This is a genomic window from Pseudomonas sp. NPDC087690 (genome assembly GCF_044743175.1).
Lineage (GTDB): Bacteria > Pseudomonadota > Gammaproteobacteria > Pseudomonadales > Pseudomonadaceae > Aquipseudomonas.
Genome location: NZ_JBIUVX010000022.1, coordinates 44,932 through 87,711 on the forward strand (window position 1 = coordinate 44,932; position 42,780 = coordinate 87,711).

34 protein-coding genes are annotated in these 42,780 nt (G+C 59.2%); 14 read left to right on the forward strand and 20 right to left on the reverse strand.

Annotated elements, in window-relative coordinates; all coding sequences use genetic code 11:
* The 9 genes from lysS to ACIPIZ_RS19550 form a co-directional block, all read right to left on the reverse strand.
* Positions 1–1,331, reverse strand: a 1,331-nt coding sequence (gene lysS / locus ACIPIZ_RS19510) for a lysine--tRNA ligase (RefSeq protein ID WP_401166801.1), incomplete at its 3' end; no start/stop codon positions are given.
* A gap of 115 nt (positions 1,332–1,446) precedes the next feature.
* Positions 1,447–2,542, reverse strand: a protein-coding gene (prfB, locus tag ACIPIZ_RS19515) for a peptide chain release factor 2 (RefSeq protein WP_105707287.1) whose coding sequence is annotated in 2 segments (ribosomal slippage) — positions 1,447–2,469 and positions 2,471–2,542 — 1,095 coding nt in all. Because the reading frame shifts where the segments join, the coding sequence is not laid out codon by codon here.
* A 209-nt stretch (positions 2,543–2,751) separates the two neighbouring features.
* Positions 2,752–3,753 (reverse strand): PleD family two-component system response regulator, encoded by a 1,002-nt coding sequence (locus ACIPIZ_RS19520; protein WP_064393226.1) that lies wholly within the window; start codon positions 3,751–3,753, stop codon positions 2,752–2,754.
* 48 nt (positions 3,754–3,801) lie between these two features.
* Positions 3,802–4,812 (reverse strand): chemotaxis response regulator protein-glutamate methylesterase, encoded by a 1,011-nt coding sequence (locus tag ACIPIZ_RS19525; protein ID WP_105707284.1) that lies wholly within the window; start codon positions 4,810–4,812, stop codon positions 3,802–3,804.
* On the reverse strand, positions 4,809–7,097 hold the full coding sequence (locus ACIPIZ_RS19530; protein ID WP_401166805.1) for a hybrid sensor histidine kinase/response regulator: 2,289 nt from the start codon (positions 7,095–7,097) through the stop codon (positions 4,809–4,811). The genes ACIPIZ_RS19525 and ACIPIZ_RS19530 overlap by 4 nt, the downstream gene beginning before the upstream one ends.
* A complete protein-coding gene (locus ACIPIZ_RS19535; protein WP_401166807.1) occupies positions 7,094–7,777 on the reverse strand; it encodes a chemotaxis protein CheW in 684 nt (227 codons plus the stop codon). The genes ACIPIZ_RS19530 and ACIPIZ_RS19535 overlap by 4 nt, the downstream gene beginning before the upstream one ends.
* Positions 7,774–9,045 (reverse strand): CheR family methyltransferase, encoded by a 1,272-nt coding sequence (locus ACIPIZ_RS19540; protein ID WP_401166810.1) that lies wholly within the window; start codon positions 9,043–9,045, stop codon positions 7,774–7,776. Before ACIPIZ_RS19540 ends, ACIPIZ_RS19535 begins: the two co-directional genes overlap by 4 nt.
* Positions 9,042–9,578 (reverse strand): chemotaxis protein CheW, encoded by a 537-nt coding sequence (locus tag ACIPIZ_RS19545; RefSeq protein ID WP_401166812.1) that lies wholly within the window; start codon positions 9,576–9,578, stop codon positions 9,042–9,044. The genes ACIPIZ_RS19540 and ACIPIZ_RS19545 overlap by 4 nt, the downstream gene beginning before the upstream one ends.
* Positions 9,578–11,200 carry a methyl-accepting chemotaxis protein gene (locus ACIPIZ_RS19550; protein ID WP_064393231.1) on the reverse strand — a complete coding sequence of 541 codons (1,623 nt, stop codon included), beginning with the start codon at positions 11,198–11,200 and terminating at the stop codon, positions 9,578–9,580. Before ACIPIZ_RS19550 ends, ACIPIZ_RS19545 begins: the two co-directional genes overlap by 1 nt.
* Positions 11,201–11,513: 313 nt before the next feature.
* Here ACIPIZ_RS19550 and ACIPIZ_RS19555 point away from each other — a divergent pair, with 313 nt between their 5' ends.
* Together ACIPIZ_RS19555 and ACIPIZ_RS19560 are read left to right on the forward strand one after the other, a co-directional pair.
* The gene (locus ACIPIZ_RS19555; protein ID WP_401166815.1) at positions 11,514–16,265 is read left to right on the forward strand and encodes an RHS repeat-associated core domain-containing protein; all 4,752 of its coding nucleotides are present in this window, start codon (positions 11,514–11,516) and stop codon (positions 16,263–16,265) included.
* A gap of 1 nt (position 16,266) precedes the next feature.
* Positions 16,267–16,812, forward strand: coding sequence for a CPCC family cysteine-rich protein (locus ACIPIZ_RS19560; RefSeq protein WP_064393232.1), 546 nt, complete (start codon positions 16,267–16,269; stop codon positions 16,810–16,812).
* Positions 16,813–17,152: 340 nt separating this feature from the next.
* Here the strand turns inward: ACIPIZ_RS19560 and ACIPIZ_RS19565 are convergent, their stop codons facing one another.
* Positions 17,153–17,875, reverse strand: coding sequence for a tellurite resistance TerB family protein (locus tag ACIPIZ_RS19565; protein ID WP_064393233.1), 723 nt, complete (start codon positions 17,873–17,875; stop codon positions 17,153–17,155).
* 177 nt (positions 17,876–18,052) lie between these two features.
* Between ACIPIZ_RS19565 and ACIPIZ_RS19570 the strand changes: the two genes are divergently transcribed.
* From ACIPIZ_RS19570 to ACIPIZ_RS19605, 8 genes are all read left to right on the forward strand, one after another.
* The gene (locus tag ACIPIZ_RS19570; protein ID WP_007967749.1) at positions 18,053–18,967 is read left to right on the forward strand and encodes a LysR family transcriptional regulator; all 915 of its coding nucleotides are present in this window, start codon (positions 18,053–18,055) and stop codon (positions 18,965–18,967) included.
* Positions 18,968–19,098: 131 nt separating this feature from the next.
* Entirely contained in the window at positions 19,099–20,556 is a 1,458-nt protein-coding gene (locus ACIPIZ_RS19575) for a gamma-aminobutyraldehyde dehydrogenase (protein ID WP_105707270.1), read from the forward strand.
* An 83-nt stretch (positions 20,557–20,639) separates the two neighbouring features.
* Positions 20,640–21,791, forward strand: coding sequence for a putative ABC transporter substrate-binding protein YdcS (ydcS, locus tag ACIPIZ_RS19580; protein ID WP_150646940.1), 1,152 nt, complete (start codon positions 20,640–20,642; stop codon positions 21,789–21,791).
* 293 nt (positions 21,792–22,084) lie between these two features.
* Positions 22,085–23,122 (forward strand): ABC transporter ATP-binding protein, encoded by a 1,038-nt coding sequence (locus ACIPIZ_RS19585; RefSeq protein WP_105705670.1) that lies wholly within the window; start codon positions 22,085–22,087, stop codon positions 23,120–23,122.
* 16 nt (positions 23,123–23,138) lie between these two features.
* Positions 23,139–24,059, forward strand: a complete 921-nt coding sequence (locus tag ACIPIZ_RS19590; protein WP_007908947.1) for an ABC transporter permease — start codon at positions 23,139–23,141, stop codon at positions 24,057–24,059.
* The gene (locus ACIPIZ_RS19595; RefSeq protein WP_064393237.1) at positions 24,049–24,873 is read left to right on the forward strand and encodes an ABC transporter permease; all 825 of its coding nucleotides are present in this window, start codon (positions 24,049–24,051) and stop codon (positions 24,871–24,873) included. The genes ACIPIZ_RS19590 and ACIPIZ_RS19595 overlap by 11 nt, the downstream gene beginning before the upstream one ends.
* A 165-nt stretch (positions 24,874–25,038) precedes the next feature.
* Positions 25,039–26,463 (forward strand): gamma-aminobutyraldehyde dehydrogenase, encoded by a 1,425-nt coding sequence (locus tag ACIPIZ_RS19600; protein WP_401166820.1) that lies wholly within the window; start codon positions 25,039–25,041, stop codon positions 26,461–26,463.
* Positions 26,464–26,689: 226 nt separating this feature from the next.
* Positions 26,690–28,174 carry an APC family permease gene (locus ACIPIZ_RS19605; RefSeq protein ID WP_064393239.1) on the forward strand — a complete coding sequence of 495 codons (1,485 nt, stop codon included), beginning with the start codon at positions 26,690–26,692 and terminating at the stop codon, positions 28,172–28,174.
* Here ACIPIZ_RS19605 and ACIPIZ_RS19610 read toward each other — a convergent pair.
* Complete coding sequence (locus ACIPIZ_RS19610; RefSeq protein WP_401166822.1) at positions 28,171–28,335, reverse strand: hypothetical protein; 165 nt, start codon at positions 28,333–28,335, stop codon at positions 28,171–28,173. The two genes, ACIPIZ_RS19605 and ACIPIZ_RS19610, sit on opposite strands and share 4 nt — an antisense overlap.
* Before the next feature lie 438 nt (positions 28,336–28,773).
* On the opposite strand from ACIPIZ_RS19610, the gene ACIPIZ_RS19615 reads away from it, so the two are divergent.
* Positions 28,774–29,274, forward strand: a complete 501-nt coding sequence (locus ACIPIZ_RS19615; RefSeq protein ID WP_064393241.1) for a Bro-N domain-containing protein — start codon at positions 28,774–28,776, stop codon at positions 29,272–29,274.
* 55 nt (positions 29,275–29,329) lie between these two features.
* On the opposite strand, the gene ACIPIZ_RS19620 is transcribed toward ACIPIZ_RS19615, so the two are convergent.
* Complete coding sequence (locus ACIPIZ_RS19620; RefSeq protein ID WP_053117475.1) at positions 29,330–29,515, reverse strand: hypothetical protein; 186 nt, start codon at positions 29,513–29,515, stop codon at positions 29,330–29,332.
* A 403-nt stretch (positions 29,516–29,918) separates the two neighbouring features.
* Between ACIPIZ_RS19620 and ACIPIZ_RS19625 the strand changes: the two genes are divergently transcribed.
* Positions 29,919–31,547 (forward strand): glucan biosynthesis protein D, encoded by a 1,629-nt coding sequence (locus ACIPIZ_RS19625; protein ID WP_401166825.1) that lies wholly within the window; start codon positions 29,919–29,921, stop codon positions 31,545–31,547.
* A gap of 202 nt (positions 31,548–31,749) precedes the next feature.
* On the opposite strand, the gene ACIPIZ_RS19630 is transcribed toward ACIPIZ_RS19625, so the two are convergent.
* The 3 genes from ACIPIZ_RS19630 to ACIPIZ_RS19640 all read right to left on the reverse strand — a co-directional run bounded on the left by ACIPIZ_RS19630 (position 31,750) and on the right by ACIPIZ_RS19640 (position 35,420).
* Positions 31,750–32,856, reverse strand: coding sequence for an NADH:flavin oxidoreductase/NADH oxidase (locus ACIPIZ_RS19630; protein WP_401166828.1), 1,107 nt, complete (start codon positions 32,854–32,856; stop codon positions 31,750–31,752).
* Positions 32,857–33,112: 256 nt separating this feature from the next.
* Positions 33,113–34,822: a single-stranded-DNA-specific exonuclease RecJ gene (gene recJ, locus ACIPIZ_RS19635; RefSeq protein ID WP_105705662.1), complete on the reverse strand. Its 1,710-nt coding sequence runs from the start codon at positions 34,820–34,822 to the stop codon at positions 33,113–33,115.
* 55 nt (positions 34,823–34,877) lie between these two features.
* Positions 34,878–35,420 carry a YaeQ family protein gene (locus tag ACIPIZ_RS19640; protein WP_401166831.1) on the reverse strand — a complete coding sequence of 181 codons (543 nt, stop codon included), beginning with the start codon at positions 35,418–35,420 and terminating at the stop codon, positions 34,878–34,880.
* Between the two features lie 146 nt (positions 35,421–35,566).
* On the opposite strand from ACIPIZ_RS19640, the gene ACIPIZ_RS19645 reads away from it, so the two are divergent.
* Together ACIPIZ_RS19645 and ACIPIZ_RS19650 are read left to right on the forward strand one after the other, a co-directional pair.
* Positions 35,567–36,766: a CaiB/BaiF CoA transferase family protein gene (locus tag ACIPIZ_RS19645; RefSeq protein WP_401166833.1), complete on the forward strand. Its 1,200-nt coding sequence runs from the start codon at positions 35,567–35,569 to the stop codon at positions 36,764–36,766.
* The gene (locus ACIPIZ_RS19650; protein WP_163024162.1) at positions 36,720–37,673 is read left to right on the forward strand and encodes a TIGR02285 family protein; all 954 of its coding nucleotides are present in this window, start codon (positions 36,720–36,722) and stop codon (positions 37,671–37,673) included. Before ACIPIZ_RS19645 ends, ACIPIZ_RS19650 begins: the two co-directional genes overlap by 47 nt.
* Positions 37,674–37,849: 176 nt before the next feature.
* Here the strand turns inward: ACIPIZ_RS19650 and ACIPIZ_RS19655 are convergent, their stop codons facing one another.
* The 5 genes from ACIPIZ_RS19655 to ACIPIZ_RS19675 all read right to left on the reverse strand — a co-directional run.
* A complete protein-coding gene (locus ACIPIZ_RS19655) occupies positions 37,850–38,131 on the reverse strand; it encodes a DUF3509 domain-containing protein (RefSeq protein WP_064393247.1) in 282 nt (93 codons plus the stop codon).
* A gap of 162 nt (positions 38,132–38,293) precedes the next feature.
* Positions 38,294–38,701, reverse strand: a complete 408-nt coding sequence (locus ACIPIZ_RS19660) for a response regulator (RefSeq protein WP_064393248.1) — start codon at positions 38,699–38,701, stop codon at positions 38,294–38,296.
* 127 nt (positions 38,702–38,828) lie between these two features.
* Complete coding sequence (locus ACIPIZ_RS19665) at positions 38,829–40,187, reverse strand: transporter substrate-binding domain-containing protein (protein ID WP_064393249.1); 1,359 nt, start codon at positions 40,185–40,187, stop codon at positions 38,829–38,831.
* A 121-nt stretch (positions 40,188–40,308) separates the two neighbouring features.
* Positions 40,309–41,718 carry a threonine synthase gene (thrC, locus tag ACIPIZ_RS19670; RefSeq protein WP_064393250.1) on the reverse strand — a complete coding sequence of 470 codons (1,410 nt, stop codon included), beginning with the start codon at positions 41,716–41,718 and terminating at the stop codon, positions 40,309–40,311.
* A 66-nt stretch (positions 41,719–41,784) separates the two neighbouring features.
* Positions 41,785–42,780: homoserine dehydrogenase (locus tag ACIPIZ_RS19675; protein WP_401166839.1), on the reverse strand; the 996-nt coding region annotated here is incomplete at its 5' end.

Sequence of the window (42,780 nt, forward strand, 5' to 3'; positions counted from 1 at the left end):
GCGTCCTTGTCGGCCACCTGCGCCATGAAGCGCTCGGCCTGGTCTTCCGCGTCGTTCAACTCGGAGTAGGCGTTGGCGATTTCACGGCCACCGATGAACAGCTCGAAACGATCAGTGACGTTCGGGTTGTCGTCGTTACGACGGGCCAGCGGCGACACTTCGAACGGGTACTGAGTGATGAAGTGTGGCTGCTCCAGCTTGTGCTCGACCAGTTCTTCGAAAATCATCACCTGCAGCTTGCCCAGACCTTCGAAGCCCAGCACCTTGGCGCCGGCCTTCTTGGCGATGGCGCGCGCCTTGTCGATGTCGTTCAGATCATCGGCGGTCAGCTCAGGGTTGTACTTGAGGATCGAGTCGAACACCGAGAGGCGTACGAACGGCTCGCCGAAGTGGAACACCTTGTCGCCGTACGGCACGTCGGTGCTGCCCAGAACCAGCTGCGCCAGTTCACGGAACAGTTCTTCGGTCAGGTCCATGTTGTCTTCGTAGTCGGCGTACGCCTGGTAGAACTCCAACATGGTGAATTCTGGGTTGTGACGCGTCGAAACGCCTTCGTTACGGAAGTTGCGGTTGATCTCGAAGACCTTTTCAAAGCCACCGACCACCAGACGCTTGAGGTACAGCTCCGGGGCGATACGCAGGAACATTTCCATGTCCAGCGCGTTGTGGTGGGTTTCGAACGGCTTGGCCGCAGCGCCGCCCGGAATGGTCTGCAGCATAGGCGTTTCGACTTCGAGGAAGTCACGCTTCATCAGGAAGCTGCGGATGTGCGCGATCACTTGCGAACGCACGCGGAAAGTCTGGCGCACTTCTTCGTTGACGATCAGGTCAACGTAACGCTGGCGGTAGCGTTGCTCAGTGTCGGTCAGGCCGTGGTGCTTGTCCGGCAGCGGACGCAGCGACTTGGTCAGCAGGCGCACGCTGGTCATTTCAACGTAGAGGTCGCCCTTGCCGGAACGCGCCAAGGTACCTTCGGCAGCAATGATGTCGCCCATGTCCCAGGTTTTCACCGCGGCCAGGGTGTCTTCCGACAGGGTTTTACGGTTGACGTAGACCTGGATGCGACCGGTCATGTCCTGGATCACCATGAACGAGCCACGGTTGAGCATGATGCGACCGGCAACCTTGACCGGGATTGCAGCCTCTGCCAGCTCTTCCTTGGTCTTGTCCGCGTATTTCTTCTGCAGATCTTCGCAGTAGTTTTCGCGGCGGAAGTCGTTCGGGAAGGCGTTGCCCTTGGCGCGCTCGGCAGCCAGCTTTTCCTTGCGCAGGGCGATCAGGGAGTTTTCTTCCTGTTGCAGGGCTTGCGGGTCGAGTTGTTGGTCGCTCATGTCTTTAGATATTCCATCAGGTTCGTTGCCCCCGGACCTTGCGGCCCGGGGATCGCCAGCAGGGCTGGCTCCTACAGGGATCGGTTTGGATCTGCCGATGCTGTATCGCGTCTTTTTACAGCCCGGATTTCAGGCTGGCATACAGGTATTCGTCGATGTCGCCGTCGAGTACCTTGTCGCAGTCGCTGCGTTCGATGTTGGTGCGCAGATCCTTGATCCGCGACGCATCGAGCACGTACGAGCGAATCTGGTGACCCCAGCCGATGTCCGACTTGGTGTCTTCCAGCGCTTGCGACGCGGCGTTGCGTTTCTGCATTTCCTGCTCGTACAACTTGGCCCGCAGCATTTTCATGGCGGTGTCCTTGTTGGCGTGCTGGGAACGTTCGTTCTGGCAGCTGACCACGGTGTTGGTCGGTACGTGGGTGATACGTACGGCCGAGTCGGTGGTGTTTACGTGCTGACCACCGGCACCGGAGGAACGATAGGTGTCGATCCGCAGGTCTGCCGGGTTGATTTCGATTTCGACCTTGTCGTCGATCTCTGGCGAGACGAACACCGCGGAGAACGAGGTGTGGCGACGGTTGCCGGAGTCGAACGGGCTCTTGCGCACCAGACGGTGCACGCCGATTTCGGTACGCAGCCAGCCAAAGGCGTATTCGCCCTTGATGTGCACGGTCGCACCTTTGATACCGGCGACTTCACCGGCGGACAGTTCCATGATGGTCGCGTCGAAACCGCGTTTATCCGCCCAGCGCAGGTACATGCGCAGGAGGATGTTGGCCCAGTCCTGGGCTTCGGTGCCGCCGGAACCGGCCTGGATGTCCAGGTAGGCGTTGTTCGGGTCCATTTCATGGCTGAACATGCGGCGGAATTCCAGCTTGGCCAGATTTTCCTCGAGACGGGCCAGCTCGGCGACGACATCGCCCACTGCGCCTTCGTCGTTTTCTTCGACGGCCATGTCCAGCAGGTCGCGGCAATCGGCCAGACCGGCGTTCAGTTCGTCGAGGGTATCGACGATCTGTGCCAGCGCGGCGCGCTCGCGACCCAGTTCCTGGGCGTATTCAGGTTTGTTCCAGACGCTTGGATCTTCAAGCTCGCGATTGACTTCAGTCAGACGCTCATGCTTTTGATCGTAGTCAAAGATACCCCCGAATAGTTTCGGAGCGCTCGGACAGGTCCTTGATGGTGTTCAGGATCGGGTTGATTTCCATGACGGGCAGCACTCGTTGGCGAACTTTTGAAAGCCGGCGAGTATAACGTAATCAGGCTGTGACGGCAGCCCGTCTGGCGGGTGTTGAGGCGATTCGCTTGACACATTTCACCTGTAGGAGCTGCCGAAGGCTGCGATCTTTTGACTTTGATTTTAGAAACAGATCAAAAGATCGCAGCCTGCGGCAGCTCCTACAGGGAATTGCGGCGGTTATTCGATGCCGACCTGGTTACGACCGTTGTTTTTGGCCAGGTACAGGCCACGATCTGCCGCCGAAATCAGCAGGCGGCAATCGTTGCCCGCCTGCGGCACCATGGTCGCCAGGCCAATGCTGATGGTCAGGCTCGCGCCATCCGCCGGGGTGTTGTGCGGAATCTTCAGCGAGGCCACGGTCTGCCGTAGCTTCTCGGCCACCAGCCGCGCGCCGCCCGGCGAGGTATTCGGCAACACCAGCGCAAACTCTTCGCCGCCATAACGGGCCGGCAAGTCCGACGGTCGCGCACTGGCGTCACGAATCGCCGTGGCGACCTTGCGCAGCGCTTCGTCGCCCTCGACGTGACCGAAGCTGTCGTTGTAGGACTTGAAGTAATCGACGTCGATCATCAGCAGCGACAACTGGCTCTGATCGCGCAGCGAACGGCGCCACTCCAGTTCCAGATACTCGTCAAAGTGACGGCGATTGGACAAACCGGTCAGGCCATCGGAGTTCATCAGCCGTTGCAGCACCAGATTGGTGTCGAGCAATTGCTGCTGGCTGACGCGCAGTGCACGGTAGGCGGCATCGCGCTGCAGCAGGGTCATGTAGGAACGCGAGTGATAGCGGATGCGCGCCACCAGTTCGATGGTGTCCGGCAGTTTCACCAGATAATCGTTGGCCCCGGCCGAAAACGCCGCGCTCTTGATCAGCGGATCTTCCTTGGTCGACAACACGATGATCGGAATGTCTTTGGTCGCCGGGTGATTACGGTATTCGCGCACCAGGCTGAGGCCATCGAGACCGGGCATGACCAGATCCTGAAGAATCACCGTCGGCTTGATCCGCACCGCTTGCGCGATGGCCTGATGCGGGTCGGAGCAGAAGTGGAAGTCGATGTTCTCTTCGTTCGACAGCCCACGGCGCACGGCTTCGCCGATCATCGCCTGATCGTCCACCAACAACACCATGGCGGCGTTTTCGTCGGTTTTAATGTCGTCGATCTGTAAGTCATTCATGGGCGGTCACCTGAGTACTGCGCGGGCCAGGATTGCGGATAAATCGGTTCATTTGGGGAAAATCTCCAGCAATCGTGGCGCTATCTTTTCCAGTGGACGAATTTCTACGGCGGCATCAATGGCTGCAGCGGCCTTGGGCATGCCGTACACCGCACTGCTTTGCTGATCCTGCGCGATGGTCAGGTACCCCTGTTGGCGCATGAGCTTAAGCCCTTGCGCCCCGTCGCGTCCCATCCCGGTCAATAAAACCCCGACCGCATCACCGTTCCAGTAACTGGCGACACTTTCGAAAAACACGTCGATGGAGGGCCGGTAGATCTCATTGACCGGCTCGGCGGTGTAAGCCAGCGTGCCGTTCTTGAGTAGACGAATATGATGGTTGGTGCCGGCCAGCAGCACCGCGCCGGCTTGCGGCGGTTCGCCTTCGCGGGCCAGACGTACATCCAGGCCGCTGGCACTGGCCAGCCATTCGGCCATGCCGGCGGCAAAGACCTGATCGACGTGCTGCACCAGCACAATCGCTGCCGAGAAGTCCCGGGGCAGGCCTTTGAGCAACACTTCCAGCGCTGCCGGGCCGCCCGCCGATGAACCGATCGCCACCAGTCGCTGGCGCGATCCCGAGCTGCGCGGAGGTGTCGGTGCCGGGCGCGAGCGCGGTGCCTTGTCGCCGATCAGCCAGCCAATATTGAGGATCTTGCGCAGCAACGGCGCCGCCGCTTCACGTGCATCACCGGCGCCGAGTGCCGGGGTATCGACCACGTCCAGCGCGCCGTGGCCCATGGCCTCGAAGACGCGATGGACATTCTGCTGGCGGTCGACCGTGACGATGACGATGGCGCACGGTGTCTCGGCCATGATCCGCCGGGTGGCTTCAACGCCGTCCATCACCGGCATGATCAAATCCATCAGGATCAGATCCGGGGTTTTTTCGGCGCACAACTGCACCGCCTCGGCGCCGTTGCGGGCGACCCAGACCACCTGATGCGCCGGCTCGAAGGCCAGTGCCCGGCGCAGCGCCTCCACCGCCATTGGCATGTCGTTGACGATTGCGATCTTCATGCCCGCGCTCCTCCGATGAGCTCGACCACTGCGTCGAGCAGGGCGTCGTCATGAAAACTGGCTTTGGCTAAATAATAGTCCGCCCCGGCGTCCAGGCCACGGCGACGATCCTCTTCACGATCCTTGTACGACACGACCATCACCGGCAGCGATTGCAGGCGGTTGTCGCGGCGCAACAGCGTGACCAGCTCGATGCCGTCCATGCGCGGCATATCGATGTCGGTGATGAGCAAATCGAAGTCCTCCGAACGCAGTGCGTTCCAACCGTCCATGCCGTCCACCGCCACCGCGACGTCGTAGCCGCGATTGAGCAGCAGCTTGCGTTGCAGTTCGCGTACGGTCAGCGAATCGTCGACCACCAGCACCCGCTTGCGCGCGGCCTCAGCGGCCTGATTGCCGTGGCGGGCGATGCGTTCCAGGCGTCCGGTATTGAGCAGCTTGTCGACCGAGCGCAGCATGTCCTCGACATCGACGATCAGCACCACCGAGCCATCATCGAGCAAGGCGCCGGCGGAGATGTCCTGCACTTTGCCCAGACGCTCGTCGAGTGGCAAGACCACCAGCGTGCGCTCGCCAATGAAGCGCTCGACCGCAACACCGTAAATGGCATCGCGCTCACGAATCACCACGACTTTAAGGGTTTCGCCGCTGTTCTGACTGGCCGGGCGGTTGAGCAACTGGCTGGCCGCAACCAGCCCGACGTGCTGGCATTCGTGCCAGAAATGCTGCCGGCCTTCGACCTGCACGATGTCTTCAGGGGCCAGATCACACATGCGTTCGATATGTGCCAGCGGGAAGGCATACGCCTCTTCGCCGACTTCCACCACCAGACTGCGCACCACCGACAAGGTCAGCGGTACTTCGAGATGGAAGCGACTGCCCTCGCCCGCTGCCTGTTCCAGCACCACGGCACCGCGCAACTGGCGAACCATGTGTTGAACGGCATCAAGGCCGACTCCCCGACCGGAAACTTCGGTGACCGTGTCGCGCAGGCTGAAACCGGGCAGGAACAGGAAGGTCAGCAGTTCCTCCTCGCTCAACTGCGCCGCGGTTTCGGCTGGGGACAACTGGCGTTCGACGATGCTGCGGCGGACCTTTTCCAGGTCGACACCGTTGCCGTCATCGCTTAACTCCAGCACCAGCAGACCGGCCTGATGCGAGGCGCGCAGGCGGATCAGGCCCTCCTCGGGTTTGCCTTTGAGCAGACGCTGCTCGGGGGTTTCGATGCCATGATCGACAGCGTTGCGCAGCAAATGGGTGAGCGGCGCTTCGAGTTTCTCCAGTACATCGCGGTCGACCTGCGTTTTTTCCCCTTCGATTTCCAGACGCACCTGCTTGCCCAGGCTACGGCCCAAATCACGAACCATGCGCACCTGACCGGTGAGCACGTCAGCGAACGGGCGCATGCGGCAAGCCAGCGCAGTGTCGTAGAGTACTTGGGCGCGCTGACTGGCCTGCCAGGCGAACTCGTCCAGCTCGGCGTTTTTCTCGCTGAGCAGTTGCTGGGATTCGGCGAGCAGACGCCGTGCATCTTCCAGCGCTTCCTGCGCCTCAAGGCTCAGCGCGTGTTCCTTGAGGTGTACGTTGAGGTTTTCCAGCGCGCGCAGACCGTTGTTCTGCATGCGCTTGAGGCGCTGCATGGTGGCCAGATGCGGCTTGAGGCGCTGGGTTTCCACCAGCGATTTGCTCGACAGATCGAGCAGGCTGTTCAGGCGTTCGGCGGTCACGCGCAAGACGCGTTCGCCACCTTCGGTGGTGCGTTTGTTTTTGCGTGGCGCCGATTCGGAGGATTCAACCGGCGCGTCCATGATCGGAGCTGGCGCGGGTTCAAAGAGCGGCGGCGCTTGAAGTTGCAACTCGGCCATCGGCGGTGCAATCCGCGTTGCCGGCGGCGTCGACGGATCGAGCAAACTCGCCATCAACGCCACGTATGCGTCGATATCACTCGGCTGCGGCGCATTCGCCGGGGTGGCGATGCGCATCAGCAAATCCGTGCCCTGCAACAACGCATCAATGTGTTCCGGACGCAGCAACAAGCGCCCTTCCTGCGCACTGACCAGGCAATCTTCCATGACATGGGCGACGCTGACGCCGCTGTCGATGCCGACAATCCGCGCCGCGCCCTTGAGCGAGTGCGCCGCACGCATGCACGATTCGAGTTGATCGGCCTGGGTCGGATTACGCTCCAGCGCCAGCAGCCCGGCGCTGAGCACTTGGGTCTGCGCTTCGGCTTCGAGGCTGAACAACTCCAGCAAGGAGGCGTCGCGCATTTGCTCGGGGGTCATGTCAGGCTCCGGGTCACGGCGGACAGCAACTGTTCTTCATCCAGCCAACGCAGGCTGCGACCGCGAAACTGCAAAACGCCACGGGTGAATTTGGCACTGGCTTGCTCACCGGATTGCGAGGCGGCATCAAGGATGCGCTCGTCGATGGCATGTATGCCGTCGACTTCATCCACCGGCACCACCACCGGCCCGCCATGGGCGGCGATGATCAACATGCGCGGCATGATTCGCCCACTGCTGGCCGGTGCAGCGCTGCCGTCCAGATCAAGCAATTCAACCAGCGACAGGCACGCCACCAGCGCGCCACGCACATTGGCCACGCCGAGCAAGGCCCGCGAGCGCTGATGCGGCAAGGAATGAATGGCCTGCAGCGGCGCGACTTCGACCAGGCTGCGCGTGGCCAGCCCCAGCCATTCTTCACCGAGGCGAAACATCAGCAGCGAACGGGTTTTCACATCCGTTTCGACGGTGCTGGCCACCGGGTCGCGCTCATCCTGCTGCAACGAATAACGGTCGAGCAGACGCGTGGCGGCGGCGGAATACACTGAGCAATTGCGGCAATGAATGTGCTCTTCCAGCAGCGGACAGGACTTGTCGCCATGGATGCCGATGCGGTTCCAGCAATCGTCGATCGCCCGGGCGTCTTCGTGGGTGACGTTCAAGGTGTCGGACGGGATCATCGTTTACGCTCACTGTCGGCGGTGCGGCCGCTGCGGGCGGCGCGCTCCTGCAATCGTCTGGCACCGACGCTGTCGCCCTGGGCCTGCAGCAATGCGGCCAAGTGCATCAACGCTTCGGGATGTTGCGGTTCTAGATACAGCGCCTTGCGGTAGAAACCTTGGGCTTCCAGCGTCAGGCCAGCGACATCGCTGAGCAGGCCTAGCCAGTAAAACACTTGGGCCACCGGTTCATGACTGCGCAGATACTGTTCACAGGCAGCCCGGGCTTCGGCGCTTTTGCCTTCGTTGGCCAGCGCGGCGATGTTCGCCAGCAATGTTGCCGCGTCCGGGTTGGTGCTGTTACGGGTGATCGGCAGTGGCGTTACGGCGCTGAACGGCCGATTGCGCACCGGAAGCGGCGACGGGCTGCGTGGCGCTGGACTGATCGGCAACGTGACAGGTTTAGGCGTCGGCAGCGGCTCGGGATGCGGATCGCTATGACGACTGAACGCGAAAGACTGCGGGATGCCGATCGAACGCATGCCCAAGCGTCCAAGCAGACTGCCCTCGGCCGGGCCGATAAACAGCACACCGTCGACATGCGTCAGGCGCTTGAGCACTTCGAACACTTGCTTCTGCGTGGGTTGATCGAAATAGATCAACAGGTTGCGGCAGAACACAAAATCGAACGCCGGCTCACTGGCCAGCAGCGCCGGATCGAGCACATTGCCGACTTGCAGACGCACCTGCTCGCGGACATTTTCATTGACCCGATGGCCGTCCTGCTCGGCGCTGAAATGCCGTTCGCGATAGTCCAGATCCTGGCCGCGAAACGAGTTCTTGCCGTACAGCGCCCGCCGCGCCTTTTCCACCGACAGCGGACTGACGTCCATGCCATCGACCTTGAACTGATGCGGCTTGAGCCCGGCATCGAGCAAAGCCATGGCAATCGAATAGGGTTCTTCGCCGGTGGAACACGGCAGGCTGAGAATGCGTAAGGCGCGCATGTTATTCAGCTCGTTGAGGCGATTTCGCGCCAGTTTGCCCAGGGTGGCGAACGATTCCGGGTAACGGAAAAACCAGGTTTCCGGGACGATCACTGCTTCGATCAGCGCTTGCTGTTCATCCCGCGAGCCTTGCAGCAACTGCCAATACTCATCGGCATGCGCGGCCTGCGAGAGCGTTGTGCGCTGGCGTACGGCGCGCTCGATGATCGCCGGGCCTACCGAGGTCACATCGAGGCCAATGCGTTCCTTGAGGAAGTCGAAAAAGCGCTGATCGTTGCTCATGGCTGCGCCTCAAGCTGCGCCGGGTCCAGCGGTGGATTGGGGAACAACAGAGTACGCACGGAATCATCAAGCAAGTCATTGACCCGCACCCATTGCACCAGCCCCTGCGCATCTTCGCGCACCGGGCCAAGGTACGGCGCCTCACGGTTATCGAGACCGTAAGGCTGAAATTCCTGCGGATGGCAGCGCAATGTATCGGTGGCCTGTTCGAGGATCAGCCCGAGCCATTGCGCCGCTTGCGTGGCGTCCGGGCGGTAGTTCACCAGCACCAGACGCGTGCTGGTGCGCGCCTCGGCCGATTGGCCGAACGTCAGCGCGCTGAGGTCGATCACTGGCACCACCGCGCCGCGATAAGCGAACACTCCGGCGACCCATTGGGGCGCGCGGGCAATCGCTTTCAACGGCAGGCGCGGCAGCACTTCCGCTACTTCGGTGGCGCGCAAGGCGTAACGCTCGCTGCCGATGCAAAACAGCAGGAACAGCGCCGGCTTCGCCACGGGCGCGGCACCGCGTTTGGCGATGATGTCGCTCATCAGACTTTGAATCGCGAAACGCCGCTGCGCAGCCCGACGGCCACCTGGCTCAGTTCGTCGATGGCGAAACTGGCCTGACGCAGCGACTCGACGGTCTGGCTGCTGGCATCGCCCAACTGCACCAGCGCATGGTTGATCTGCTCGGCGCCGGTGGCCTGGGCCTGCATGCCTTCATTGACCATCAACACCCGCGGCGCCAGCGCCTGCACTTGATGGATGATCTGCGACAGCTGCTCGCCGACCTGCTGCACTTCGGACATGCCGCGGCGCACTTCTTCGGAGAATTTGTCCATGCCCATCACCCCGGCCGACACCGCCGACTGAATCTCGCGGACCATTTGTTCGATGTCATAAGTGGCGACAGCGGTCTGATCCGCCAGACGTCGCACTTCGGTGGCGACCACGGCAAAACCGCGACCGTACTCACCGGCCTTCTCCGCTTCGATCGCGGCGTTGAGCGAGAGCAGGTTAGTCTGGTCGGCGACTTTGACGATGGTCACCACCACCTGATTAATGTTGCCGGCCTTCTCATTGAGAATTGCCAGTTTGGCGTTGACCAGATCGGCCGCGCCCATCACCGAGTGCATGGTGTCTTCCATCCGCGCCAGGCCTTGCTGGCCGGAACCGGCGAGTACCGAAGCCTGATCGGCGGCGGTCGATACTTCGGTCATGGTGCGCACCAGATCGCGCGAGGTGGCGGCGATCTCGCGGGAGGTCGCGCCGATCTCAGTGGTGGTCGCGGCGGTTTCGGTGGCGGTAGCTTGTTGCTGTTTGGAGGTAGCAGCGATTTCGGTGACCGACGTGGTCACTTGCACCGACGAGCGCTGGGCCTGGGACACTAGCGAGGTCAGCTCGGTCATCATGTCGTTGAAGCCGGTTTCGACAGCGCCGAACTCGTCCTTGCGGTCGAGGTTCAGGCGCGAACTGAGGTCGCCGGTGCGCATGGTTTCGAGGATCTTCACGATGCGGTTCATCGGCGCCATGATCGCGCGCATCAACAGCAAACCGCAGAGACCGGCAGCCAATACCGCAACCAGCAGGGAAATGAACATACTGACTTTAGCGGCGGCCACGGCATCGTCGATGTTGGCCATGGCCTGATCGGCGACTTTCTTGTTTTCGCCGATGATGTCGTTGAGTTTCGTGCGACCGCTGTACCACGCCGGCGTGAGCTTCTCGTGGAACAGTTTCACCGCATCGGCTTCCAGATTGCGCTTGTGCAAATCGAGCACCGCGTCTTGAATCTGCATGTAGTTATCGTGGTACTTCACGAAAGCGGCGAATTCGCTACGGTCCTCGTCGGTCGCCATGGTCTTGCGGTAATTCTCCATCTGCTCCTGCAGACGGCTCTCAAAGGACTTGTACTCGGCAGCGTCTTCGCTGCTGATGCCCTGACCTTCCTTGAGGCCGAGCAATTCCTGAGTCTGCAGATAGCTGTCGACCCAGGCACCACGAATCATCGAGCTGTAATAGACACCGGGAATCGCATCGTCGCGGACACTGTTTTCACTGGCTTCGATCTTCAACAGTCGCGAGTACGACAGCACCACCATCAGCAACATGATGGCGATAATCACCGCAAAACTCGCCAAAATGCGTTGGCGCAACGTCCAGTTCTTCACAGTGATTCCTCGTGCCTAGGTCGAAATGCGGGGAGTATAGCCGAGGGCGGTGTTTCATTTATAAGACGCTTTATCAGGGTTCAACCCTATACAAGTACCGGAGTAGACGCTCTGAAACTTTTTGCTACAGGAAAAGCGCAAATGGCTTGAATAGTCACTGGAAAGTTCAGCAACGTTTTGTCAGGTTACAGACGCTCTCAAGGGGTTAACCAAAGCGACAGGACCGTCGCCGGGTTAACAGAATGGCACGCTTGATGAGCTTCGCCGGCTTCCCGGGATTGGGGCTGGTTAACTCAAGGAAAGAGGTGACCGCATGAGCCCGTTAGTCATTGCAATCTTCGAAAAGCAGCCGGATCCCAAGATAGTTATCGGTAAATTCAAAAACTGCCTGGAAGACTACAAGTCCGCAGTCAAAAAATTGCCAGCATTGGAGGTTGAGCAAAAATTCAAAGTCGGTGACGAACTTCATCTTTCGACGCCACTAGACATCAAAGAACAGCCGAAGCACTTCGCCACCTGCCCCAAGAGCGGCAAACTCACCTTGATCCACAGCTTCGAGTCCGCGCGATTCGTGCCGATTGGCAACACACCTGTGCTACTGGAACCGGTAGACGCGAACAACAACATCATCGGTAAATCGACTCTCACCAACATCGGGCCGAGTGGTATTGAAGAAGTGCCGAATCTTCTGCCCGCCCAACGCTACCGGATTACGTTTTTCCCCTCCACCGGCAAAGATGACATTGAGCGTCTGTTCCAGTCCTACGATGTCGTCATCAATGACGTGAGCCTCTGGCTGGAGAGCGAATGGAAAGAATTCAGATTTCTCTGGCAAGAGCACACCAACGCATCCTTGCCCGGGCGCGCGGCCAAACTGTTGCTGGCTGAGATTGGCGGGTTTTGGGGCTTCGTCATGAGCATCTGGGAAGATCTCGAGGATCTCTTCGATCTGGTAAGCGATCCGCTCAAACACTATGAGAAGCTGAAGAAATTTTTCACCGACGACAGCATCAAGCGCATATATGACGCTGCGACCGAAGCGCGCCGAATAGCAATGCTGATTGCCTGCGACGAGCCGCTGCTGTGGATTTACATTTCTGCTGCCTGGGCCTGGGCGTCCATGCTGCCTCCCCAGACCCGCACGGAAGTGCTGGCCAGATTGAAAACGGAAATACTCTACGTCGTCCTCAGCGTCATATTCACCGCAGGTCTTGGCATCGCATTACGAGCCAGTGCAAAGGCCGTGACCGTTACGTTGAAAGCAGACAAAGCGCTCAAGTTGATTGAAAAACTGACCGCGAACCTGGTGGCCATTAGTCGCAAGCACTTCAAAACCCATGCGCAGGCGTACACGCCGGTAGCTTTGAGTGGGACAACGGTCGCCAGTACGGGCATCAAGGCAACAAGCAACATTACTCCCCACGTGCCGGCACAACTAGCCTCCCCCATGAAACCGCCCGCCCCCGCCGCAGGGGGAGAAGTCATACCCGATTCGCAGATTCACGCACGGCGTAAAACCCGCAGCGACACGCGCGTGGAACAACAGGAAAAGATTGATAACGCACCTGAGCAATCCAGAAACGCGGCGGATCAGCCTACACAGCGCGTTGAAAAAACCTGCGCCAAAGATGACCCTGTCTCGATGGTCACCGGCGAAGAATTGCTCACCCTGACTGACGGCGAACTCGCCGGCTCGCTACCCCTGGAGTGGACCCGCCTCTACCGTACCAGCGCGGTTGAAATCGACAGTCGTCTGGGCCATGGCTGGAGCCATTCGCTTTCACACCGACTGGATATCGAAGATGAAGGCGTCGTCTGGACTGACCATGAAAACCGTCAAACCCGCTTCCCCATGCCGACTGAACAACGGCCGGCGATCAGCAATAGTCTGGCGCAAGCGGCCATTTTTCTGGGGGATGTGCCGGGCGAACTCATTCTGACCCAGGCCGGGCCGAAAACACGCTTCTACCATTTCCGCGCAGGGCGACTGACAGCCCTCAGCGATGCCTACGAAAATCGCCTGCATCTCAGCTATGACTTTGTCGGTCGCATTCAACGCATCGACAATGGCGCGGGCAGCTGCCTGCTGCTGCGTTATGACGATCGTCACATCGTGGCGGTCGACCGACAGCAACTACGTGTCGAGTACAACGATCGCGGTGAACGTCAGGAACCTTGGCTAACCCTCCAGACGCTGGTCACCTACAGCTACAACGACCACAGTCAGCTAGTCTGCGCGATCAATGCGGCAGGTGAGGCCGAACATTATCGATACAACGAACGACACGTCATTGTGGAACGGCAATTAGCCGGCGGAGCCTGTTTCTTCTGGGAGTGGGAGCGTGAAGGAAAACTGTCTCGCTGCGTTCGCCACTGGGCCAACTATTCGCAGTTGGAAGCGCGGTACGAATGGGATGACAAAGGCTCTGTCACCGCATACAACTCGGACGGCAGCACCCAGGTTTACCTGCATGACAAAAACGCGCGCTTGCTCAGCGAGACGGCTCCGGACGGCGGCGAAACACAGAACGCCTATGACGATCAAGGTCGTCTGGTCGCCATAAAAGATCCAATGGGCGCGATCACCGAGTATCAGTACAACAACGCGGGGCGCTTGATGGCGGTGTTCCCGCCGGAAGGAGAGCCGACCTGTTACAACTACTTCAACGGGCAGCTCACTTACGTGCGCAGAGGCAAGGCTCGCTGGAAATACGAGCGCAACCGTCAGGGTGATATCACCCGGCAAATCGATCCCGACGACAACGAAACCCACTACAGCTACAACCCACAGGGTCGATTGCTGGAAATTCGTCATCCCGATGGCAGCCACCATCAGTTGGGCTGGAACAATCTCGGCCAGTTGCTGGAAGAACGCCTGCCGGACGGAGGTCAACGCAAATATCGCTACGATGCGCTCGGCCGGCAAATAACCCGACAGGACGAATTTGGCGCGATCACCCATTACCAATGGGACGCTGTCGATCGCCTGACCCAGATCACTCTGCCGGGCGGCGCCACCCGGGCTTTCAGTTACAACCCTTACGGTCGCGTCACCGCTGAACGGGATGAACTTGGGCGGATCACCCGTTACGAATACGCTGATAACCTGCATCTCGTCAGCCGCCGGATCAATCCTGACGGCAGCCAGCTGCGTTATCGCTACGACAACGCAGGTCTGCTGCTCACCGAAATCGAAAACGAGCACGGCGAGCACTACCACCTCGATTACTTCGCCAATGGCTTGATTCAGCAGGAAACCGGTTTCGATGGCCGTCGGACCGCGTATGAATACGATCTCAATGGCCAACTGCTGAAGAAAACCGAATTCGGAGACAACGGCAGCGACCTGGTCACCGAGTATCAGCGCGACGCCGCCGGACGACTGTTGGTAAAAATCTTGCCCGACGGCGATGAAATCCACTACGGCTACGATGCCCTCGGGCGCTTGGTAAATGTCGATGACGGAAACTGGCCGCTCGCCTACGAATACGACGAGCAGGATCGTCTGATCACTGAGCACCAAGGCTGGGGCACTACGCGTTATGAATACGACAGCGTCGGCCAACTGAGCCATTGCCGTCTCCCGGACGGCAGCAAGCTTGATTACCGCCATCTGCCCGGCGGGCGCCTGAGCAGCATTGACCTCAACGGTTCACGCCTGACAGCTCACCAATTCAGCGCCGGTCGAGAACAGCGACGCCAACAGGGTTTGCTGCTCAGCCAATACCAATACGATGAACAGGGCCGCCTGCAAGCCCATAGCATCAGCCAGCGGGATAAAAACCTGTTTCACCGTCGTTATAACTACGCGGCGAACGGTAACCTCGTGGGCGTCGACGACAGCCGCAAAGGCAACCGCAGCTATCATTACGATCCGCTCGATCGTCTCCTCAGCGTCCGTGGTGCGATGCCGGAAAGCTTCGCCCATGACCCGGCGGGCAATCTCCTCGGCCAGAACGACCTGCCCGTGGCCAACCTCGCCAATGTCAAAGGCAACCGCCTGCTCATGCAAGGCGACCGCCACTACGATTACGACGCTTACGGTAATTTGAGCCGTGAACGTCGCGGTGCTGGCCAGAGGCTGGTCACCGAATACCGTTACGACTGCCAACAACGGTTGATCAGCCTCAGCCTGCCGGACGGCAGAATCGCTAGCTACAAATACGACGCCTTTGGCCGCCGCATCGAAAAAACCGTCGACGGACAAACCACAGAATTTCTCTGGCAAGGCGAACGCCTCATCGCCGAAAGCGCCGATAATCGATACCGCAGCTACATCTATGAGCCCGGCAGCTTCCGCCCACTGGCGATGCTCGATGGTGAAGGCCCACTTAAGGCCACACCGTTTTACTACCAACTCGACCACCTCGGCACGCCACAGGAACTGACTGATTACAGCGGCGAGATCATGTGGTCAGCGAATTACCGCGCTTACGGCAATCTTGCCGCACTGGACGTCGCCAAAATCGACAACCCGCTGCGATTCCAAGGCCAGTATTTCGATGCCGAAACCGGGCTACATTACAACCGACACCGCTACTACAATCCGGGCACTGGGCGGTTTTTGACGCCGGATCCGATCAAACTTGCGGGTGGGTTGAATAGCTACCAGTACGTGCCTAACCCTACAGGGTGGGTGGATCCGCTGGGGTTGAATAATTGTCCTGGTGGCGGAAAATGCACTCCCGGCCAAGGCGCTGAAACTCCAGAGGAGAAAGCTCGTGTCAATCAGGGAGAAATGTCGCCACCTACAGCGGCTTCAATAAACTGGAGAGGATTTTCGGCCGGAAAATTGCAGCCTCATTATCAGAAGCACGTAGTTGACCAGAAGGAGTTCGGAGATATAAGCCAAGCTGAATATCTTAAACAGGCTAAAGAATTTTCCAAGGAATCGGGAGCTTTCAACGAAACGAATGTCGGAAACACTGTAATCAAGCATGATCCAGCTACTGGAAGAATATTTATAGGGAATTTGAAATCGCGAGAGATCAGGACATTCTATCGGGAGGACGGGAGAAGCGCGGACCCATTCCAATCCGCTATTGACTTAGCCAAGGGGCTGTAAAATGAACATTATTGACCGAAGCGAAGCAATAGAAAAAATCGCAACAAACACTCTGAATTCGCTTAGTCACGAAGAGCGAGAATCTCAGCTTCTCAACTGGTGGAGTATCGATGAAAGCAATCCTGACTTCTTCTCCCTTTCAGAGACCCTGCAGCAGACAATTCTCGCTAACGATGACTTGCCCTATGACATTCAAGACAGCAAATACAACGAACTCATCCTGCTAGCTCTAAGATCAGCATATAAAGGAGTAACAAACTCATTCCTATCGAGAGAACTAAACTCACTCAATATAGGGAAATATGAAACGCATGGGAAAGTAGAGCTTTTAGAGGCTTGCCCTTGCTGTGGCTATCGCACACTTCCTTCGCTAGCGAACTATGAAGTCTGCGATTTGTGCAGCTGGGAGGATGACGGCACATCAGAGCTTGAAAACTATAGTCCCCCCAATCACATGACCCTGAGAGAAGCGAAGGAGAAGTTTTCAAAAAAAACCGAAGATTTGCCTTTAGACAAGTGGATCAATAGTAAAACGCAGGCTTTATAAATCGTACCCAACCAACTATCAACTCAACTAAGGAGAATAGAATTGATACATGGGATGAATTAGACGGCGGCACGTTTTTTACCAAAAATTTTCAAGCACCACACCCATTGGTGAAATAGCACAAGATTCTATGAACACAGAAAATAACAGACCGGCGAATACTGGACCTTGATCCCCCCGACTCACCACCATTCAAGCGACACCAGTCGGGATTTAATACTTACCGCACCGGAATCAACTGCAACAGCAGCGTAATCTTCTCCAGGTTTTATTTAAAATTGAATCTATACTCGCAAAAAAACCGCAGCAAATTGCTACGGTTTTTCTCTGAAGTGCGGCCTTAAACAGTAGCCAACCGCACCTGCTTCTCCAGCTCCACTTTCAACCCCGGCTCCAGCTTAAGCTGCTTCGCCAGTTCATCCAGATACGCCTTCTCCATAAAGTTCTCCTCATCCACCAGCATCACGCTGGCGATGTACATCTCCGCCGCCATTTCCGGCGTACCCGCAGCGCGGGCGACATCGGTCGGGTCGAGCGGTTTGTTGAGCTCGGCGTGCAGCCAGTGTTGCAGCTCCTGGTCGTTGTCGAGCTTGATGAACTCGCCTTCGATCAATTGCCGCTCGCGATCATCGATGTGGCCGTCGGCCTTGGCGGCAGCGACCAGCGCTTTGAGAATCGCCTGACTGTGTTGCTCGGCTTGTGCCGGTGGCAGGCGATCCAGCGTTTGCGGTTCGCTTTGCGGTGCAGTGCCTTTCTGCGCGTTGTAGTTGCCGTAGGCTTTGTAAGCCAGCACGCCCAGCGCAGCGAGGCCGCCGTAGATCGCGACTTTGCCGCCGACCTTGCGCACTTTCTTGTTACCGAGCAGCAAACCCATCGCGCCAGCCGCCAACGCACCGCCACCTGCACCTGATAGCAGACTGCCGAGGCCACCGGAACCAGAAGCGCCGCCTAGCAAACCGCCCAAGCCGCCCGCAGCCGGTTTGTTCTGCGTTCCGCCAGCCTTGTTCTGCAACAGATCCTGACCGGATCTGAGCAGTTGATCGAGCAATCCACGGGTGTTCATGTTCCGCCTCCAAAACAGGGTTTATCCGGATCTATAAGGCCTCCAGCCTAGTTCGAAAGTGCCCCTGACCGACTTACGAGTGTGCTTCCAGATGTTGCTCAGCTCACACAGGCCCTTCGCGAAAATAGATATACACTCAGGCCAATCTATAAAAACCGCCCACTGGGTAACCTTGTCATGATGACCCTGCGTCAGATTCGTCACTTCATCGCTGTGGCCGAGACAGGCTCGATCTCCGCCGCCGCGCAAACCGCATTCATTTCCCAATCGACCCTGACCCTGGCGATCCAGCAACTGGAAGAAGAAATTGGCGTCAGTCTGTTCAGCCGTCACGCCAAAGGCATGACTCTTACGCACCAAGGTCATCAGTTCCTACGCCAGGCGCACCTGATTCTCGCAACGGTGGACAACGCCAAACGCAGCCTGCAGCAGAGCACCGATCAGGTCGCCGGGCAGTTGATCGTCGGCGTGACCAGTCTGGTTGCGGGTTATTACCTGGCGGATTTGCTTACCCGGTTTCAACGTGCCTACCCCAACGTCGAAATCCGCGTGATGGAAGACGAGCGCCCGTACATCGAGCATTTGCTGGTCAGCGGCGAGATTGACGTCGGTGTGCTGATCCTCTCCAACCTCGAAGACCGCCACGCGTTGCAGACTGAAGTGCTGACCCATTCGCCGCACCGATTGTGGCTTCCAGCCCAGCATCCGCTGCTGGAACACGACAGCATCAACCTCGCCGACGTCGCTCGCGAACCACTAATTCAACTCAACGTTGATGAAATGGATCGCAACGCCCAACGCCTGTGGCGCGGCGCTGGCCTGCAACCAAAAATCACTTTGAGAACCGCATCGACGGAGGCTGTGCGAAGTCTGGTCGCAGCCGGTTTGGGCGTGTCGATCCAGCCGGACATGACTTATCGCCCATGGTCACTGGAGGGCGACATCATCGAAGCACGACCAATCGCCGACCTCAATCAGACGCTGGACGTAGGGTTGGCCTGGCGCCGTGGCACAGCCCGCCCTGCTCTCGTCGACCCTTTCCTCACCGTCGCCCGCGAACAACCCCACGGCGGGCGCAAGCCATCTATTTAATCGAACGCTGCCTTCAGTATTTAGAATTTGTCGACCTAGGAGCCGCGCACTAGTCTTGCTGCATCTATAAGACGGTCGGTTCCCGATATCAGGGAGCAACAATGGCCACACAAGAAAAGAGATCGCGGAAAATGGCTGGCGCGCAGACCCCGATGTGTACCGCGTTGTTGATCGACGGCGAACTGGTCGCAGGCCAGGGTTTCGTCGAGCCGATCCTCAATCCGGCCACCGGTGAAATCCTCACGCACATCGCCGAAGCCAGCACAGAGCAGGTCGAAGCCGCGATCCTCGCTGCCCACCGCGCCTTCGCCGAATGGTCACGCACCACGCCGCAGCAACGCTCGAACCTGTTGCTCGACATCGCCAACGCTGTCGAAAAACACGCCGATCACCTCGCCCGCCTCGAGTCGCTGAACTGCGGCAAGCCGTTGCACCTGGCGCGTCAGGACGATCTGACGGCGACCGTCGATGTGTTCCGTTTCTTCGCCGGCGCCGTGCGTTGCCAGACTGGCCAGCTCAGCGGCGAATACCTGCCGGGCTACACCAGCATGGTCCGGCGCGACCCGATTGGCGTGGTCGCTTCGATTGCGCCGTGGAACTACCCGATCATGATGGCCGCGTGGAAAATCGCCCCGGCCCTCGCCGCTGGCAACACGCTGGTGTTCAAACCGTCCGAGCACACTCCGCTGTCGATCCTCGCCCTGGCCCCAGCGCTGGCCGAAATCCTTCCGCGCGGGGTGATCAACATCATCTGCGGTGGCGGCGAAGGCGTCGGCAGCCATTTGGTCGGCCACGCCAAGGTGCGCATGGTCTCGCTGACCGGCGATATCGTCACCGGCCAGAAAATCCTTCAGGCCGCCGCGAAAACCCTGAAACGCACGCACCTCGAACTCGGCGGCAAAGCCCCGGTGATCGTCTGCAACGACGCTGACATTCAGGCCGTGGTCGAAGGCGTGCGCACCTACGGTTACTACAACGCTGGCCAAGACTGCACCGCCGCCTGCCGGATCTACGCGCAGGCCGGGATCCACGACAAATTGGTCGCAGAGCTTGGCGCCGCCGTCAGCAGCCTGCGCTTCGCCGGCAAACGTGATGCCGACAACGAGATCGGCCCGCTGATCAGCACCCGCCAGCGCGACCGCGTCGCCAGTTTCGTCGAACGCGCCCTCGGTCAGCCGCACATCGAACGCGTAACCGGTGCGGCGGTGCATTCCGGCGCCGGTTTCTACTATCAACCGACGTTGCTCGCCGGTTGCAAACAGAGCGACGAAATCGTCCAGCGCGAAGTGTTCGGCCCGGTGGTCACCGTGACCCGTTTCGACGAGCTCGCGCAGGCCGTCGACTGGGCCAACGACTCCGAATACGGCCTCGCCTCGTCGGTGTGGACACAGAATCTGGACAAGGCCATGCAGGTCGCCGCGCGTCTGCAGTACGGCTGCACGTGGATCAACAGCCATTTCATGCTGGTCAGCGAAATGCCCCACGGTGGCCTGAAACGTTCGGGTTACGGCAAAGACTTATCCAGTGATTCGCTGCAGGACTACAGCGTGGTGCGGCACATCATGGCCCGCCACGGCCAGCATCTCTGACTACGCTAATAACAAGCCGAAAACGGCATGCTTCACCGCGTTCACAACTGCCCCGACCATAATTTAAAGAAGAGGGTTCAACCATGTTCGTGCACAAGACCGCACTGCTCAGTGCAATCACCACGGCCCTGCTGGCCAGCGCCAGCCTGCAAGCGGCCGAGCCGTTGAAGGCTGTCGGTGCCGGCGAAGGTCAGCTTGATATCGTTGCGTGGCCGGGTTACATCGAACGTGGCGAGAGCGATAAAGCCTACGACTGGGTGACCGGTTTCGAGCAGGAAACCGGCTGCAAGGTCAACGTGAAAACAGCCGCCACCTCTGACGAAATGGTCAGCCTGATGGCCAAGGGCGGTTACGACCTGGTCACCGCGTCGGGCGATGCGTCGTTGCGGTTGATCGTCGGCAAGCGTGTGCAGCCGATCAACACCGCGTTGATCCCGAATTGGAACACCCTCGACCCGCGCCTGAAAGACGCGCCGTGGTACGTGGTCAACCAGCAGACTTACGGCACCCCGTACCAGTGGGGCCCGAATGTGTTGATGTACAACACCAACGTATTCAAGACCGCGCCGACCAGTTGGAGCGTGGTGTTCGCCGCGCAGGATCTGCCCGATGGCAAGCCGAACAAGGGTCGCGTGCAGGCGTATGACGGCCCGATCTACATCGCCGATGCGGCGCTGTATCTGAAGTCGACCAAGCCTGAATTGGGCATCAAAGACCCGTATCAACTCACCGAAGATCAGTACAAAGCCGTGCTCGATCTGTTGCGCGCGCAGCAGCCGCTGATCCACCGCTACTGGCATGACACCACGGTGCAGATGAGCGACTTCAAAAACGAAGGCGTGGTGGCGTCGAGTGCCTGGCCGTATCAGGTCAACGGTTTGATGAACGAGAAGCAGCCGATCGCGTCGACCATTCCGAAAGAAGGTGCCACGGGTTGGGCTGACACCACCATGTTGCACGCCGAGGCCAAGCACCCGAACTGCGCGTACAAGTGGATGGACTGGTCGTTGAAACCGAAAGTCCAGGGTGATGTGGCGGCGTGGTTTGGTTCGTTGCCGGCTGTTCCTGCGGCGTGCAAGGAGAGTGAGTTGCTTGGCGCTGAGGGTTGCAAGACCAACGGTTTCGACCAGTTCGACAAGATCGCCTTCTGGAAAACCCCGCAGGCTGAAGGTGGCAAGTTTGTGCCGTATAGCCGCTGGACGCAGGACTACATCGCGATCATGGGCGGCCGCTAATCCAGAGCACAACTCGGTCGAGCTCCCTTTCCCCCTCGCCCCCTTGGGGGCGGTCCGACGTTTCGGGAGGGCTGGGGTGAGGGGGTAGCTTTTGACCTTGCTCTTGATTTCAGAGCAATGGCCAATAAAGCCACCCTCACCCCCCGCCCTCTCCCGGAGGGAGAGGGAGCTAAAAGCGGATCGCATCTCGTCCGCCGAATGTGTGAGCTAAGCAAACCGCAGAACGATTCAGATTTTTCAGAAGTCCAGGCAGGGCCGCTGCGACGGCCCGCGCCTTTTTGGAGCACCGCACCATGACGCTTGCAGTCCAGTTCACCAACGTTTCCCGGCAGTTCGGCGACGTAAAAGCCGTTGACCGGGTTTCCATCGATATCGAGGACGGCGAGTTCTTTTCCATGCTCGGCCCTTCCGGTTCGGGCAAAACCACCTGCCTGCGCCTGATCGCCGGGTTCGAACAACCGAGCGCCGGCTCGATCCGCATTCACGGTGCTGAAGCGGCCGGTTTGCCGCCGTATCAACGCGACGTCAACACGGTGTTTCAGGATTACGCGCTGTTCCCGCACATGAACGTCCTCGACAACGTCGCCTACGGTTTGAAGGTCAAAGGCGTCGGCAAAACCGAACGGCACAAACGCGCCGAAGAAGCCTTGGACATGGTCGCCCTCGGCGGTTACGGCGCGCGCAAACCGGTGCAGTTGTCCGGCGGTCAGCGCCAGCGTGTCGCCCTCGCCCGCGCCCTGGTCAATCGTCCGCGCGTGTTGTTGCTCGATGAGCCTCTGGGCGCGCTCGATTTGAAATTGCGCGAACAGATGCAAAGCGAATTGAAGAAACTGCAACGCCAGCTCGGCATCACTTTCATCTTCGTCACTCACGATCAAACCGAAGCGCTGTCGATGTCTGATCGTGTCGCCGTGTTCAACAAGGGCCGCATCGAACAGGTCGACACGCCGCGCAATCTGTACATGAAACCGACCACTACATTCGTGGCTGAATTCGTCGGCACCTCGAACGTGATTCGCGGCGATCTGGCGCGTGAAATCAGCGGTCATCCGCAGCCATTTTCGATCCGCCCCGAACACGTGCGTTTCGCCGAAGGCCCACTGGCCAGTCACGAAATCGAAGTCAGCGGTCTGCTCCACGACATCCAGTACCAGGGCAGCGCCACGCGCTATGAATTGAAGCTGGAAAACGGCCAGACCCTGAGCATCAGCCACGCCAACAATCAGTGGATCGACAGCAGCGCGCAACACCAGACCGGTCAGCGCCTGAGTGCGCGTTGGGCGCGGGAAGCGATGATTCCGTTGCACGACACCGTGACGAGCGGGGTTTGATATGAGCACGCTCGCGATGACTGCATCGCCGCCGTTGCGCAGGTTTTCCAACCTGCTCTACCGCAAGCCGAACCTGTATTTGTCGATGCTGCTGGTGCCGCCGCTACTGTGGTTCGGCGCGATCTATCTTGGCTCGCTGCTGGTGCTGTTGTGGCAGGGTTTCTACACATTTGACGACTTCACCATGGCGGTCACCCCTGACCTGACCCTGGCCAATTTCGCCGCGCTGTTTCAGCCGTCGAACTTCGACATCATCCTGCGCACGCTGAGCATGGCCATCGTTGTGTCGATCGCCAGCGCCATCGTCGCGTTCCCGATCGCCTACTACATGGCGCGCTACACCACCGGCAAAACCAAGGCGTTTTTCTACATCGCGGTGATGATGCCGATGTGGGCCAGTTACATCGTCAAGGCCTACGCGTGGACGTTGCTGTTGGCCAAGGGCGGCGTGGCGCAGTGGTTCGTGCAGCACTTGGGATTGGAGCCGGTGTTGCAGTTCATTCTGGGGATTCCCGGCGTCGGTGGCAGCACCTTGTCGACCTCGCATCTGGGGCGGTTCATGGTGTTTGTCTACATCTGGCTGCCGTTCATGATTCTGCCGATTCAGGCGTCGCTGGAACGTCTGCCGCCGTCGCTGTTGCAGGCCTCCGCTGACTTGGGCGCGAAGCCGCGGCAGACCTTTATGCAGGTGATTTTGCCGCTGTCGATTCCGGGCATTGCCGCTGGTTCGATCTTCACGTTTTCGCTGACCCTGGGCGACTTCATCGTGCCGCAACTGGTCGGGCCGCCGGGGTACTTCGTCGGCAGCATGGTCTACGCGCAGCAAGGTGCAATTGGCAATATGCCGATGGCGGCGGCGTTCACGCTGGTGCCGATTGTGTTGATTGCGGTTTACCTGTCCATCGTCAAACGACTGGGGGCTTTCGATGCGCTCTGACTCTTCATCACAAGGGCATGCCTCTCCAGGCCTGAAAATCGCAGCGTGGGGCGGGCTGGTGTTTCTGCACTTCCCGATCCTGATCATCTTCCTTTACGCCTTCAACACCGAAGAAGCCGCGTTCAGTTTCCCGCCAAAGGGCTTCACGCTGCACTGGTTCAGCGTGGCGTTTTCCCGGCCGGATGTACTGGAATCGATCAAGCTTTCATTGCAGATAGCAGCCATCGCTACATTGATCGCGATGGTGCTCGGCACGCTGGCTTCGGCAGCGTTGTACCGCCGGGATTTCTTCGGCAAGCAGGGCATCTCGCTGATGCTGATCTTGCCGATTGCGTTGCCGGGGATCATCACCGGGATCGCGCTGCTGGCGACGTTCAAGACGCTGGGCATCGAGCCGGGGATGTTCACCATCATCGTCGGCCACGCGACCTTCTGCGTGGTGATCGTCTACAACAACGTCATCGCCCGCCTGCGCCGCACTTCGCACAGTTTGATCGAGGCGTCGATGGATCTCGGCGCCGATGGCTGGCAGACGTTTCGTTACATCATCCTGCCGAACCTTGGCTCGGCATTGCTCGCTGGCGGCATGTTGGCGTTTGCGCTGTCGTTCGACGAAATCATCGTCACCACGTTCACCGCCGGGCATGAACGGACGTTGCCGTTGTGGCTGCTCAATCAACTGAGCCGACCACGGGATGTGCCGGTGACCAACGTCGTCGCGATGCTGGTGATGATGGTGACGATGCTGCCGATCCTCGGCGCGTATTACCTGACGCGCGGTGGCGAGAGCGTCGCTGGCAGCGGCGGTAAATAAATATCTAACAAACACCAAAAATCCCCTGTGGGAGCGAGCCTGCTCGCGAAGAGGCCGTCACATCCAACATCGATGTCGACTGATACACCGCTTTCGCGAGCAGGCTCGCTCCCACAGGGTTCTCGATTCGGCCAGAACAATAAAAGTGTTAGTGAGGACAAACCCATGCAAACCAAACTCTTGATCAACGGCCAACTGGTCAACGGCGAAGGCCCGGCGCAACCGGTGCTCAACCCGTCGCTTGGCGAAGTCCTGGTGGAGATCAACGAAGCCACTGAAGCCCAGGTCGACGCCGCCGTACGCGCTGCCGACAACGCCTTCGCCGACTGGTCGCAAACCGCACCAAAAGACCGCTCGCTGTTGCTGCTCAAACTCGCCGACGCCATCGAAGCCCACGGCGAAGAGCTGGCCAGACTGGAATCCGACAACTGCGGCAAACCTTACAGCGCTGCACTCAACGACGAGATTCCGGCGATTGCCGACGTGTTCCGTTTCTTCGCCGGCGCCAGCCGTTGCATGAGCGGTTCGGCCGGTGGCGAATATCTGCCCGGCCACACCTCGATGATCCGCCGCGATCCGGTCGGCGTGATCGCCTCCATCGCGCCGTGGAATTACCCGCTGATGATGGTCGCCTGGAAAATCGCTCCGGCGCTGGCCGCCGGTAATACCGTGGTGCTCAAGCCGTCGGAACAAACCCCGCTAACCGCGTTGCGTCTGGCCGAACTGGCGTCGGAAATCTTCCCGGCCGGTGTACTCAATCTGGTGTTTGGTCGGGGGCCTACCGTTGGCAGTCCGTTGGTCACCCACCCGAAAGTGCGCATGGTCTCGCTGACCGGATCCATCGCTACGGGCGCCAATATCATTTCCAGCACCGCCGACAGCGTCAAACGCACGCACATGGAACTGGGCGGCAAGGCCCCTGTAATCATCTTCGACGACGCCGATATCGATGCGGCGGTGGAAGGCATTCGCACGTTTGGTTTCTACAACGCAGGGCAGGATTGCACGGCCGCCTGCCGGATCTATGCCCAGCAAGGCATCTACGACAAGTTCGTCGAGAAGCTCGGCGCGGCGGTCGGCAGTATCAAGTACGGCTTGCAGGATGATCCGTCGACTGAACTGGGGCCGTTGATCACGGCGCAACATCGCGACCGCGTTGCCGGATTTGTCGAGCGTGCTGTGGCGCAGTCGCACATTCGTTTGATCACTGGCGGCAAGGCTGTTGATGGCAATGGCTTCTTCTTCGAACCGACGGTGTTGGCCGATGCGCAGCAGGACGACGAAATCGTTCGTCGCGAAGTGTTTGGGCCAGTGGTTTCGGTGACCAAGTTCACCGATGAAGCGCAGGCGCTGGAATGGGCCAACGATTCGGAATACGGCCTCGCGTCCTCGGTGTGGACGGCGGATGTAGGACGCGCGCACCGCATGTCGGCGCGCTTGCAGTACGGCTGCACGTGGGTGAACACGCACTTCATGCTCGTCAGCGAAATGCCCCATGGCGGTCAGAAATTGTCCGGGTACGGGAAGGACATGTCCATGTATGGGCTGGAGGACTACACCACGGTTCGCCATGTGATGTTCAAGCATTAACAGCGAAAAGATCGCAGCCTGCGGCAGCTCCTACATGATGGACGCCGCTCTTCTGTAGGAGCTGCCGCAGGCTGCGATCTTTTCCGCGACACACGGACGATGTCGGCGATTCACCACCAGGCTTCACCGAAACCAAAACAACAACTACCGACCCGGGCGGCGCCCACAAAGCCCCGCCACGGCCTCGGCCATCCGAAATCTGCCGATTTCCCGGAGCAAAACACACATGAGTTCCTCACCCGATCTCGCCACAGCCGTTGCCGACAGCGATGCCGAACAACTGCGCAAACTGGGCTACACCTCGAACTTCAACCGCAGCATGAGCCTGTGGGAAAACTTCGCCTTGGGCTTCACTTATCTGTCACCGGTCGTAGGGGTTTATACCCTCTTCGGCCTGTGCCTCGCCGCTGGTGGCCCACCGATGTTCTGGGCCTACTTGCTGGTCGGTTGCGGCCAATTACTGGTGTGCCTGATCTTCGGCGAAGTGGTTTCGCAGTTCCCGATTTCCGGCGGCGTTTACCCTTGGGCACGTCGATTGGTCGGTAAGAAATGGGCATGGATGGTCGGCTGGATCTACTCCATCGCCCTTTGCGTGACCATCGCTGCCGTTGCGGTCGGCGCCGGCCCGTACCTGGCCGCCATGCTCGGGTTTGAGCCGAGCAACAACACCAACATCGTCATCGCGCTGGTGCTGACCCTGTTCGCCACACTGGTCAACCTCAGCGGCACCAAAGTGCTGGCGCGCATCGCCATGTTCGGCTTCCTCTGCGAACTGGTTGGCGCAGTGATCGTCGGCGTTTACTTGCTGGTGTTCGAACGTCACCAACCACTCAGCGTGTTGTTCAACACCTTCGACATCAGCGTCGACGGCTCTTACCTGCCGGCGTTCCTCACCGCATCGCTGGCGGGGATGTTCCTCTACTACGGCTTCGAGGCCTGCGGCGATGTCGCCGAAGAAACCCCGAACCCCAGCGCAAAAATCCCGGTGGCCATGCGCATGACCATTTACATCGGCGGCATCGCGGCGATGTTCGCCTGCCTGGCGCTGATTCTTGCCGTGCCGGACATGCAAGCGGTGATCAACGGCACCGACAAAGACCCGGTCACCACCATCCTCAACAACGCCTTCGGCCCGGTCGGTTCGAAACTGGTGATGGGCGTGGTAATGATTTCCTTCATCTCCTGCGTCATCAGCCTGCAAGCAGCGGCGAGCCGTCTGCTGTACTCCTACGCTCGCGATGAAATGGTCATCGGCAGCCGACTGCTGAAAAAGATTTCTCCTACAACCCAAGTACCGGTTGCCGCGCTGTTCGTGTCCGGCGTCCTGCCGGCCCTGATCATCGCCCTCGGTTTCTTCCTGCAAGACGCCGTGGCCACCATCGTCAGCTTCGCCGCCATCGGCATCTATCTCGCCTTCCAGATGATCGTGCTGGCCGCGCTGTACGCCCGCAGCAAAGGCTGGAAACCGAGCGGCAAATTCACCCTCGGCGCATGGGGCTGGCCGGTGAACATCGGCGCGCTGGTGTATGGAGTTGGCGCAATCATCAACATGGCCTGGCCACGCACGCCCGATGCGGCGTGGTATGTGAACTATGCGATGGTGTTGAGCACGGCGATCGTGATTGGCTTGGGCTTGATTTATATGTGGATTGGCAAGCCGTATGACCATGGCAAGGCGCCGGCTGGGGATGCATGGAAGGTGAGTCGCTAAGAAGAATCACCCCGGAATCGAGATTTGATTCCGGGGTCTCCTCGAAGCACTGTCATCAATTCATCAGTACGCCATTTGATATCGGCTTTATCTCTAACAGCTTCGAAGCGATCCAGATCGATCACCTTTCTCTTTTTACCCTTCGCTTCATCTTTGCTCACAGAATTGCTTCTCCCTTTTCCCGATTGCTAACTCATAAAGGAAAATCTTCGGTGCAGGGATGGTTTAGCAGCGGAATCTAAAAAAACAGGCATTTCCTACAGACACAGCCTGCCTGAAAAAGCCCCATTTCCTACGATGTGTGGCGAAAGGGTAGACTTGTCGCCGCAAGCGCCTGACCGATAGGCTTTATCCCGTCGCTGTTAATTCAGCGATCCTGGGTCGAAGCCGGAAACTGTCAAAACGGTGCTTGCATGCCCTCCATTGAACTGCGGCTTTTTCACAACTTCAGTCCTGCTTTATGGCGGGCCGTGTGGCGCGGGCCTTCTGGCTTTTCCGTGTTTGACTGGAAGTATCCCGACTTCGAACGCCACACGGTTCGCCACCCAACTTGTCGAAGAGTTGATGGCGACTTTCCTACTCAAATCGGAAGTCACTAAATGTCTGCGCAAATCCAAAATTCATCGTCGACCCACTTCACCCCCACCATCTTCACCCGCCACAACCGCTTCCTCCACGCCTTCATGCAAGACCACGAAGCCTGGTTCTGCGTTCAGGATCTCGGTCGCTTGATGGGCTATCCGCTAAACGAACGCCTCACCCTGAAACTCGATCCCGATCAGCGTCGCCATGTCCTTCTGCGTCGGGACGGCGAAATCATCGATTGCGCGATGGTCAGCGAGTCCGGCCTGTTCGCCCTGCTCGTCCATCACTTCGTCCCGGAAAACCGGCACCTGCGCCAATGGCTGAGCCATGAAGTCATCCCGATGCTGCGCGAAACCCATTCAAGCCCAATGGACAACCATCCGAGCCTGAGTTCGATGCATTGGGCAGGCGTCACCGTGCCGCTGCTGCACTGGCAACAGCAGGCGTGGGTCAAATGGCGGGATGTGCCGGAGTTGATGCATGGACAGCGACCGTATCCGGTATCGGGAACGTGAAGCTGATTCCATAAAAAAGGGGCGGACTTCTCAGTCCGCCCCTTTTGATCTTCTCTTAAAACCGCGAAACACTCCGCATCGCATCCACCAGATACCGCATCGCGATCCGGTCACTTTCCGAAAGCTCGCGATAACGCTCCACCAGCTTCAGCTCCTCCGAGTTCAGCCGACGCCTTCTGCGCCCACTGCCCAAGCAAGGAAAGATGCCCAACATGTCGGTAATGCCTTGGATTTTTGCCATGGACGATGTCCTTCTCTAATACTGCAAAGAACTGCTTAAACACCACATCGCCCTGCCCCTTACAGCAGCGCCTTGTGCCCTGCCGGCTAAATGGGTCGCGCCGGCCATGCCCCTAGAATAGAAATTAATTCGGCGCTGAAAAGGGGTTTTTAGAGTAATTAGTCAAGAAAAGCAGATATGCCGTGTAAATCAGAAGGTCCTGTCAGATTTTTAACCGACATGTCTTGTTTCATTGACACCCTGTCGCACTGAATCAACGAATTTTGCATTGCGAGCGAACGGTTTAAGCTAGCGGGCATCTGTTTATAGTCCGTTGCGTTTGGCCGAAGGCTTGTCCGAACCGTTATTTCTGATCCAGCACGTGCCAGGAACGGCGCGGGATTGCACACGACAGGTTGTATTTATGCACCGCAGGAATTTGCTCAAAGCGTCCATGGCCATTGCGGCTTACACCGGTCTTTCGGCCACCGGCCTGCTGGCTACCCGTGCGTGGGCCGCCAGTGGCGGCGCTGCGGATGGCGAGGCGCAGGCCTTCGATTTCGAAGCGTTGAAGCGCCAGGCCAAGCAGCTCGCTGGCAGCGCCTATCAGGACACTAAACAGGTGCTCCCACCGACGTTGGCGACGATGACGCCGCAGAACTTCAATGCGATCCGCTACGACGGCGAGCATTCGTTGTGGAAGGAGAACAAGGGCCAGCTCGACGTGCAGTTTTTCCATGTCGGCATGGGTTTCCGCCAGCCGGTGCGCATGTACAGCGTCGACCCGAAGACCCGCACCGCGCGCGAGGTGCATTTCCGCCCGACCCTGTTCAATTATGAGAACACTTCGGTCGACACCCAGCAGCTCAAGGGCGACCTGGGTTTTGCCGGCTTCAAGCTGTTCAAGGCGCCGGAACTCGATCGCCATGACGTGGTGTCGTTCCTCGGTGCCAGTTACTTCCGTGCCGTGGATGCGACTGGCCAATATGGCCTCTCCGCGCGCGGTCTGGCGATCGACACTTACGCCAAGAAACGCGAAGAGTTTCCTGACTTCACCAAGTTCTGGTTCGAGACCCCGGATCAGAACGCCACCCGTTTTGTGGTCTACGCCCTGCTCGACTCGCCGAGCGCGACCGGCGCGTACCGCTTCGACATCGATTGCCAGGCCGAGCGCGTGGTGATGGAGATCGACGTACACATCAATGCGCGCACCACCATCGAGCAACTGGGCATCTCGCCGATGACCAGCATGTTCAGCTGCGGCAACCACGAACGCCGCATGTGCGACACCATTCACCCGCAAATCCACGACTCGGACCGTCTGGCCATGTGGCGTGGCAACGGTGAGTGGATCTGCCGTCCGCTGAACAACCCGGCGACCCTTCAGTTCAACGCGTTTGCCGACACCAATCCGAAGGGCTTCGGTCTGGTGCAGACCGACCATGAGTTCGCCAACTATCAGGACACCGTCGACTGGTACAGCAAGCGCCCGAGCCTGTGGGTAGAACCGACCACCGCGTGGGGCGAAGGCTCCATCGATCTGCTGGAAATTCCTACCACCGGCGAGACGCTCGACAACATCGTCGCGTTCTGGACCCCGAAGAAACCGGTGGCTGCCGGTGATTCGCTGAATTATGGCTACAAGCTCTACTGGAGCGCTCTGCCGCCGGTGAGCACGCCGTTGGCGCGGGTGCAGGCGACTCGTTCTGGCATGGGCGGTTTTGTTGAGGGTTGGGCACCGGGTGAGCATTACCCGCCGGTGTGGGCGCGTCGTTTTGCCGTGGACTTCACCGGTGGTGGTCTGGATCGACTGCCGCAGGGCACCGGTATTGAGCCGGTAGTGACGTGTTCGAACGGCAAGGTGCAGGATTTCAGCGTGCTGGTGCTGGATGACATCAAGGGTTACCGGATTCTGTTTGACTGGTACCCGACCAGTGACAGCGTTGAGCCGGTGGAGCTGCGGTTGTTTATTCGCACCAACGATCGCACGTTGAGCGAGACCTGGTTGTACCAGTACTTCCCGCCGGCGCCGGATAAGCGCAAATACCCTTGAGGGTTTGAGGCGCCTCGACGGGCCTCATCGCGAGCAGGCTCGCTCCTACAGTTGATCTGTGTCGAACACGTATTTTGTGAACGACACATGCCCCTTGTAGGAGTGAGCCTGCTCGCGATAGCGTCCGCCCAGTCAGCACAAAAAAACCAGAAAAAAGCCCCGGCCATCACTGACCGGGGCTTTTTGCTTTATCGCTATTCATTCAATCCCGTAAATCAGACTCATGAATCGGCTGATCCCGATGCGTCGCACGCTGATACTGCGCCGGCCACACCGCTTTGCGTCCACCCAGATCATCGTCGGCATGCAGCGGCCAGTACGGGTCACGCAGCAGCTCGCGGGCGAGGAAGATGATGTCGGCCTGACAGGTGCGCAGAATGTGCTCAGCCTGCGCCGGCTCGGTAATCATTCCCACAGTGGCGGTGGCAATGCCTGACTCTTTACGTACGCGTTCGGCGAAACGCGTCTGATAACCCGGCCCCACCGGAATCTCAGCGTTGGCTGCGGTTCCGCCCGAAGAGACGTCGATCAGATCGGCGCCAAGGGTGTGCAGGCGTCGCGCCAGCTCCACGGTTTCATCCGGATTCCAGCCGTCCTCCACCCAGTCGGTGGCCGATACGCGGACAAACAGTGGCAACTCCTCAGGCCAAACCGCTCGCACCGCCTCCGTCACTTGCAGCACCAGACGAATACGATTTTCAAACGAACCACCGTACTGATCGCGGCGCTGATTGCTCAGCGGCGAGAGAAACTGATGCAGCAGATAACCATGCGCCGCATGCACCTCAACCACACTGAAACCCGCCTTCAACGCGCGTTTCGCGGCATCGACAAAGGCCTGAATGACGTCGGCAATCTGCCCTTCATCGAGTTGTTTCGGTTGCGTGTGTTGTGGGTCAAAGGCAATGGGCGAAGGCCCGACCGGTGTCCAGCCGCCGTCATCGGGTTTGACGCTGCCATGCTTGCCGATCCACGGCCGATGGGTGCTGGCCTTGCGCCCGGCGTGGGCCAGTTGAATCCCGGCGACCGCGCCTTGGGACGTGATGAAGCGGGTGATGCGTTGCAGCGGTTCGATCTGTTCGTCGTTCCACAGGCCAAGGTCTTCGGCGGTGATCCGCCCGTCGGCGGTGACTGCCGTCGCTTCGGTGAAGACCAGGCCTGCGCCACCCACGGCGCGGCTGCCGAGGTGTACCAGGTGCCAGTCATTGGCCAGGCCATCGACACTGGAGTACTGGCACATCGGTGACACAGCGATGCGGTTGGGCAAGGTCAGTTGGCGCAGGGTGAAGGGTTCAAGCAGCAGACTCATGGGGCACCTCTCAAATCAGTGGGCAGGCTCCAGGGTTCTGTTTGAATAGTCGACGAGTGACAGGAAAAAGGTGCAGCACCCGCCCCCGCGGGCAAAAAATTCGACAAGACGTCACAAGGCCAATCAAGCAGTGCTTAGAGCCTAGTCGACAACGGGGGATCGGGGGAAATTCAAGAAAAGATCGCAGCCTGCGGCAGCTCCTACATTGGAATGCGGTTTCCTGTAGGAGCTGCCGCAGGCTGCGATCTTTTGATCTTCAGCGCGGTTCGATATGAGCAATCATCAACTGAACGGTCTCATTACCCCGAAACTCGTTAACGTCGAGCTTATAGGCGAGCTCAACCCACTTGATCGTCGGATTCGGCCAGATATCCCGGTCAATCCCAAACGCAATGCCATCCAGTTTCACCGAACCACACTCGCTCTTCAGCACCACTTTCAAATGCCGCTCGCCGACGACGCGCTGTTCAACCAACTGAAACACGCCGTGAAACAGCGGCTCCGGGAAGTGCTGTCCCCAAGGCCCAGCGTGGCGCAGGGCGCGGGCCAGTTCGAGGTGAAATTCTTCTACCGCCAGTGTGCCGTCCGACAGCATGCGCCCGGTCAGGTCTTCCTCGCGAAGTTGCCTACGCACTTCAGCGTCGAATGCCTCGGCGAACAGCGGAAAATTCTCCTGCGGCAAGGTCAGACCGGCCGCCATTGCGTGGCCACCGTACTTGGCGATCAGGGTCGGATGCTGCGCCGCGACCACGCTCAAGGCATCGCGAATATGGAAGCCCTGAACAGAGCGGCCCGAGCCTTTGAGCAAACCATCACCGGCATCGGCGAAGGCAATGGTCGGACGGAAGTAACGCTCTTTCATCCGCGACGCGAGAATCCCGATCACGCCTTGGTGCCACTCCGGATCGAACAGGCACAAGCCAAACGGCATCGATTCGACCGGCAAATCCTTGAGCTGCGCCAGCGCTTCACGCTGCATGCCCTGCTCGATGGATTTGCGATCCTGGTTCATGCCGTCCAGTTGCGCGGCCATTTCCCGGGCCAGATTGGCGTCGGCGGTGAGCAGACATTCGATGCCCAGGCTCATGTCGTCCAGACGCCCGGCGGCGTTCAGGCGTGGACCGACGATAAACCCCAGATCGGTGGAGGTAATGCGCGCGGCGTCACGCTTGGCCACTTCAAGGATCGCTTTGATCCCCGGCCGTGCGCGACCGGCGCGAATGCGTTCAAGACCTTGATGCACCAGAATGCGGTTGTTGGCGTCCAGCGGCACCACGTCGGCAACGCTGCCCAGCGCCACCAGATCCAGCAGCTCGCCGATGTTCGGCTGCGGCTTGTTCTCGTACCAGCCGAGACTGCGCAACCGCGCGCGCAATGCCATCAACACGTAGAAAATCACCCCGACGCCGGCCAGCGCCTTGCTCGGAAATTCGCAACCGGGCTGGTTCGGGTTGACCAGCGCATCGGCCTGCGGCAGTTCATCGCCCGGCAAGTGGTGGTCAGTGATCAGCACTTTGAGGCCATGGCGCTTGGCGGCGGCCACACCTTCGACGCTGGAGATACCGTTGTCGACGGTGACCAGCAAATGCGGCTCACGAGTCAAAGCGACTTCAACGATTTCCGGGGTCAGGCCGTAGCCATATTCAAAGCGGTTCGGCACCAGATAATCGACATGCGCCGCACCGAGCAAACGCAAACCGAGCATACCGACCGTGCTGGCCGTCGCACCGTCCGCGTCGAAGTCGCCGACGATAAGAATGCGCTGGCGCTGCTCCAGCGCCGTCACCAGCAAGTCCACCGCCGCGTCGATGCCCTTGAGCTGCTGAAACGGGATCAACCGCGCCAGGCTCTTGTCCAGCTCTGCCTCGGACTGCACGCCCCGTGCCGCGTACAAGCGGGTCAGCAGCGGAGGAATATCACCCAGAAAGGGCAGCGTGGCAGGCAGTTGACGAGGTTCGATGCGCATGGGGTGACGGAGACTTCTCTCTAATACGTGGGATTATGCAGTTGAAGGCGCGGGATCAGCCGCGCTCACCTTGTAGCCATTGCAACTGGACTTCGTGCTGACCACGGTCGTCGGTGACGAAGATCGTCCCTTCGCTGATCATCACGTCCCACTTGATGACGCGGGGCATGTCCTTGGCCAGCGTCTCCAGCACTTCCTGCGGGACGGCGGCGATGTTGACGTTTTTCAGGTTCTTGATCGCCGGGATCACCTTGGTTTCCCAGACGCGCAGACTGCCATAGGCCAGCAGGCTGGTGCGCTCGGTGCGACGCGAGCACCAGGTCAGGCGATCAGCGTCTGGCTGGCCGACTTCGATCCAGTGCAGAACACGGTCGTCCAGGCTCCTTTCCCACAGCGCAGGTTCATCCACGTCTGACAGACCGCGACCGAACGACAACTGCTCGTTGTACCAGAGGGCATAGGCCAGCAGGCGCACGGTCATGCGCTCTTCGGTTTCCGAAGGGTGACGGGCGATGGTCTGCTTGACGCTCTCGTAGACACTGCGGTCGAGATCGGTGAGGTTCAGTTCAAACTTGTAGGTAGTGGACGGCTGGGCCATGAACGGGCTTCTTGATACGAGGAAAGTCGGCAAGTCTAACCGATGCGGTAGGCAATCATCGAATTGATGGCGATCAAGCTGCGGCGTCTGACCGCCGGCTATGTTAAAACGCTGTATCCGCACAGCCTTGTCCTACAGGATTCAGTATGCCGTTCGCCAACAAACCGCTCTCGGGTGTGAAAGTCATTGAATTGGGTACGTTGATTGCCGGGCCGTTTGCCTCGCGTATTTGCGGCGAGTTCGGCGCCGAAGTGGTCAAGATCGAGTCGCCGGACGGCGGTGATCCGTTGCGCAAGTGGCGCAAATTGTACGAAGGCACGTCCCTGTGGTGGTTCGTCCAGGCGCGCAACAAGAAGTCGCTGACCCTGAACCTCAAACACCCCGACGGTTTGGCGATCCTGAAAAAACTGCTCGCTGAAGCCGACATCCTCATCGAAAACTTCCGTCCAGGTGTCCTGGAAAAACTTGGCCTGAGCTGGGAAACCCTGCACGCCTTGAACCCGAAACTGGTGATGGTGCGTCTGTCCGGTTTCGGTCAGACCGGACCGATGAAGGATCAACCGGGCTTCGGCGCGGTCGGCGAATCCATGGGCGGCTTGCGTTACATCACCGGTTTCGAAGACCGCCCGCCAGTGCGCACCGGGATTTCCATTGGCGATTCGATTGCCGCGCTGTGGGGCGTAATTGGTGCATTGATGGCGCTGCGTCATCGCGAGGTCAACGGCGGCCTCGGCCAGGTAGTTGATGTGGCGTTGTACGAAGCAATTTTCGCGATGATGGAAAGCATGGTGCCGGAGTTCGATGTGTTCGGCTTTATCCGCGAGCGCACCGGCAACATCATGCCCGGCATCACACCCTCCTCCATCCACACCAGCGCCGACGGCAAGCATGTGCAGATCGGCGCCAATGGCGATGCGATCTTCAAGCGTTTCATGCTGATCATCGGCCGTGATGATCTGGCTAACGATCCGGCATTGGCCAGCAACGACGGTCGCGATAATCGCCGCGATGAGCTGTATGGCGTCATTGATCGCTGGGTCAACTCGCAGCCGTTGCAAACCGTGCTCGACCTGCTCAATCAGGCCGGTGTGCCGGCCAGCCGGATCTTCAGTGCCGAAGACATGTTCAACGATCCGCAGTATCTGGCCAGGGAAATGTTCCTGCATGCCAAGCTGCCGGACGGCAAGGACTTCAAGATGCCCGGCATTGTGCCGAAACTCTCTGAGACACCGGGCTCTTCCGAATGGGTCGGACCGCAGCTGGGTGAACACAATGCGCAGGTACTTCACGATCTTGGTTATGACGAGACACAGATCGCCCGACTGCGTGAAGACGGAGCCATTTAAGCTGAAGCGCCAGCCATCATCACCCAACAACCGCGCCCGTCACTGGTGGACATGGCGGCTGTTCAGTCTGTTATTTCTGCTGGCCCTGTCCGCCGGAGCTCAAGCAAAACCGACGCTGATCTGGTTGCTGCGTGATCTGCCGCCACTGACCATTTTCGAAGGCCCTAAAAAGGGCCAGGGCGTGATCGATCAACTGATGCCGATGCTGATTGCCGGCATGCCGCAGTACGAACACAAAGTGATGCGGGTCAATCGTGCCCGCGGCCTGCAAATGCTTCATGAGAACCCCTTCGCCTGCGACCCCGCGCTGCTGTGGAGCAAAGAGCGCGCGCAGTGGGTGGCGTATTCGATCCCGGCGATTCGCGCGGTGGCCAATGGCTTGGTGGTGCGCCAACAGGATCGCGCGGTGCTTGAACCGTATCTGGCCGATGGTGAAGTGGATCTGTCGGCGTTGCTGGCCGCGACTGACCGCAAAGTCGGCGTCGTTGCCGAGCGCAGCTACGGAGAATTCATCGACACCCGGTTGCATCAGGCACCCAGCGGCGCACTGACGGCGCACTATGGCAACGATGCGCTGAGCAATCTGCTGTCGATGCAGCGACTGGGCCGGTTGCAGGTGGTGCTGGGTTATTGGCCAGAGATTCGCTATCAGGCGAAACAGGCGCAGATCAATGAAGATGAGCTCGAGTTCTATCCGATTGCGGGCAACGGCAAATATCTTTCAGGATACGTCGCCTGTTCCGACACCACACAGGGACGTCAGGCCATCACCGAGATCAACCATCTGCTGCGCACCCTGCCCCACGAACGCTTGAATGAGCTCTACGCCGCGTGGCTAGACCCCGACAGACGCGAGGATTACCTGGAGCAGGCCCATCTGTTTTTCGAACATCAGGCCGCGCAATAAGCAAATGCCAGACAAAAGAAACCCCGAGAAGTGGGGAGACGACTCGGGGTTAAACGTGGCCTACATAAAGACCCGTAGCAGCAAGCGACAAGCACCGGAGCACAATGCTTGATCCTGCTGTTATGGGGTCTGACTGACAGGGACGCAGGAAGGTTCCCACAAAAAATATTTCATCTTCACAGCACCGGACGCTTGTCCAGGGCTGCATTGCGCAAAGCCGCAATGACACAGGGTTCCAGCCGCCCTTCGGCGATCAGGATGTCGCGGTGCAAGCCGTCGACCACATCGGTCAACTGACGTTTGTCGCTCAACTGCGCCTGATTGAATTCGCGCTCTACGACGATGGCGCCGCTGCTGTTCTTCAAGCTCACCAGGCATTCGCCACGGGTGCCGCCAGGTGACAGGGAAACCTGATACGGGCTCAGAGCCTCACCGAGCAATAGACTGATACTTTCCATCTCGATCTCCACTCAATCGTCCGAAAACATTGTGTCTGGGGCGTGTCCACAGTAAATGACCACCGGCCCGAGAAGAAAGTTCTGAATAGCCGACTCGTCCCTGAGTTGTCACTGGCCTGTCAGAGCATGCACGGAGAAGATGACAGAAACATAACTGCCTGCTCACGCGCGTGCCGGATGCCTTACCGTCATCAGGTAACTGTCGAGCATTGCTCTCATCAGTACAGCCGAAACCGGCGTGTGAAGCCGCCCCAACAGCTGTAGCTCATGCTCTTGCAGCAGCGCTTCGAGATCGCTGTGCAATCCCGGCGGCGCCCGCCCCAACAGAATGACGGCGCGCGCCTCCTGACGCTCCGCCAGTTGCCGGATGAGCGCGATTCCTTCACCACCACTGAGCAGTGGATCGCAGATCGCAATGTCGATCATGGCACGGTGCGCCAGCGAGCGTCGTGCCGAAGCCAGCGACGAAGAGGTCAGGACATCGTAGATTCCGACTGCATTGAACATCTGGTGCAGCGCCATCAGTTGATAAGGATCGGGTTCGAGAATCAGGACTTTGAGCGAGCGCATGGCGACCTCTGTGACGGCAATCGCGGGCTCTCCCGCAGTAGCCGTTCACTCTAGGCGAGCCTTCTACAGCCTCCCATCGGAAAAGGCGGCGCGTGACATAGGAATTTTCCTTACTTCAATCAAGACATCAGCTTTCCGACGCCGCGTCGCCCGGAGTGATATCTGTCCAGCCGCCAAGCAAACCGCGTAATTGGCCATCGGCACTGTAAAAAGGCACCGTCCATTGGTAAATCTCCCGGTGGCCGCTTCTGAGTTGCAGGTGGCGTTTGCTGAAGCGCGTTCTGCGCGATCTCAGTTGCTCCATGAACTCTTCATGGAGCAAACCAGCGGTGCTTTCCGGGACGGCATCGACATCAATCAATCGTTGCCCCTGAACCTGATCGAAGCGGATCGACAACGCCTCTTCATAGCTTTTGTTGCACAAAATCAGGCGTCCCTCCAGATCGCGGACGAACACCGGATCGGGCATCGCATCGAGTAGTACCCGCTGGAACACCAATTGATCGCCCAGATGTTTTTCCGCATCGTGGCGCTGCTTGATCTCCGCTGTCAGGCGGCGATTCCAGAGCAGCGATAACGCACCGAAAATGCAGCCGGCAGACAGTCCCCAGAAAATCAGTTCAGTCAGGCTCCGGCGTTGCTTGGACGTCCGCTCCGCGCCGATGCCACCCAGCCATTTCTGGCGAATGGCGCGCAACTCGGCGGCCGGAAAAGCTTCCAGCGCCTTGTTCAGGATACTCAGCAGTTCGGGCTGGCCTTTGCGCACTGCCAGGTGATCGGCTTCCCACTTGCCCTCCAGCAACTCACCGACATGCAGCAGTCCCGAAGGAAACAGTTGCGCGCCGATTTCGTTTTCGATGGTGACGTAGGCCTCGCCACTTTCAACCAGTGCCCGGGCTTCAGCGTAGGTTTTTACCGAACGTATTTCGATTGAGGGGTAATCGCGGCGAATTGTACTTTCCAGCGCGTGTCGTGCTGGCAACACCAATACTCGCTTGGCCAATTGTTCGAGCGATTGTACGGCCGGCTCGCCCGCGCGCCCGACGAATACCCAGCCAGCGCCGCCAAACGCATGACTGAAATCCAGTGTCATCCTGCGCTCATCGTTGTCTGCCAGCGTTGTACTCATGTCGGCGGTACCGTTTTCAAGGTGCTCAAGCATCCGGTCGGTGGAGAACGACTCTCGAAAAACGAACTGCAAACCGGTCATGGCGCTGATGCGCTTGAGCAAATCGCTATTCAAACCGTTCCAGTGGCCGTGCTCATCCTGGAACAGGTACAACGGGTATTGCACCGATGCGACGATGACGGTCGGGTTTTCGCGAACCCATTGACGTTCGTGCTCATTAAGCTCCACAGGCCGGACGCTTGGGGCCTGTTCTTCATTCAGCACCAGGTGGGCCGCTACGCCAATGCGCCAGCAGCTCAACAGGCCCATAAGAAGAATCCCGTTCAGGGTATGTATCCATCCTCTCTCAAACAGCATTGCCACTTCCTTCGTGATCGACTCACCCGTCCTTACATGGGCGAAAACCCGAGCAGTGTGGCAGCAGAAACAAAAAAGCCCGTCAGGAGACGGGCTTCAAAATGTGACAGCTTTTCCAGGCTTAAAGCGGCTTGCCGCGGTTGCCATGCTGGCTGACAAAGGCTTGCACGGCTTTCAGCTCGTTTGGCAAAACGGTGCAACGCTCGTTTCGCTCAAACAAATCAGAAAGATGTGCAGGTAGCTCGAGAGCTTTTCCTACACCGGCTTTTTCCACGGCATCGGGGAATTTAACCGGATGAGCGGTGCCCAGGATCACCATCGGGATATCCAGGCTGCGGCGGCACTCGCGCGCCGCCTTGACGCCGATGGCGGTGTGCGGGTCCAGCACTTCGCCAGTCTGCTCGTAGACTTCGGCGATGGTTTCGCAGGTTTGTGCGTCATCCACGGCCAGCGAGTCGAACAGTTTGCGCGCTTCGGTCCAGCGCTCTTGCTCGACGCTGAAACCGCCGCCCTGCTTGAACGAATCCATCAGACCGGCGATCGCTGCACCGTTGCGACCGTGCAGGTCGAACAGCAGGCGTTCGAAGTTCGACGAGACCATGATGTCCATCGACGGCGACAGGGTGGCGTGCAAGGTGTCCTTGACGTACTGATTGCCGCTCATGAAGCGGTGCAGGATGTCGTTGCGGTTGGTGGCGACGATCAACTGGTTGATCGGCAAGCCCATGTTGCGCGCCAGGTAACCGGCGAAGATGTCGCCGAAGTTACCGGTTGGCACCGAGAACGACACCGAACGCGCCGGGCCGCCCAACTGCAGGGCTGCGTGGAAGTAGTAAACGATCTGGGCCATGATCCGCGCCCAATTGATCGAGTTCACCGCGACCAGACGCGTGCCTTTGAGGAAGCTCTGATCGGCGAAGCTCGCCTTGACCATTTCCTGGCAGTCATCGAAGTTGCCTTCGATGGCGATGTTGTGGATGTTCTCGCCGAAGATCGTGGTCATCTGGCGACGCTGCACTTCGGACACACGGTTGTGCGGGTGCAGAATGAAGATATCGACGTTTTCGCAGTGCTTGCAGCCTTCGATGGCGGCCGAGCCGGTGTCACCGGAGGTGGCGCCGACGATGACCACGCGCTCGCCGCGCTTTTCCAGCACGTAGTCGAGCAGACGACCGAGCAGTTGCAGGGCGAAGTCCTTGAACGCCAGGGTCGGACCGTGGAACAGCTCCAGCACCCATTCGTTGCCGTTCAGCTGACGCAGCGGCGCGACGGCGCTGTGGGCGAACACGCCGTAGGTTTCTTCGAGAATCTTTTTGAAATCGGCATCGGGAATGCTGCCGGTAACGAACGGGCGCATCACGCGGAAGGCCAGTTCGTGATAGGGCAGGCCGGCCCAGGAAGCGATTTCTTCCTGGGTGAAACGTGGCAGGTTTTCCGGGACGTACAGACCGCCGTCGGTCGCCAGACCAGCCAGCAGGACGTCTTCGAAATTCAGGGCCGGTGCCTGGCCGCGGGTACTGATGTAACGCATGACTGACTCCAATGGAGAGTGTTCACGGCACTGGCCCCGTTCACGGGGCCGGTGCAGGACAACGACTTAGTTCAGGTGCTCGACGCGGATCCGTACAACCGGACCATTGACGCCGGCCAGCGCTTCGAGGGCGGCGATGGCATCGTTGATGCGCTGCTCGACCACACGGTGGGTCAGCAGGATCATCGGCACCAGACCGTCGTGTTCCTCGACTTCCTTCTGCATGATCGACTCGATGTTGATGCCGCGCTCCGAGAGGATGCTCGCTACCTGAGCGAGTACGCCCGGATGGTCCTTGGCCTGAATACGCAGGTAGTACGCACTTTCGCAGGCTTCGATCGGCAGGATCGGATGCGCCGACAGCGAGTCCGGCTGGAAAGCCAGGTGCGGCACGCGGTTTTCCGGGTCGGAAGTCATGGCGCGAACCACGTCGACCAGGTCGGCGATCACCGACGAAGCGGTTGGCTCCATGCCGGCGCCAGCGCCGTAGAACAGCGTCGAACCGGCGGCGTCACCGTTGACCATCACCGCGTTCATCACGCCGTTGACGTTGGCGATCAGGCGATCGGCCGGGATCAGCGTCGGGTGGACGCGCAACTCGATGCCGGCGTCTGTGCTGCGCGCCACACCGAGGTGCTTGATGCGATAACCCAGCGCTTCGGCGTAGTTGACGTCAGCGGTGGTCAGCTTGGTGATGCCTTCGGTGTAAGCCTTGTCGAATTGCAGCGGAATGCCGAACGCGATGGAAGCCAGAATCGTCAGCTTGTGCGCCGCATCGATGCCTTCGACGTCGAAGGTTGGATCAGCCTCGGCGTAACCCAGCGCTTGCGCTTCGACCAGCACGTCTTCGAACGTACGGCCCTTCTCGCGCATTTCGGTGAGGATGAAGTTGCCGGTGCCGTTGATGATCCCGGCCACCCAGTTGATGCGGTTGGCGGAAAGGCCTTCGCGGATCGCCTTGATCACCGGAATGCCACCGGCCACCGCTGCTTCGAACGCCACGATCACGCCTTTCTCGCGTGCCTTGGCGAAAATTTCATTACCGTGAACGGCAATCAGAGC

Bases quoted from the DNA above. Each gene is read 5' to 3' on its own strand.
- ACIPIZ_RS19520 (WP_064393226.1), bottom strand. From the start codon at position 3,753: ATGAATGACTTACAGATCGACGACATTAAAACCGACGAAAACGCCGCC.
- ACIPIZ_RS19525 (WP_105707284.1), bottom strand. From the start codon at position 4,812: ATGAAGATCGCAATCGTCAACGACATGCCAATGGCGGTGGAGGCGCTG.
- ACIPIZ_RS19530 (WP_401166805.1), bottom strand. From the start codon at position 7,097: ATGACCCCCGAGCAAATGCGCGACGCCTCCTTGCTGGAGTTGTTCAGC.
- ACIPIZ_RS19535 (WP_401166807.1), bottom strand. From the start codon at position 7,777: ATGATCCCGTCCGACACCTTGAACGTCACCCACGAAGACGCCCGGGCG.
- ACIPIZ_RS19540 (WP_401166810.1), bottom strand. From the start codon at position 9,045: ATGAGCAACGATCAGCGCTTTTTCGACTTCCTCAAGGAACGCATTGGC.
- ACIPIZ_RS19545 (WP_401166812.1), bottom strand. From the start codon at position 9,578: ATGAGCGACATCATCGCCAAACGCGGTGCCGCGCCCGTGGCGAAGCCG.
- ACIPIZ_RS19555 (WP_401166815.1), top strand. From the start codon at position 11,514: ATGAGCCCGTTAGTCATTGCAATCTTCGAAAAGCAGCCGGATCCCAAG.
- ACIPIZ_RS19560 (WP_064393232.1), top strand. From the start codon at position 16,267: ATGAACATTATTGACCGAAGCGAAGCAATAGAAAAAATCGCAACAAAC.
- ACIPIZ_RS19565 (WP_064393233.1), bottom strand. From the start codon at position 17,875: ATGAACACCCGTGGATTGCTCGATCAACTGCTCAGATCCGGTCAGGAT.
- ACIPIZ_RS19570 (WP_007967749.1), top strand. From the start codon at position 18,053: ATGATGACCCTGCGTCAGATTCGTCACTTCATCGCTGTGGCCGAGACA.
- ACIPIZ_RS19575 (WP_105707270.1), top strand. From the start codon at position 19,099: ATGGCTGGCGCGCAGACCCCGATGTGTACCGCGTTGTTGATCGACGGC.
- ydcS (WP_150646940.1), top strand. From the start codon at position 20,640: ATGTTCGTGCACAAGACCGCACTGCTCAGTGCAATCACCACGGCCCTG.
- ACIPIZ_RS19585 (WP_105705670.1), top strand. From the start codon at position 22,085: ATGACGCTTGCAGTCCAGTTCACCAACGTTTCCCGGCAGTTCGGCGAC.
- ACIPIZ_RS19590 (WP_007908947.1), top strand. From the start codon at position 23,139: ATGACTGCATCGCCGCCGTTGCGCAGGTTTTCCAACCTGCTCTACCGC.
- ACIPIZ_RS19595 (WP_064393237.1), top strand. From the start codon at position 24,049: ATGCGCTCTGACTCTTCATCACAAGGGCATGCCTCTCCAGGCCTGAAA.
- ACIPIZ_RS19600 (WP_401166820.1), top strand. From the start codon at position 25,039: ATGCAAACCAAACTCTTGATCAACGGCCAACTGGTCAACGGCGAAGGC.
- ACIPIZ_RS19605 (WP_064393239.1), top strand. From the start codon at position 26,690: ATGAGTTCCTCACCCGATCTCGCCACAGCCGTTGCCGACAGCGATGCC.
- ACIPIZ_RS19615 (WP_064393241.1), top strand. From the start codon at position 28,774: ATGTCTGCGCAAATCCAAAATTCATCGTCGACCCACTTCACCCCCACC.
- ACIPIZ_RS19620 (WP_053117475.1), bottom strand. From the start codon at position 29,515: ATGGCAAAAATCCAAGGCATTACCGACATGTTGGGCATCTTTCCTTGC.
- ACIPIZ_RS19625 (WP_401166825.1), top strand. From the start codon at position 29,919: ATGCACCGCAGGAATTTGCTCAAAGCGTCCATGGCCATTGCGGCTTAC.
- ACIPIZ_RS19630 (WP_401166828.1), bottom strand. From the start codon at position 32,856: ATGAGTCTGCTGCTTGAACCCTTCACCCTGCGCCAACTGACCTTGCCC.
- recJ (WP_105705662.1), bottom strand. From the start codon at position 34,822: ATGCGCATCGAACCTCGTCAACTGCCTGCCACGCTGCCCTTTCTGGGT.
- ACIPIZ_RS19640 (WP_401166831.1), bottom strand. From the start codon at position 35,420: ATGGCCCAGCCGTCCACTACCTACAAGTTTGAACTGAACCTCACCGAT.
- ACIPIZ_RS19645 (WP_401166833.1), top strand. From the start codon at position 35,567: ATGCCGTTCGCCAACAAACCGCTCTCGGGTGTGAAAGTCATTGAATTG.
- ACIPIZ_RS19650 (WP_163024162.1), top strand. From the start codon at position 36,720: ATGACGAGACACAGATCGCCCGACTGCGTGAAGACGGAGCCATTTAAG.
- ACIPIZ_RS19655 (WP_064393247.1), bottom strand. From the start codon at position 38,131: ATGGAAAGTATCAGTCTATTGCTCGGTGAGGCTCTGAGCCCGTATCAG.
- ACIPIZ_RS19660 (WP_064393248.1), bottom strand. From the start codon at position 38,701: ATGCGCTCGCTCAAAGTCCTGATTCTCGAACCCGATCCTTATCAACTG.
- ACIPIZ_RS19665 (WP_064393249.1), bottom strand. From the start codon at position 40,187: ATGCTGTTTGAGAGAGGATGGATACATACCCTGAACGGGATTCTTCTT.
- thrC (WP_064393250.1), bottom strand. From the start codon at position 41,718: ATGCGTTACATCAGTACCCGCGGCCAGGCACCGGCCCTGAATTTCGAA.